The sequence below is a fragment of the Paenibacillus enshidis genome, from assembly GCF_042136365.1.
GTDB lineage: Bacteria > Bacillota > Bacilli > Paenibacillales > Paenibacillaceae > Paenibacillus > Paenibacillus enshidis.
In genome coordinates, this window is record NZ_JBHHMI010000007.1 from 1 (window position 1) to 57,671 (window position 57,671).

The window sequence follows — 57,671 nt, forward strand, 5'->3', positions numbered from 1 at the left end:
GCGGTCGTGGCGAAGGGGTTAACGCACCGGATTGTGGCTCCGGCATTCGTGGGTTCAAGTCCCATCGATCGCCCTTTTATATAATGGGGATTAGCCAAGCGGTAAGGCAACGGACTTTGACTCCGTCATGCATAGGTTCAAATCCTATATCCCCAGCCATTTATATGCGGACGTGGCTCAGCGGTAGAGCATCGCCTTGCCAAGGCGAGGGTCGCGGGTTCGATTCCCGTCGTCCGCTCCATAAAATGTGGCGCCATAGCCAAGTGGTAAGGCACAGCTCTGCAAAAGCTTTATCCCCAGTTCGAATCTGGGTGGCGCCTCCATAATGAGTTGATTTATTGAGTTTACTTGGAATGCGAAACATAAGTAGCAAGAAAATTGAATATTTTTACTTTGCCGGTGTGGCGGAATGGCAGACGCGCTCGACTCAAAATCGAGTGGGGAGACCCGTGGAGGTTCGAGTCCTCTCACCGGTATCAACTATGAAATTAAGCTCTTGGGATTAGGAATCCTAAGGGCTTTTTTGATATCCATAAAGATACCAAACAGGTGCAAGCTGGAGGAATTAGGGATGCGACCCGGATCTGAAAGATCGGAAGCTGATATGGATGAGCCCGTGCTCGTTCGATAAGACAAGAAATTTCCTAAACCAAGTCGAATTTATTCATAACAGTCGGCCATGGATGATTGGTTATATTGGGTTGAGCGCGGATATCTTTTTTGCGTGGAAGGTTCAATTGAAGCAACTGTTTCCCGGTAATCCATCGGGGGACAGTTGCTTATTTTTTTTGAAGATAAAAGTCAGTCCAGAGCATACCCAGACCTAAGGCTAGGTTTAAAAACCGCCCGCAGTCCGTTTTAACAAGAGGGGAACACGTATAAAATAAAGACATAAGAGAGAGACAACGAAAGGCGGTGATCAATCAATGAGAATGGATAGAAACAAAGGCTTGGCCATCCTGCTTATCGCAGTGGGTGTTCTATTTCTGCTCGGTACCCTGTCTCCGGCATTCGGTTATCTGATGAGTGAGATTATGAGTTATCTGATCCCGGTCGCTATGATCGTGCTCGGGTACTACGGAGTCAGAAGCGGCAATATGGTGATAGGTTGGATCATTTTGATCCTGGGTCTGCTGATCCTGATCGGCAAGCTGTCCTGGCTGATCGGTCCGCTTCTTGCGATCGGACTTATCATTTTCGGGATTTTCCTCTTAAGAAGCCGGGGACGCAGATATTAATGTTAGGAAGGGAGCATAGCAAATGAGTGTATTTCGGCGCATGCGGGATATTACGGTGGCAACGTTCAACGAAGCGTTGGAGCAAAGCCAGGACCCTGTTCGAATGATTGACCAGTTTCTTTCCTCCACACGGAGGGATATCGCGGAAGCGGAGAAGCTGCAGCAGCAGTATTCGGTACACACAAGACAGATGAAGCTGCAGATGGATCAAGCGCTCTCGATGCAGAACAAAAGGGAAGAACAAGCGTTGCTGGCATTGAAAGCAGGCGAGGATCATGTCGCCAAGCTGGCGCTGCAAGAGAAAATGCTCTACGAAGAAAAAGCGCAGCAGTATACGGAGCTTTGGGGGCAGAGCAGAGAATCGCTTCAGGAGCTTGAATATCAGCTTGAAGAGCTGCGGACAGAGTATCAAACCGTATACAGCAAAAGACAATATTATGTTGCACGTATGGAAACGTTGAATTTGCAGCGTCAACTGAATGAGCGTGCGGGTACATACGGCGGAAGAAATCTTCCCCGGATGTTTGACCGCCTGGACAACAGGGTTGCAGATATTGAAGCAGAGACATACAGTCTGCGGGAGCTGCGCCGTTCCGAGGCCGGATACAGTGACAGCCGGCAATCCCAAGGCTCCGTATTGGATCAGGAGCTGGCAAGATTAAAGCAGAAGCTGAATAACGAAAGAAAGGAGTAGACAAGAGATGACCAAGTTATACCGGTCAAGCCGGGACAGAATGATTACAGGAGTGAGCGGCGGGTTATCTGATGTCATTGGCATCGATTCCACCTGGATCAGGATTTTGCTGCTGGTCAGCATTCCTTTTACCGGGGGAGCGACGATCCTCATTTACTTTATCGCCGCACTCGTAATTCCTAAAGAGTCTTATCCGCCGCATAATGGCTATGGACATTCAGGCGGCTCGTTTCAACAGGGATATGGCAGCGGGCCGTATGGAAGTCCATATGGCAGAGAGCATCACCAAAATTACGGTCATGGTCAAGGCTTTCATAACGGTCAAGGCCAGCAGCAACAGCAGGCTTCCTTCGGAAACAAAGGCAGCGACCTGGACTCCATGATGGAAGATATCGAAAAAAAAGCCATGAAGAAGGAATTGGCGGAACTGCGTAAAAAAATTGCGGATTTAGAGAAGGGAGAACATAAATAATGGGAATCTTTAAAAGAATGAAGGATATGACAAGAGCTTCGATTAACGACGTACTGGATAAGGTGGAAGATCCGATTGTGATGCTGAATCAGTACCTGCGCGACATGGAGAGCGAAATCCATGAAGCCGAACTGACGGTAGCAAAGCAAATGGCGAACGAGCGCCGCATGAAGCAGCGTCTGGAAGAAGCGGAACGTGGAGCCATTGAACGCGAGAAGCAGGCGGAGGCCGCACTTCGCAACGGACAGGAGGAAGTAGCACGCAAGCTGCTGGAAGAGAAAATTTACTTTGAACAAAAGAAGGACGAATACCGGGAGCTTCATACCCAATCTTCGGAGCAGGTAAAATCCCTTGTTCAACAGCTGCATGACATGAAGGACGAGTTTTATAAAATGCGCAACAAGCGCAACGAGCTCGTATCCCGTGCCCAAATGGCCAAAGCCAAAAAGCAGATGTCGCAAATCAGCAGCGTGAATACCATCGAGAGCGGCAGCGCATCTCTCGGCTTCCACCGTATGGAGGAAAAAATCATGCAAATGGAAGCGGAAGCCGATGTATTGCGGGCGCCGTACCGCCCCGGAGCCGGTCAATATGTGAATCCGGCTGATGCCGAGAAGCAGCTCAAGGTGGATGAGCAGCTTGAGCAGTTGAAGAGCAAGCTGCAAAAGAGTGGCGACAAACCGCAGGCCTAAGAGCTACTCGATATTGTAGCAATATGATATGCTATATGGAATGAGCTCTGAAGACCGTTCCATATGATCGGAGAAGCCATGCGTCCGTTTCTAAAGAACGCCGTTATGGCTTTTCCTTACCTGAAAGAAAGGGGGTGCGGCATGGAGAGGAGAAAAACGGCTCTGGCAGGCTGGGTTTTGATCGTCATTGGTCTGCTTGCGCTGTTTCATCAATTTATAGGTTTTTTCACCATCGTCGCACTGATTCTGATCTTTGCAGGCGTATATAAAATGCAAAAAGACCGTCTCAAAAAAGGATATATGCTGGCGGCGATTGGCGGCGTGCTGCTCGTACTGGACAATCTGGTGATATTCATTGGCATTACCCTGATTTCGCTTGGAGTTTTCTATTATAAAGCACGCAAAGTACAGCCGCATGGCACGGCGATGTTCAAGCAAAACTTCATGTCCAACTATAAATGGGATGAAGGGCCCTGGACTCTCCGTAATGCAAACATATGGCATGTGCTTGGCGAGATGGATGCGGATCTTTCGCTTGCTTTGCCCGAGGAGCGGGAGACGGTATTTTATATGCAGGGAATTCTGGGGGATATTGATTTCTGGATTCCTGAATATTATGGGGTTGAGGTTGAGGCCGTTGTGGTGTTCGGACAAATTCAACTCGGCCGGGATATGGATGTGGGAGTGCTGAATCGGTTGGTATGGAAATCTCCAAATTATACGGAGAGTGAGTACAAGGTTAAATTTATCGTTTCATATGTGGCAGGAGATGTACGCTTTCAATTTATATAGGAGCAGGAGGAGCCGGGTATGAATGATCGAAAAACATCCAATATGGTCACCCGCAGTATGGGTGAAGGCATCCTCCTGTCTCTCATTGTGGGGGCTGTCTTCCTGTACATGGCCAATACATATGGGTATATGAAGCCTATTTCTGAGTGGAGAGTAGGTATACAGTTCGGGGCTGCGTTATTATTTCTGCTGGCTGGGCTGGGAGCCACCTTTGGATTTTATCAAAGCTACCGGGTAAAAAGAAGGCTGGAGCAGATGCGTGAAACCCTGCTGATGTGGGAGAAGGGCAGTCCGTCCAGGGAGCTTCCCGAGCTTGGCGCGGATGAAATTGGCAGGCTTGGCGAGCAGCTTGGCCGTATCGGGAGAAAGTGGGAAGAGCAGGTATCCTCGCTGCAGCGCTTATCCACAAATAATGCACAGCTTGCTGAACAGGCCAGAATATCTGCTATTGTGGAAGAAAGGCAAAGGCTGGCTCGGGAGCTGCATGACGCGGTTTCGCAGCAGCTTTTTGCCATTTCCATGACCGCTACGGCTGTAGGAAGAACACTGGAGAAGGATTTTGCCAAAGCCCAGCGCCAGGTGGCTCTGATCGAAGAAATGTCGGCAGTGGCCCAGTCGGAGATGAGAGCGCTGCTGCTCCATTTAAGACCGGTGTATCTGGAAGGCAAGCATCTGGAGCAGGGGATCAGGGAGCTCGTCAATGAGCTTCAGCTTAAAGTTCCGATGGAGATTGATTTTGAGATGGACAGCGGAATCCGTCTTGTCAAGGGTGTTGAAAATCATTTGTTCCGTATCATCCAGGAGGCCATGTCGAACACGCTTCGCCATGCCAAGGCGACGAGGATGGAAATCCGCATACAGCAGCGCTCGGAGCTGCTTCGCGTCATGATCCGTGACAACGGGGTCGGCTTCGAGCTTGACGACAAAAAGCAGGCTTCCTACGGATTATCCACCATGCAGGAGCGGATCAGCGAGGTTGGCGGAGCGATTCAATATATTACGGCACCGGGAAAGGGAACGCGTATTGAAATTTCGGTTCCCGTCATGAACGAAGAAAGCGGGAGGAACGAGAGCGATGGATAACGGTACGGACAATCCAATCAAAGTGCTGCTGGTGGATGATCATGAAATGGTGCGGATCGGCCTGGCGGCCGTACTCGGCACGGAGGACGGAATCGAAGTCGTGGGTGAGGCGGGCAGCGGTGAGGAAGGCATTCGGCTTGCCACTGAATATCAGCCGGATGTGATTCTCATGGATCTGGTCATGGACGGTATGGACGGCATCGAAACGACCCGGCAGGTGCTGAAGCTGCAGCCGCAATGCAAAGTCATTGTGCTCACAAGTTATCTGGATGACGAAAAAATGTATCCGGTCATCGAAGCAGGCGCCTTCAGCTACCTGCTCAAAACGTCACGCGCAGCCGAAATCGCGGATGCCATTCGGGCTGCCGCACGGGGACAATCCGTACTGGAGTCCCAGGTGGCCTCCAAAATGATGGATAGATTCCGCAGGCCTCAAGCAGAGGCACCTGCTCACGCCGACTTGACCGAAAGGGAGATGGAGGTGCTGCGGCTGCTCGCCCAAGGCAAATCCAACCAGGATATTGCGGATGAACTGATCATTGGCATTAAAACGGTGAAATTCCATGTGACCAATCTGCTCGCCAAGCTGGGGGTAGAGGACCGGACACAGGCAGCTATTTATGCATACAAGAACGGTTTGGCCGAGTGAAAAACAGCCACTGGACCACAGTGTAATGCACTGAGGTTCAGTGTTTTTTTTGTGCAGGCTTTTGTTGGTTGAACACCGAGGGATGGGGTAAAATAGAAGATAAGAAAAACTTTCAAAGAAAGAATGGGGAGCTATGGCTGAAAATCGAATGATGAATAAAGTGCAAACTCCAGGCGCAGTGTTTTTCATTTTCGGGGCGACGGGTGATTTGGCCCGCCGCAAGCTTTATCCTGCAATCTACAGCCTATACCGGGAAGGCAAACTCGGAGAGAACTTTGCTGTGATCGGTGTTGCGCGCCGTCCGCGTACACCGGAGGAATTTCATAACGATTTATATGAATCTGTCCGGGAATTTTGCCGCTACAAGGCAGCAGACAGCGGGGATTGGGACAGATTCGCCTCGCATTTTGAATACAAATCGCTGGATATTAACAATGTGGAGGGCTTTCATGAGCTCCGGCAGCAAACCGAGACGATGGAAGCGAAATTCGGCATCCCCGGCAATCGGCTGTTTTACCTTGCACTGGCCCCCGAGTTGTTTGGGAGCGTATCGAACAGTCTGAAAGAAGGCGGTATGCTTGAAGGGGCAGGCTGGAGCCGCCTCGTTATCGAGAAGCCGTTCGGCTATGATCTGGAGTCGGCAGAGCGTTTGAACCAAGAAATCCGCGAGGTGTTCTCTGAAGAGGAGATTTACCGGATTGACCATTATCTCGGCAAAGAAATGGTGCAGAATATTGAGGTCATTCGTTTTGCGAACGCATTTTTTGAACCTTTATGGAATAACAAACATATTGCCAATGTGCAAATTACGCTTGGGGAAACGGTCGGCGTAGAGGAACGCGGTGAGTACTATGATCATTCAGGAGCGCTGCGCGATATGGGACAGAATCATATGCTGCAGATGCTGACCATGATCGCCATGGAGCCGCCAAGCCGTCAGCTTCCGGAGGATATCCGGGATGAGAAGGTGAAGGTGCTCCGTTCCCTCCGTCCGTTGGCCTCCAATGAAGACGTCATGATGAATGTAGTTCGCGGGCAGTATACGGCAGGCACCTACCGGGGCAAGGAGCTTCCTGGCTACCGTCAGGAGGACAAAGTGAATCCGGAATCCACTACCGAAACGTACTTTGCTGCCCGTGTATTTGTAGACAATTTCCGCTGGGCGGGGGTTCCCTTCTATATTCGGACAGGAAAGCGTCTGCCGGTAAAGACAACGGAAGTCGTTGTGGAATTCAAAGGCATGCCTGATAACGTATACTTGGGCAAGAAATATAAACTGGAGCCCAATCTGCTGGTCATTCGCGTAAATCCGATGGAAGGCATTTACGTGAAGATCAATGCGAAGAAGCCGGGCTCCGAAACGGAAATCGAACCGCTGGCTATGGATTTCTGTCAAAGCTGCAGGGTGGGAATCAATTCACCCGAAGCCTATGAACGTCTGCTGCAGGATGCAGCTGAGGGGGATTCCACCTATTTCACCCGCTGGGATGAAGTGTCCACGGCTTGGGCTTTTGTGGACCGGATCGCCAAGGCATGGCAGGAAACGCCGGACTCCCTGGAGAGCTACCCTGCCGGAACCTGGGGACCGGAAGGAGCGTACCGGCTGATCGAACAGGATGGCTTCAAATGGTGGCCGGTCAATGGCCAGGAGGAAGACAATGTCGTGTGGAAGGTAGAATAGTCTAAGGTCACATCCTCATTCGTCTTTCGGCGGATGGGGATGATTTGTGATCAGAGTATGCTATAATACATAATGATTTCATCATTAAGCGAGGGTTGTTTTGATGCCGATTTGATCGTTTGAAAAGCGGATAGAACGTTCTGATTTTGAATAGATTGCGATAATGAACAAGTACTTATGGGACGAAGGGAAAAGTGAAATGAGCAAAACATTGGATAACCAAATGCAGCAGGAGATCGACAAACGTCGTACCTTTGCGATTATATCCCACCCCGATGCGGGGAAAACGACTTTGACGGAGAAGCTGCTCCTGTTCGGGGGAGCGATTCGTGAGGCAGGCACGGTCAAAGCCCGTAAAGCAAGCAAGCATGCCACCAGTGACTGGATGGAAATCGAGAAGCAGCGCGGAATCTCGGTTACTTCCTCGGTCATGCAGTTTGATTATAACGGCCACAGGATAAACATTCTGGATACCCCTGGTCACCAGGACTTCAGTGAAGACACCTACCGTACCTTGACGGCTGCGGACAGCGCCGTGATGCTGATTGACGTGGCCAAAGGCGTGGAGGCGCAGACGATCAAGCTGTTTCAGGTCTGTGCCAAACGAGGCATTCCTATTTTTACGTTCATTAACAAGCTTGATCGGGAAGGGAGAAATCCGTTCGATCTGATGGAGGAACTGGAGCAGGTGCTTGGTATCCGCTCCGTGCCGATGAACTGGCCTATTGGAACCGGACGAGACCTGTGCGGCGTATACGATCGTATGCAGAGTCAGGTGGAATTGTTCCAGGGAGACGATCACTCTACCATCCAGGTGCAGAAGGTTGAAGATTACAACGATCCGGTCATCCGGGAGATGGCCGGCGAGTTTTTGCACGATCAGCTTTGCCAGGATCTTGAGCTGCTGGATGTGGCTGGCGATCCATTTGATATGGAAAAGGTTCAGCGTGGTGAGCTGACGCCGGTATTTTTCGGCAGTGCCATCAACAATTTCGGGGTGCAGACATTTCTGGAGAACTTCCTGAAGCTTGCGCCAAAACCGGAGCCTCGCAAGAGCACCGCCGGCTTGATTGAGCCTACAAATGAGAAGTTCAGCGGATATATCTTCAAAATCCAGGCGAATATGAACCCGGCGCACCGTGACCGGATCGCCTTTCTGCGCATCGTGTCAGGGAAATTCCAGCGTGGCATGAGCGTTAAGCATGTACGGGCAGGCAAAGAGATCAAGCTCTCGCAGCCGCAGCAGTTTCTGGCACAGGACCGGGATATTGTACAGGAAGCTTTTCCGGGTGATATCATCGGCTTGTTCGATCCGGGCATCTTCCGGATTGGGGATTCCCTCAGTCAAGGCAGCGAGGTTGTGTTCGATGAGCTTCCGACCTTCTCTCCGGAAATCTTTGCCAAGGTAACGGTAAAAAATGCGCTGAAACATAAGCAGTATCAAAAAGGCATCGACCAGTTGACAGAGGAAGGCACCATCCAGGTGTTCCAGACTGTGAGTTTTGACGATACGCTGCTGGGGGTTGTCGGTCAGCTTCAGTTCGAAGTGTTTGAGTACCGTATGAAGGGCGAATACGGGGTGGATGTTCAACTGCAAAGAATGTCGTATCAGTTCGCCCGCTGGATCATAGATGAAAATATTGATCCAAGCAAATTCCGCATCAACTCGACGCTTGTCAAAGATAAGAAAGGCAATTATGTCGTCCTGTTCGAGAATGAATACGCGATGAGAACTGCGATGGAGAAAAATCCGACTGCGAAGTTCCTGGAGACGGCGCCATAATAGCACTGTTTCAAGGTACCAGGACACGGTTAAGTACCGGAAAAAGCCGGCGTCTGTGATGTTGCAGACGCCGGCTTTCATTGTGGGGATTCATTTTAAGGGCTGCGGGTTTACCTGCTTCAGATGCTCATGCAGAATATGAACCATTTCGTTCTGGCGGTTTTGATCCAGGTTGGGCCAGATCATTTCAAAAACGGCCCCGAGACCGGGAAGGGCGGCTTCCGGCCCGTGAATGGAGCCTTCGATCATATGCCTCAGGTCTTCTTCCGATTCTCCATGCACCTTGTGGATAATGGCCTGGCGCAAATCAAGCGTGATGGGCATGATGTTGTCCCTCCCGAGATGATCTGGTTCAAATGAATCCATAAACAGTTTTCCCTAAGCACGCCTCAAGTATGTATGCACAGGATTGTCAAGCCCATGCTGATGAATACGCAGGTCTTGTTATGCTATACTAGGACGGTAGAAATGTGACATTTTCGGGAGGAAGATATATGGCTAAAAAGCAGTACGCGGTCATTGGAATGGGACGGTTTGGTTCCAGTGTGGCCAATGCCCTCGGTGAAATGGGATACGATGTACTGGCCATCGATTCCAACGAACAACGTACCCAGGAGGTTGCCGAGATGGTGACCCATGCCGTGACGGCTGATTCCACCGATGAAGACGCCCTGAGGGCGCTCGGCATCCGCAATTTTGATGTTGTGGTGGTTGCCATCGGTGAAGATATACAAGCAAGCATTTTAACGACACTGATTTTGAAGGATATGGGCGTCCCGGTGCTGATTGTAAAAGCCAAGAATGAATTGCACGGCAAGGTGCTGCAAAAAATAGGGGCAGACAAGGTGGTTTATCCGGAACGGGACATGGGCTTGCGGATTGCGCACCATCTGACTTCGCCGAATATTTTGGATTATATTGAGCTGTCGAAGGATTACAGCATTTTTGATATGAGAGCGCCGAAAGCCATGCTTGGCAAGAACCTGAAGGAGCTGGATATCCGCGCACGCTATGGATGCAACGTGATGGGGATTCGGCGGGGCCAGGAAATGAACATTTCCCCGAGTCCTGAGGAACGTCTGGCTGCAGGAGATGTTCTGATCGTAGTGGGCCACAAGGATCATCTGGCCAAGCTTGAGCAGGCTTTTACGGATTAAACAAGAATGAACAAGGAATGGATGAAGCAAGCATGGAATTGATGTCCCCGAACAACCCGCGCGTAAAAGAGTGGGCCCAACTGCTGGAGAAGAAGCATCGTACACGGCAGGGAAAGTATATCGTAGAAGGTGTACATTTGGTACAGGAGGCGCTGCGTTCCGGAGCCGACGTGGAATGTGTTGCTTATGACATGGAAAAGGGGATCCCGCACGAGCTAGAGAGTTATGCACAATTGCCTGACCGTCACCCGGAGTGGGCAGCCGTTTCAGCAGCGGTGATTGCGAAGTGTACGGAAACGAAGACACCCCAGTCAGTATTTGCGGTTGTGCATAAAGAAGCCAGTCCAGCAGACGGGCTTCTTCATCAGCAGAACGGCCTGGTGATCGTGCTGGACGGGGTGCAGGACCCGGGCAATGTTGGCACGATTATCCGCAGCGCTGATGCTGCGGGAGCGGCAGCGGTTGTGCTGGGGCACGGTTGTGCGGATCTGTATAACCCGAAAACAATACGCTCCACCATGGGCTCAATGTTTCATCTGCCCGTTGTGGAGGCTGAACTGACACAGGCACTGGCTGCCGCCAAATCAGGCGGAGCACGCGTCGTCAGCACGTCGCTGCAGGCGAGCCATTCCTGTTATACATACAATTTCAGGCAGCCTGTTTGGCTGGTGATCGGCAATGAAGGACAGGGCGTCTCGGATGCTGTTGCAGCCTTGGTGGATGACAGCATCCTGATCCCGATGACCGGGCAGGCTGAATCTCTTAATGCGGCCATGGCAGCAACAGTACTGCTGTTCGAGGCGATGAGGCAGCGTCTTTTTTAACCAATAGTAAGAGAAGACGATACTAAAGGGGAAAGACAAAAACAAAGTAGTTTTGGTTGTTAGTTGTATAGCAGTATGTGCGGTGATATAATAAATTGAGGTGATATGCTTGGATGAAAAAATACTTGCAATATTAACTAAAATACAAGAACAAGTGTCCCAAACGCAGGAACAAATGAACCGCATGGAAGGCGACATTTCGGGCATTAAAGAAACGGTCAACCGAATTGAAGCACATCAGCATGACGGTTTGGTAGCAACACTGGAACGAATCGACCAACGAGTCGAAGTCATCTTCAAATGGAAAGAAGACACCGATAAGGTTGTCGATATTCTTGCCGCAAGAACAACAAGACTTCAAGCAACACTGAATACCTCATCTTAGAAGGATTTGTTTGGCATTTGTGGACAGGCGAGATATATATTATAGGTACATAATACTAACTGCAAGGTGCATTGATCTAATATGTAGCGCGGCTCCCGTAGATTTCGGGGCCGCGTTTTTCTGCTGTAAAGATTCGTTTTCATTCGGATGTGGCGATTTATTCTCCATGAACCAAGGGTCTATTCCATTTAATTCTCCAGCATAATCTTCTCTAGTTCATCCAGCATTTGATTGGCTGCAAGCACGCCACCGGCAGTGTTCCAGATTACATCACTAACTTGATGGGCGTTTCCGTTTTTAACTGCCCCTAAATTTTTCCAAAGTGGATCGTTTGTCCACTCTGATTCAGTGGCCAGCGCTTCCTGATCTCCATCAGGAGCATAAGTGAAGTAAAAAAGGATATCCCCGTCCATTTTAGGAATCACTTCTTTCCCAACCTCGATCGCAAGATTCCCCAGTTTATTTTCAGCTGTAAAGAGCGCTTCTTGCTGTTCTGCACGTTTAAATCCAAGTTCATTGAAAATAACTCCAGAGAAAGAATCGGTGTAATAAATTCGGGTTTTACCAGCCATAAAACGAATAACCGATACTTCCTGATTGACTTTATCTCCTAGTTTTTGTTTGACTTGCGCTATGTGATTATCATATTCCTCTAATACTTGATTTCCTTCTTGTTCTTTATTTATGGCCTTTGCATATAGCTTGAGATTTTCTTTCCAGTCGCCTCTTAATGTATCCGAAAAAACGGTTGGAGCAATAGCTTGCAACTGCTCATAAATGTTTTCCTGACGCATTTTAGTGCCAATGATAAGATCTGGTCTTAGAGCAGCAATGGCTTCTACGTTCACCTCGGATTCTGTACCCACAACCTGCGCATCCTTCATCTTATCCTGAATATGTTCATACCATGGATTCCCGGTCCATGACTTTACAGCTCCAACCGGAGTTACCCCCATGGCGAGCAGAGCTTCTGTTCCTTCATTGGTTAAAACGACAATACGTTGAGGCGTTCCTTTGATCTCTGTTGTCCCCATCGCATGCTCTACCGAATATGTTTCGGTTGTTGCTGTTGCTGCTGCTTCATTCTTTGCTTCTTCCTTTGTGCCACAAGCACTTAATAGCAAGGAAAATATTAGTCCCAGCATCAGCAGACTCCAAGAAAACCTCTTCAATTAAGTAACCTCCAATGATGATAATGATTTTCATTTACAAAAAGAATGATATAATTCAGAGAGCAGAATTGTCAATTCCTTTATTGATCAAAATTCTCATTGACTATTATCCCGATTTTACTAGACTGAAAATAATGAGCAGAAAGGGTACATAAAACATGATTTTTCAAACCACACCAAAGAAAACGGCAGGATTAATACTATTTGGCTTTTTACTTATGTGTTGCCTGACGGCAAGTGTCATATATGGCTACGTAGATACAAATCCAAGTACGGTAATAGAATCTTTCACAAAATTTAATGGTTCAAACGAACATATTATTGTTCAGAATGTCCGCATCCCACGTGCGCTGATCGCGGCAGCTGTGGGGGCAAGCCTTGCCATAGCAGGGGCAATATTGCAGGCACTGACCAAAAATCCGCTCGCCTCAGCCGGAATATTGGGGATTAATGCCGGAGCGTCTTTTTTTATCGTTTGTGCTGTTGTTGTTTTTTCTGTACATTCGCTTCAAGTGTTTTCCTGGCTCGCCTTCCTTGGCGCGGCTTTTGCCGCCGCTCTGGTGTTTATGATCGCTTCGATCGGCAAGGAAGGACTTACTCCTATTAAGCTTACGCTTGCCGGTGTTGCCATTGGAGCTGTGTTATCATCATCGACGCAAGGACTGCTTGTGTTAAATGAAACGGCACTTGACGAGGTATTGTTCTGGCTGGCGGGCTCTGTGCAGGGGCGTAAGTTGGAAGCATTAATTAACGTACTTCCTTATCTGATCGTCGCCTGGCTTGGTTCGATGCTGATGGCTGGAAAAATAAATCTTTTACTGCTTGGGGATGATGTTTCGCGGGGATTAGGTCAGCGTACACAGCTTGTGAAAGGGATACTGGTACTGATTGTTGTGTTGTTAGCCGGAAGCTCAGTCGCGATTGCCGGACCGATTGGCTTTGTAGGCGTCATGATCCCGCATTTTGCCCGCGCATTTGTTGGCACAGATTATAGATGGGTGATTCCTTACAGCGGGGTATTTGGTGCAATATTGTTGCTGGCTGCCGATATAGGGGCAAGGTTCATTCTGATGCCGCAGGAGGTTCCTGTCGGTGTCATGACAGCCGTGATTGGAACACCGTTTTTTATTTATATTGCTCGTAGAGGAGTCTTAACCAAATGAAAAAGCAAATAGCTCTACGAATGGGTAACGGGGTTTCACTATTGTTGAATCAGAAAGCACTTCTGACTTCGGGATGCTTACTCATTTTAACTTTGCTTCTTGTCTTGCTGAGCACCGGAATGGGAGATATGAATATTTCTCCGTTTCGGGTCCTGCAGGCTATTTTTGGCAGAGGGGACGACATGGAGAGACTTGTTGTTACATCCATTCGTCTTCCCCGTATTTTAATGGCATTGTTTGTTGGTGTTGGTCTGGCTATAGCAGGCTGTATTCTGCAGGGACTTGTGCGCAATCCGCTGGCTTCGCCGGAAATTATTGGAGTTACAGGAGGAGCTGGTGCTGCAGTCGTTTTGTTTCTGGCTTTATTCAGCGATCGGGATACCGGGTCATTGATGATCAGTATTGAGTGGCTGCCGCTCGGTGCGTTCTTGGGCGCGACCTTAACTGCCTTTATCGTTTATCTGCTCTCTTATAAGCATGGAGAGGTGGTACCCTTGCGGCTGGTGCTGATTGGAATTGGTATTGCCGCCCTTATGCAGGCTGTCACGACTTTTTTTATGATTCTTAGTCCTATACATACAGCCAGTCAAGCGAACATTTGGCTGATTGGTACGGTCAATGGAACGAATTGGGGGGATATTGCTGTATTGGCTCCCTGGATTACGGTCATTAGCCTGGTGACCTGGATTGCTGCACGCAAGTTAAATATACAGCAACTGGGAGATTCTCTTGCAACCGGACTCGGGAGCAATGTCGGACGTCAGAGACTCTATTTGCTGCTTCTTTGTACTGCTTTGGTTGGAGGGGCGGTTGCATTTGCAGGCGGCATTGGCTTTGTCGGATTAATTGCTCCTCATATTGCGCGTAAGCTTGTTGGTTCCGCTTATGGAGCGCTTATTCCCGCAGCGGCGCTGATCGGGGCTTTGCTCGTGATGGCAGCGGATTTAATTGGCAGGACCCTATTCTCACCTTTAGAAATACCGACGGGTGTTTTTACCGCTGCGATCGGGGCTCCATATTTTATTTACTTGCTGTTGAAAAGCAGAAGCACTTAGGGATTAAACAGGGGACGGGAATTATATGCCGTAAAAGTAAACGCCGGTCTTGGTATATCGGAAAGAAGACAGACTCTTTAAGAGACTGCCTTCTTTTTGGTCCTTATCGCTTTTCTTTCTTCCTGCTCCCATTTCCTGAGCAGCGGATACGGATCAAAGGACCATTCCGTCAACCCGCTATCGCGGTAGATCCCGTAATGGAGGTGGGGAGGGAACTTGCCCTGTGTGCCCGGCTTGCCGTATCCGGAGCTTCCCACCCAGCCAATGGTCTGACCAGGCTTTACAAGATCTCCGTTACGGAGGTTTTTCTCGAAGCCTTGCAAATGAGCATAGTAGTGGTATCTGTTATCAATATCCCGGATTCCGATTCTCCATCCGCCGAACGGATTCCAGCCTTTGACTTCAATGACCCCGTAGCAGGTGCTGCGGACCGGTATACCGTATCTGGCGAACAAATCCGTTCCTTCGTGTATTCTGTAGCCTCCCCAGCTTCTGCCTGTTCCCCATGTGCTACGATAGGAATAGTCAGTGCCAAGCGGCAGGGGAAAGGCGTGCTTATGAAGGTCCAGGGTGCCGAACGTTTGGTACAGCTTGGTAAACTGCTGAATCCGCTGTACAGCACGGGGATTATGATAGTACTCCCACAGGGCGATATGGAAGTTATCCTCTGATTTTCCGAATGAGGCAACATGGGATGCCATGGTGTACAGAAGATCCTTGTCGTTGTCCCTGCTGGCTATGCCGTCACCGGAGCCGTCCTGTCCATAGCCTTCAAAAAAGGCGATCGAGCTTGGATTGCTGTCGTTCTGATCGGGATTCAGCCATCCGGACCAAGCCATTTTGCTGTAATAAATGCCTGTCAGCCGTTCATTATGCTTTCTGTCTTTCGGATGGGCAAGGGTAAGGGTGCGCTCGTATTGATCAATGGCCGCCAGGCGCTCCCAGGGAACACCGGTTGCTTTCTGCATGTGGTGGTACAGAATCAGTCTGGCGTTATAAAGCTGCTTTCCAGTCAGTGTTGCTGCAGGAGGCTGCGCTGCGGCCCCTGTTTCCGCTCCTGCAGCAGGTGAGGCCGTCCATACAAAAAGCAGTGTTCCGGCCAACAAGACCGTCAGCAGCAGCGGCATGCGAACTGTGTGCAGGTTGAAAGGCAAAGCACATCCCCCTTTCGACCGGGCCTGTATGCCCGTTTTGATAGGACTGCCGCGGTTCATGGATCAGGCAGTGCTTTTCATTAGAGTTATCCTAAAAGAAGCATTTTATCCAAACAGAAGGGTCTCTGCTTAAAAACAAAGAATGGAGGCTTTCCCATCGCTTTCATGTTATAATATACGGCGATGACAGTAACCTCATTAGAAAGAAGGTTCATGACATTGTCCAAAAAAGTAAAAGAACCTAAACCCGATTGGATCCGTATCAAGCTGACTACGGGGGATAACTATCAGGAAATTAAAAGCATGATGCGTTCAAAGACACTGCATACGGTTTGCGAGGAGGCTCGCTGCCCTAACATTTACGAGTGCTGGGCGAACAGGACAGCAACATTTATGATATTGGGTGATATTTGCACTCGGGCCTGCCGGTTTTGCGCGGTGAATACCGGGCTGCCTACAGAGCTTGATTTGCAGGAGCCGGAACGCGTAGCCGAGGCTGCGGAGAAGATGAACCTGCGCCATTGTGTCGTTACGAGCGTAGCACGCGATGATCTCAAGGACGGAGGAGCGTCTATATTCGCCGCAACGGTTAAAGCTATCCGCGAGCGTCTGCCACTGTGCAGTGTAGAGGTGTTGATCCCGGACTTCCTGGGAAGCAGAGAGTCCCTGCAAATCGTGATGGATGCCAAGCCGGATATTTTGAACCATAATATCGAAACCGTCGAACGTTTGTCGGATACCGTACGTGCCAAAGCCAAGTACCGCCGTTCCCTCGAATTGCTGCAGCGTGCCAAGGAAATGCAGCCTTCGATCCCTACCAAATCCAGCATTATGCTTGGCGTGGGCGAAGAGTGGGATGAAATACTGCAGGCCATGGACGATCTGCGGGCTGCGGGCTGCGATATTATGACGATTGGCCAATATTTGCAGCCGTCCGAGAAGCATCTGTATGTGAAAAAATATTATCCACCTGAGGATTTTGCGAAATTGAAGGAAGAAGGATTGAAGCGGGGCTTCAGCCACGTGGAATCCGGCCCGATGGTACGCAGCTCCTACCATGCGCATGAGCAGGTGAAATCCGCCGCTCGGCATAAGGAAGAAGGCGCCGTTTCGCAGGCTTGATCGGGGAAAGGCGGTATGTAACCTTGTTTCAGATAGGCGGCAAAATATACGAACTTGTACAGGACTATAAAAATGGATGGAATCCCGAGGCCTTTCGGGACCGGTACAGCGAGGTGCTCGACCGTTACGATTACATCATCGGAGATTGGGGATACAACCAGCTCCGGCTAAAAGGTTTTTATCGGGAAGGGCACCCTAAAGCGAACAAGGATTCTTCCATCAGCGTTCTGTCAGATTATATCAATGAATACTGCAACTTTGGCTGTGCTTATTTTGTGCTTCACAGAGTTCAGGGAGCGGCGGGTACCTATGCCGAACCACTGGATGCCGCCGGAACAGGTGAACAGGAGCTTCAGGAAGAGAGCGGTGTGCAGCAGACTGATGTCGAGGAGCCAAGAGTGCGTGAGCACCAGCATCGTGATTTGAAGCAGCCCCGCGAACGGGAACGGCGTGAACGCGAGTCGCGTGATTTCAAGCGGCCGCGGGAAAACCGCCAAAGCCCGGACAGCCGCAAGCTGCGCTCAGGCCGTGAGTCCCAGGATCAGCGGGAAGCAAAAGGCAACCGCTTTGAGCGGAATTCGGAGCAGCGGGACAAGCAGACGCGCTTTGCAAGGGAGCAGGGAATCCCTCCGGCTCAGCAGGGGAAACATAGTGAAAGGCAGACACAAGAACATAACAGCGCCAAAAGCGACAGCGGTTCCTGATTTCAGGAACCGCTGTTTGTTGTGCTTCAATCCGGGCATTAATTCAAAAAAGCATTCCGGACCCGGTCCCAAAAAGGGTAGGGACGGTAACGGGCAAAGCTGACCTTGTCCTTCGCCACCTGACACCGGACAGACACCAAATCGTCAAGCTGGATATTCAAATGGTCTACGGTCAGCAGCAGCCGCTGCTCTTTCCGGGAAATGATGTCACAATGATGATGCTTGGGCAACATCAGTGGAGAGCCCAGCGTTCGGAAGACGCGATTGTTGATGGAAGCGATCTCGCTCAACTGGAGCGCCTCAATGGTCGGATGCACCATCGCGCCTCCCAAAGCCTTGTTGTAAGCCGTACTGCCGGATGGGGTGGATACGCATATTCCGTCGCCGCGAAACATTTCAAAAGCGGTGTCGTTAATATCAACCTGGGCGACAATAGTCCCGTCTACGCCTTTCAAAGTAAACTCATTGAGCGCAATAAAGGAGTCGCTGCCCGATTTCTTGTGAATCTCCAGCTCAATGAGGGGATATTTCACAATCCTCGGATTGCCGAAGCCTTCCGGTCCGTTGACACTCATCAGCTCCACCAGTTGTTCGAGCTCGTCCGCCCGCCAGTCGGCATAAAAGCCCAGGTGTCCCGTGTGCACACCAACAAACGCAATATCCGGAATCTGGTCCGTAAATGTATGAAACGCATGCAGCATGGTGCCGTCTCCGCCAATCGAAACCACGATCTCCGGAGATTCCGCATCCAGTTTGAAACCTTTATTTTCTGCGAGACGGTGAAACTGCTGACTCAGCTCAATGGAACGCTTATCCCCGCGATCCAGAACATAATATCTCAAGGTGAAAAGCTCCTTTGTCATGTGTATATATCGATCATAATTGCAATTGGACGCAAATGCAATCCATGAGCAGGGCGTTTTTCCATGAGAAATCCCCTGCCGTCACTCCGGTCGCTGCAGCAGCCTGAAGAAAAAACGTGCCAACAGGGAAAGCAGAACGAGAGCAGATAGTACAATAGCAAAGATAAGCGGCGTATAAGCAACAAGCTCAGGGACGGGATTGCGTGAGACGGACCAAAGCGATTGGAACACCTGAACCGTTTCTTCATTACCCATCAGCGGCTTCCACATAAGAAGCAGCAAAATAGGGGAGATCACGGAATGGACCGCACGCGCGAGCAGAAAAGGCGGGTAACGGAGATTCGTATCGTTCAGGATGCTGGTGATCTGCGCATGCACGGACAGGCCCCCCCATGAAAGCACAAAGACTGCTGCCGCAGCCTTGTAGACTAATGGAACGCCTGACACAGCTCCTGCCGAGCTTGTGCCCAAGGTCACTTCGAAAATGCCCCCGACGATGGCATCCCCAAGTGCAGTGGGCATCCCTGCTCCTGTCAATACAATGTTGGCGCATTTGTACAGCCATTGCATCAAACCCGATTTGCTCAAGGATTCCAGCAGCACGGAAAAGAATACAACAAGGCCTCCAACGACAATAATAAGCCTCAGGGAAGATTTCACGGAGTCGCTCAGCATTTCTCCGAATGGGCGCCCATCCTCCAGGCGCGCCTGATGCATCGCCAGCAAGGCCTCGCGCCACCCGGCTTGTCCTTGTCCGCCCGGGCTTGAGGAAGCGGGAGCATGGGGGGCATGGAAACGCATCAGAAGGCCGATCAGAAGCGCCCCGAGGTAGTGGGACAACACGATAACTACGGCGATGGACGGATTGTGGAAAAATCCTACAGACACGGCTCCGATGAGAAATATGGGATCTGAAGATGTCGTGAAGGCGACTAGCCGCTCGCCCTCCTCGCGCGTCAGCAGCTTCTGCTGCCACAGCTTGGCGGTCAGCTTGGCTCCAATCGGATAGCCTGATGCACAGCTGATGGCAGCCACGAATCCTCCACAACCTGGAACGCGAAACAAAGGCTTCATCAGCGGGTCCAGCAGTGTACCGATTCCGTGTACAATGCCGAAGCCGAGCAGCAGCTCCGATATAACGAAGAACGGAAACAGCGACGGAAACAGCACATCCCACCAGATGGCGAGCCCCCTTACCCCGGCCTGCAGTGTAGCCAGAGGGTGGACAGCCATAAGTAAACATGTGATGAACAGGGAAGCGCTGAGCAGTATAACGGACCACTGCCGATAGACAGGCACAGAATCCCTCCTTGGGGCCACCGATTTGGCATGATAAAAGGGCCTAGTTCACCATATGATCCGGGCTGGACAAAGAGTACAAAAAATGACGGATGAAGTCCGTTCTATGGCTGTACTTTTGTTTTTAGTATGTTAAAATAATGAAACCAACGATAAAACTCTTGAGGATGGAGTGATAACGATGAGTGTCGTTGCCGGTATTCTCGTTTGTGCGTTTGTATATGTCATTCGTGCCTCTCTCGTCCATCCCGGTGAAGAGGATTGGCGGAGTTACTAATATTTCTGGGTCATGGCGCTGCTGGCGCCATTTTTTTGCTTTTTAATGCTATAATATAAGCGTCTTGCATTTTTGAATCCAATGAAGAAAGTTGGCGGATATGTGAATTCTAACTTATCCATTTATGATAATCTGGGCGGAGAGGAGGGGGTGCGGGCTCTGGTGGAAGCTTTCTATCCGAGAGTTCAAAAAAATCCGCTGCTCGCTCCCTTGTTCCCGGAAGATATTCGTCCCGTGATGGAGAAGCAATATATGTTTCTCAGCCAGTTTTTTGGCGGCCCTCCCCTTTTCTCCGAGGCATATGGCCATCCCATGATGCGGGCGCGTCATATGAATTTTCCAATTACAGTGGAAAGAGCGGACGCATGGCTTGAATGTATGGGTGGGGCACTTGCGGAAGTTGGCGTGGAGGAGCCTTTTCGTACATTTGTGCTGGAGCGGTTGTCGGGACCGGCTTATCACTTTGTGAATACCCCAGGTTAATTAAGTTGTTATCGGGAAAGGGATGTAGTCATTGGAAATTGAAGCTTTATACACGATCAAACTGAATTGTGCGTACTGTTCAGAAGAGTATAAGACATCAAGAGTAAGACCCAGCCTGAAAAAGGCGGTCCGCACCGATTCCGATTTTTGCTGTTATTACAAACACGAAAATCCCGACTATTATGTAGTCCGTATTTGTCCGAACTGCGGCTTTGCCTCCACGGAGCATTCGACAGACAAGCTAAATGATGCGCAAAGGGCACAGTTTGCTGAAAAGATCGGCAGCAGATGGGAGAAAAGGGATTATGGCGGTGAGCGTACATGGAAGAATGCACTGGAGACCTACAAGCTGGCCCTGCTATGCGCACAAGTCATCGGTGAAAAGGAACGTGTCATCGCCAGCCTTCTGCATCATATCGCGTGGCTGTACCGGTATGAAGCCATGGAGACGGAGGAGCTGCGCTTCCTGACATTCAGCCTTGAATCCTATATTAAAGTGTACGAGCTTGAGGGTGTGGGAGGCAACAATGCGAAGCTGCTGTACCTGATTGGCGAGCTGCACCGCAGAACCGGCAATTTTCACGAAGCTGTACGGTGGTTCTCGCGGGTCATTAACGACAAGAGCGTCACGGACACGGCCATGATCAGGGCTTCCCGTGAGCAATGGGGCGTCTTGCGCGAGCAGATGGTGGCCAATAATATGGGCCTTCCGGACGAAATGCGGGAGCTTTCCTGATACGGCTTCGCACGGTTAGCACGGGACATGAGGAAAGTTGGTACCAGGAGCTTGTTAGTTTAGTCCTGGTACCGAAGCCTCCCTGCAACTGGAATCATTTTAGCTGATTCCGGAGCGGAACATCGGCCAGCAGGTAATCCCCGTCACAATCAACGAGAGTAACTCTGCTGTGACAGCAGGGGAAGACGAGCAGTTTTTTCTTGCCCCCCTGAATCTCCTTGAGTTCGCGGGGCTTGAGCGGCAGCAGGACGTGATCCGTACCGCAGAAAGGGCAGTCCTGAACGTATACGTCCCCCATGACGACATCGTAAGGCCAGGTGCGTTCGAACGGAATCATGCTTCCTCTTTCTTGCCGCTGCTGCCTTCCGACTCTGTCTTTGCCAGCTCCGCAAGCTTCTGCATCAGAATATGCTGCGGCATATGCATCAGATTTTCAATGGGCACACCGAGCTTCTCTGACAGCTTGATGGCCGTTTCGGGCGATATTTGCAAAGGTCTCACGATTTTACCTCCTACATACTTATGAGCATAAACATACCGGGTTTTTCTCATGGGGATCATTCTACTTAGTTATACACTTAATACAGGGGCAGTTCAAATTCCGGCTGTCCTTTTATTCAACCATTGATTAACCATTTCTGTGAAAGGTGGAAACAAAATGAAAACACCGTTACAGCAAACCTGGGACCTGGAGTCTATTTTCAGTGGAGGTTCTTCCTCTCCTGCATTTGCTGATTACTTGAATGCACTGGATGCCGATATCAAAAGGCTGCTCGCCGAGGTGAAAGCTGCTAAAGCGCCGCAAACCGTACAGGATACCGAGCGTCTGGACGGAATGCTGGAGTTGCTGCAGGATTGCGGCAGCCGCACTTCTCAGGCAACCGCTTTTGTCGAGTGTCTGGGGGCACAAAACCAGGATGACAAGGGAGCGGTCCGTCTTGGTGCACGCATCCATTCGCTGCGGGCGCTACTGGAAACAGCCCGAACAGTTTATCAGAACATTCTCCGTATGACTGATGACGACATCTGGGCTCGCTGGCTGGAGCGAGACCGTATTAAGCCGGTTGCGTTCGTGCTGAATGAGAGCCGCGAGGAAGCCAGGGAGAAAATGGCGCCAGAGCTGGAAAGTCTTGCTCTTGATCTTGCTGTAGACGGTTATCACGGCTGGGGCGGATTTTATGACACGATTGTCAGCAAGGTATCCATTCCCGTGGAAGAGAACGGAAAGGTTGCTCATCTGTCCGCAGGGCAGGCGGCGAATAAGCTTCATCATGCGGATCGAGCGGTAAGAGAGAAGATTTTTGCACAATGGGAGAAAGCATGGACGGACGTGGAGGACTATTGTGCTGACACCCTTAATCATCTGGGCGGCTTCCGGCTGAAGCTGTATGAAAACCGCGGCTGGCACGATGTGCTTAAGGAACCGCTCAGCATCAACAGAATGTCCAAAGAAACGCTGGATATGATGTGGCAGGTCATCGTGGAGACCAAGCCTGTGCTGGTTAAATATCTTGAGCGCAAAGCCAGGCTACTGAGAGTCGAGCGTCTATCCTGGCATGACATTGAAGCTCCCCTTGGAGCCTCCTCGGAGCATATCAGCTATGACAAGGCGGCTGTGACCATCATTGAGCAATTTGCCAAGTTCAGCCCGGATATGGCCGCATTTGCCGAAATGGCTTTCGAGAAAAGCTGGATTGAAGCGGAGGATCGTCCCGGCAAGCGTCCGGGCGGATTCTGTACCTCGCTGCCTGTAAGTAAAGAAACCCGTATCTTTATGACCTATGCGGGTACGGCCAGCAATGTATCGACACTTGCGCATGAATTAGGGCACGGCTATCACCAGCATGTCATGGATGAGCTTCCTGAGCTGAATCAGAACTATGCCATGAATGTGGCGGAGACCGCTTCGACGCTGGCTGAGCTTATCGTTTCTGACGCGCTGGTTGAGGCAGCTCCGAACGAACAGGAAAAGCTGGCATTGCTTGAGGACAAAATTCAGCGCAGTGTCGCCTTCTTTATGAACATTCATGCACGTTTTCTGTTCGAGACCCGGTTTTATGAGCAGCGCAAGTCAGGCATCGTAGGAGCAGAGCAGCTGTCTGAGCTGATGGCTGAGGCGCAGAGGGAAGCGTATTGTGATGTGCTGGCAGAGATGCATCCGCATTTCTGGGCATCCAAGCTGCATTTTTATATTACAGATGTTCCGTTTTACAACTATCCTTATACATTCGGCTACATGTTCAGTGCGGGGATTTATGCCCATGCGCAGAAGAGCGGCGGCGGTTTTGCCAAAGAATATGACGAATTGCTGCGCGACACCGGTCGTATGACGGTGGAAGATTTGGCAAGCAAGCACCTGGGAAGTGATTTGACCAAGCCGGATTTCTGGCGTGGTGCAGCCGAGCTTGCGGTGAAGGACATTGAGCTATTTTTAAGCATGACAGAGTAAAATAGCAGGGGGATCCTCATGAATTTGGGGTTTCCCTCTTTGTCATTTCATTGGGGAAAATCGGGTTTGTTGGCGTCTTTAGCAAATGATGTCGATTTAAGTGGCAATTTGTTGTCCAAAATCATAAACCATGTATAAATATGAGAATGTACTAGGGATAAACTACCATTTATGTTGGGTTATATTGAATAGGTCATGATACTCACATATAATATGAGACATAAGGCCTACTAATAGTGGTTTTATATAAGTCTAAAGGAGGTATTATATGATCAGAATGGAGCAGCTATCGCTGGCCAGACAGGTAGATATGGTCTTTCGAGAGTTGGATGACGAGTTATCGGGTCTGGATTCGGGAATTGTGTTTTTGCAAATTCGTAATAACGTGGTTGGCAAATTTGGTATTCGTCATTATCCGGTAGAAAGCAGGGGCGGCCGAATACAGGCAGCGGAGGCAGGTTTAAATGCGCAGCAGCGCTCGTCCTTCCGCAGCGTGGCACTGGAGGCCCTTCAGCTGAAGCAAAAATGGACGCATGGGGAAATTTCATACGAGTTTGCAGTCAGGCAAGGGATGATCGTTGTGGATACCACGATAGAATCCAATTATAACATGGCTAACCTTATGATACGTTATCCCAAGCATCATACATATCAGGAAGCAAAAACGGAATCATCTTAATTTATTCATTCATTTGTATAAATGAGGAAAGCGGCCTGTAGAGGGCCGCTTCCTTTTTTGTTCATATGATCTCATTTTACGATTACAGACCGGTTTTACCGGATTGGCCTGCGATGGATGCCTCAGCGATTTGTACCAGACGCTTCGTGATGTAACCTCCGAGCGAACCGGCTTCTCTGGAAGGCATATTACCATAATAGCCGTCCTGAGGAATCGTAATGCCCAGCTCCTGAGCTGCCTCATATTTCAACTGCTGCAGCGACGCATTGGCTTGAGGCACGACCAGGTTGTTGCTGCGACGGCGACGGCCGCCTTGATTCGTTTCGTACATGATGCTCACCTCCTTCGGCTGTGGTGAGGTTAGTATGCTACAGCATTATGAAAATATCCGCCGAAGGAGGGAGAAATAAAGAGGTAAATTAGGGCAAAATAATTTCAAGACGAGTATGCAAATCAACGGTTTGCCGGGGTTCCAGACGAATCAGGCCTGTAACATCTTTTCCCTGCTTCAGATTGGGAGCATCCGGCAGCCAGGTGTACGGTTCTATGCACAAAAACTGGTCCGCCTCTCCCTTCGTATATAAAACCCAATGCTTAAAAAACTGTTCGTCTGCACTGTATTTAATGCTGTACCCGTCATCTCTTGCAAGAAGGGCGACGGCCGGGCCGTCTGCGGCACGCAGAGGGGTATCCAGATTCTGATCCTTCAGGGATATCCCCTCCGGCAATTGCGCGAGTGCCCCTAGTCCCTCCACTTCACCGGTAGGCAGTAGTTGTTCGTCCAGTGCATATGTTCCATTCACTGGCAGTTTGAGCGACCATCTCTCCGGTTCTCCGTCGAGCAGAAACCATGTGTGATAGCCGATGCCGAAGGGAACGGCCGTCTCACCCTGATGAGTAACCTTCAAGGTCTGGCTGAAGCTGCTTCCTTCAAGACGGTACACCATTTCCAGACGAAGCGGCACAGGGAACTGTCTCATCCAATTTTCGTCATTGTCGGTTAAAAATTCAGTGGTAATGCTGCAGAAATCATCGTCTTCTTCAATATCACTGACACACCAGGCCTGGGTGCGATGCAGTCCATGGATATGATTGTCATTGGATGTGTTGCGGTCGAACTGGTACTGCACCTGATCGTAGACAAAATGCCCTCTGCGGATTCTGCCCGGCGGAATCAGCATGGGAATACCGAAGTGATATGGCTTTTGCAGGTAAAAGGATAAATCCTCCTCGGCCGGTTTACGCAGGATCTCCCGACCGTTTATATTATCCCGCATCGAGATAACGTTATTGCCCAAACGCGGCAGCAGTGTGACTTCCAGTTCCCGGCTATGTAGGATGTAAGTGTCGTAACCGTTCCAATGCCCTTTGGTCACTTGTTTCATATCCATGCTCCTTTGTCCACTGTAATCGGATTTTCACCGTACGATACTATGATAACAGATTTTGCGTCTGCAAGTGCAAATGGAGATTTGACAATAAACTCCTCCGGAATTATTATGAATACAAATAAGATGGCAATGCGATGAGAAGGACAAGTAAGCACTCAGGTGTACACTTCAGAAAGCCGGTGGCTGATGCGAACCGGTGTGGACTGATTGCCGAATGGACCTTGGAGCGCCAAGCGGAACAGGAGACGTTCTCTCCCCAGTATGCTGGCCGACTGTTCCCCGTTACAGGAATCTTAAGGCAGATGGTTGATGGATGGATGACTGTCTGTGAATAAGGGTGGTACCACGGTCTCGCGTCCCTTTGGGGATAGCGGGCTTTTTTGCGTTTCGGGGGGTTCGTTGATTGAAAAGAAAAGGCCAGGAGGAGTAGCAAAATGAAAACCGTATTGTCGGGAATTCAGCCCAGCGGACAGCTGACACTGGGCAATTACATTGGAGCTATGAAAAACTTTGTTAAGCTGCAGGAGGATCACCGCTGCTATTTTATGATTGTCGATCTTCATGCCATTACCGTGCCGCAGGAGCCTGCACAGCTGAGGGAGCAATCCGCCGCAGTCGCTGCGCTTTTTGTCGCCGCTGGCATTGATCCTGAAAAATCCGCTGTCTTCATGCAATCCCATGTCCCGCAGCATGCCGAACTCGGCTGGCTGATGACAACGCTGACGTCCATGGGCGAGCTCGAAAGAATGACACAATTCAAAGACAAATCAGAAGGGAAAGAATCCGTAGGCGCCGGTCTGTTCGTGTATCCGTCGCTGATGGCGGCCGATATTCTGCTTTACAATGCCGACCTCATTCCGGTGGGAGAAGATCAGAAGCAGCATCTTGAACTGACCCGTGACCTGGCAGGGCGTTTTAATCACCGCTACGGGGAGTATTTCACTGTTCCGGAGCCGTATATTCCTGAAATAGGGGCTCGTGTGATGTCGCTGGACGATGCCTCCAAAAAGATGAGCAAAAGCAATCCGAATCCGGGAAGCTATATTGCGCTGCTGGATGAGCCGTCTGTCATCCGTAAAAAAATAAGCCGGGCAACAACGGACTCGGATAGTGAAGTCCGCTATGATCCGGCAGGCAAAGCGGAGGTCAGCAACCTGATGACGATCTACAGCCAATGCACGGGTTTATCGCTGGCGGAGGTGGAGAAGCGCTTTGAGGGTCAAATGTACGGGGCATTCAAGAAAGAGCTGGCGGAAGCCGTAGTATCCGTTCTTGAGCCTCTGCAGCAGCGTTACCGGGATATTCGCGAGTCCGGGGAAATGGACCGCATTCTTGCCCGGTCTGCCGAACGTGCAAGAGAAACGGCAGCCGTTACACTGGCTGCCGTCAAAGAACGTATGGGATTTCTAATGCCGAAAGGCTGAAGCGGAATAAATCAGCCGCTGAAGGCATCTGCTAAGCCTTGATAGAGCCAAGGCTCTATCAAGAGCGGCTTTGTCTCGCTTTGGTCGCAAAGCCCCATCCGATATTTAGCACGGATGCAAGGCCCAAGCCGACGGCGAGCCACGCGGAATGGCTGATGGAAACGGCTGCTGCGGTGAGCAGCAGGATGGATGAAGCGGCAAACCACATGGACAGGGTCTTGCTCATGGGAAAAACCTCCAACCTAAAATATTTTATTTACGGGAATAAGTTGATGAACGAGAGCCATAATAAGTTTGCAAGCTTGCAATGAACCTCATCCAGAAGACTGAAAGGAGATTCCAAATATGGCACGTCGTCGTTCAAGAGGATTGCTTATCCAACAATCTGGTGCTGCTCTGGACCAACTGAAATATGAAGCGGCTCAAGAACTGGGCATCTCAATTCCGCAAGACGGTTATTATGGCAACATGGTGTCCCGCGAAGCCGGATCCCTTGGAGGATACATCACAAAACGGCTCGTTCAACAAGCAGAAGCTTCCCTGGCAGGAACTGCCGGGACTCAAGGAACTGCTGGACGTTTCAGCTAACAGGTTCTACCAAGCGAACACGGGCAGGAGATATTCAAATCCTGAAAGCACCAATGGGCGAAAGTCCGGGGCGTCATGCTCCGGCTTTTTCTTTTTTTGTACGTCTATCCCGTATTGTGAATCAGAAGCATGGATACGTCAAGAGGGCGCTTACATAATTACTTGGCTGCATTTTTGTACACCGGGATTGGAAAAGAGGTATAGAAAAACGGATGATATGGCAATATTTATGAGATCAGTCCAAGAGAATCTGTGTAAATGTACGATCTTTGTCAAACTCTCAAGAATGACAATGTGATAAAATTTATATTCGGAGGCGGACTTCCTCCGATGTTCTGCGGATTATAGAATTATAAGTTTTCAGCGGAGCTGAATCGTTAAAGGAGGAGTTACTTAACGTGAATAACTTTGGATATAAAGCTTCCTCGGATGGGGCTGCTGTTACGGTATCTTCCAAGCCGCCAGGCGGTGAAGCCGGGACATGGAAGGATTTTATTACTGTAACCAAGCCCGGTATTCTGCGAACCAATCTGGTCGCTGCCTTTGGCGGCTTCTGGCTGGCCTCCCAATGGGATGTTGATTACATTAAAATGATTCTGACGATGCTGGGTACCGCTCTGGTCATGGCTTCCTCCTGCGTGTTCAATAACTATTTTGACCGCGAGCTGGATATGAAGATGGAGCGCACGCGTAACCGTTCCCTGCCAACCGGGCGTCTTACGCCAACTACCGTCCTTACCTATGCAATTATTCTAGGTATTGTCGGTCTGGCGGTCCTGTTCTTCTTCTCAGGCGTGCTTGCAGGCCTGCTCGGCATTTTGGGCATGTTCGTGTATGTTGTTATTTATACACTTTGGCTGAAACGTTCGTCCACCTGGAGCACGTCCATCGGCGGCATTTCCGGCGCAATGCCGCCCGTCATCGGTTATGTGGCTGCGTCCGGCAAGATTGATGCCGGGGCCTGGTTGCTGTTCGCGCTGCTGTTTCTCTGGCAGCCGCCGCACTTCTGGGCGTTGGCGATCCGCCGTGTGGAAGAATACCGTGCCGCAGGATTTCCGCTGCTGCCGGTCGTTAAAGGCGTGGAACGCACAAAATGGCAGTGTATCCCTTATCTGGTTCTGCTGATTCCGGTTCCGATTTTGATGTATGCTTACGGATACACAGGCTGGGTCTTTATGGTTGTCACTTTGCTCTTGTCGCTCGTATGGCTTATCTTTGCTGTAATAGGTTTCAAAACGAACGATAATGAGGCTTGGGGCAAGAAAGTGTTCCTGTTCTCCATCAATTATTTGACGATCAGCTTTTTGCTGATGATTTTCGATACGGCTCACAAGGCATTATAAGATTTGAAAGAGTTCCGCTTAGCGGAACTCTTTTTTTATGCCCGGCGTCGGCGTCAAAAGGATTCTCCCAATAAGGATTGTTCAGGATACAGGATAAATTCATCCAATCCTGCTTTTTCAAGCTGGGCGATAAGATACTCATCCGGCGTTCCCTCGACACCCGCATATCCCTTCCGGGTATAAATATGGAGTGCGTCGGGGAAGGAATCGCGCAGCATTCCGCGGATCTTTTTGCCTGAGCTGTCGTTATCCATAAATAAGTAGACCTCATCTTGCTTGGCCTGCTTGCGCAGAGAATCCAGCTTCATCGTGTTCAGTGTGCCGAAGGTGCATAAAATGCGTACTTCGGAATCCAGCAGCCTGCGCAGCTTGCTGCGGTCGTTTTTGCCCTCGACAATAATGGTGACCGGCATCAGGCACACCCCCTCAAGTAAGTAGCTTGTCGTGATTCCCCGGGAAATGATGAATGGCTATATATGTAGTGTAGCAACAAAGCTAGAGATCATGCAAAAACAAAAAAGTGACTGTCCCAGAAGGTCCATTGACCTCATATGTATGCTGTGAGACGCTCCGAGAACGAACCATTCCTACAATCGCTGTTGACCCCAAATTTCTAATGTTGATTCTTCAGTGGTAGAAATTTGGGGCCAAAGGCGAACGCTATCGCTTTTCCGGAATTGCTTCGTTCTCTCCGCTGCTCCGTGCTGAACTTCTACATAGAAAATAGGCCAACCGCAAGCTTCTGGTTGACCTATTAATATAAAAATGGAAAGTGGAAATCCCCAATCCCTTGCGATTTCTAACTGGCAAGACAGGCCAAGAACAGGAGCAAATTACTCTTGTTCTCGGCCTGTGGCTCTTTATGTTTACCTGCTACCAGGAGGTTTGCGTAGTTTGACACCGTTAATGCATTTGACAACCGCTTACGGGGCAGCTTCTAATAATTGTTATTATAGCGTTTTTTATGCTGCTTTTTTGGCGGCTGGGACGGAGACAGGATGGGGAATTCGCCGTAAGGGAGTAAATGCAAGTCCGATCATAAGAATCAGGAAGGCGGCAAAAAAAGGCGAGAAATAGCCGTGCATCTGACCCGCCAGGACCGGACCGATGAATGAGCCGATGGAGGTTACAATGGATTGCAGCGAAAAGGTCCTGCCCAGATGTGAGCCGCCCAGGGTGATGAACAATGATGCCATTGCCGGAAATATAACACCTTTCGTGGTGCCAAGCAGAAACAGCAGGAGGCCCAGAGGCGCTTCAGTAACCGCCATCAAATAGAAGCAGAGGGCCATCAAGAATATACCGATGATGAGCCGGCGAATCGGTGAATAGCGGTTAAGAAAAAGCATGCTGAGCGTAAGCAGAGCCCCAAGGCTGATGATGGAAAACAAAATGCCTGTTGACATGATGGAGGCACCGCCCGCTCCGTGTAGCGGCAGTTCATAGAACAAAATTCCCTGAGCGCAGGCAATGACGAAGGGCGGCAGGAAGTAGCGCCAGTCAGGAACAGTGCGTCCGGTTTCCGTTTCCGCCGGTTCGGCAGCCGCTGTGGCGGCGGGTCTGGTCTTGGGAAGTGTAAAATAAGCCATGATTCCGGTCGCAATGAGAATAAGCCCCAGCGACCCGAAGGTCGTTCTGAATCCGAAGCTGGCGACGATGAACGCGCCGGCCGCCGGAGAAATGACCGATGCGGAGGTATGTATGACACCATGACCAGACATATATTTTCCCTGTGTGACGTGATCATCCGACAGCCGCGCAAGCATCGTCAGACAGGCGGGGGACAGAAATGCGAGCACAAATCCGCTGAAGGCCCGCAGCACCAGCAGCTCCCATGGGGAAGTGATGAAGGCCTGAAAGATCAGTATGACTCCTGCCGCCACAAGGCTCATCATAATATACCGCCTGCTGCCATGGCGGTCTACACCGGGGCCTGCCAGCAGGTTGCCCGGCAGATGTGTCAGGGAATAGATGCCCATCATCCAGCCAATAAATGTAGGTGCTGCACCTAAGGATACGGCATAAGGAGTAAGCATTGGATACTGGGCGTGAAGATCGAAAAAAGCAATGAACAGAAACAGATACAGCCACAGCGCTGTTTTCATGCCGGATGCCCCTTTCTTCCTGATAGCTTGGCACATGTTGCCTGTTGTACATCTTACGCCCGGGCGGACAAACATAGACCGTATATTTCGTAAGGACAGGCTGCGGCTGACAGAGCCTGATGAAATCATGTATAATTACTTATCGGAAGCTTGAATGTCCGTGGACGACTAAACCGGTAATGCAGGAAGTGGAGTGTATATAAAAATGGATGCAAATGTCTGGATGGAGTTTCTAAAGCAGAACTGGCTGGTCATTTTAATTGCCCTGATCGTGCTGTTTGCAGTGCTGAATCTGGTGAAGACGCTGGTCAAATGGCTGATTGCGGCTGTCATAGTAGCGGCTCTGCTGATTTACAGCGGCATTTCCATGGATGAGATCAGTAAAGTGGTAACGAACGTCCGCAACGAGGCCGTCGATACGGTACGGACCGAGGCTCTGCATATGATGGTGAAAGAAGCGAAGGATGCGAAGTATGAATCCAATGATGATGGAACCTACACCGTTTCGAGCAGTAATATAGAGGTAACGGGACAAAGCGGCAGTGATAAAGTGAAGGTATCGTTCAGGGGTGTGCCGCTAGGCGAGTGGAGTGTCACCGAAGCCGTCGCTGATTACGTGCAAAGCGCGAAGGACCGCTCGGCGGCGCAGTAATCAGGCAAACCGAGGAGGAAAGCAATGGATAGTCAATGGCTGGAGAGCATTCTCCGGTTGAACGGAATTACAGTGGCTTTAATTGCCATCGTGTTGTTGTCGTTTATACAGGGCTGGTGGCGCGGCGCTTCCAGATCGGCGGGAGCGCTGTTTGATTTGTTTGTTGACGGCATCATTGCCGCCGCTGCTGTTGCCAGCTCATTGGGATTGGCCGTATGGTTGTCCCCGGTCGTTCAGCAGCGGCTGGCTGTCTTTGCCGGGAAAATGCCGGAGCGGGAATTAAGCACTGCCGAGCAGCTGTGGTATACGGCGCTTCATATCATGCAGATCTTTCCGCTTTTGCGTTTTGCTGTATTGTTCCTTTTGAGCTATATGATCGTCCGCTTCGCGCTAAGTTTGCTATATGCAGCCCTGATGGGCAGGCGCCGGACGGATATTTCGGATTCTGCACGGAGAAGGACAGGGTTCTTCAGCAGGCTTGCCGGAGCCGGTATCGGTGCTGTTATCGGGGGCGTGCGGGCGATTATGCTCATTGCCGTGCTTTTTATCGGCGTAAGCCTGTACCCGGAAAGCGGCTTCAGCAGCTATGTACAGGCTTCTCCGGTGTACAGGGAAGGGGCACAGACGGTCATCGCCCCGCTTACCGGAGGGCTGGTCAAGGACAAGCTGCCTGTCATTACCCGGGCGGCGGAGCAGGAGCTCAGCGGCATTTTGCAGCGCAGATACGAAATCATTGACCGCAGCATACCCGATGATATCGGGGCGGCAGCAGCGCAAATTACAAGCGGTGCCGCCAGCGATGAGGAGAAAGCCCGCCGACTATATGATTGGGTAGGCACGAGGGTTTCGTATGATTACGGCAAGGTCGAAGACTATGAGCAGCGCGGTGTGTGGCATGAGCAGACACCGCAAAATACGTTCGACACCCGCAAGGGCGTATGTATTGATTATGCGCGTTTGTATGCGGTCATGGCCCGTTCCCAGAACCTGGACGTCAAAGTAGTCACGGGCCTGGGGTACAATGGCCAGGGCGGCTACGGCCCTCACGCCTGGAACGAGGTATATCTTGCGGAGGAGCAGAAATGGGTGCCGCTGGATCCGACATGGGCACAAAGCGGAGATTGGTTCAATCCTCCGAATTTTGCCCAAACCCATATTGAAGACCGCCTGATTTAAGCTGCCTTTCAGGTTAGCTTAAGCAAATGATGCTAGAATATTCACGTTATTATCCTGAAAAAGGAGAGATCGGAGCCGTATGAGACAGATGAACGGCGAACAGGAAAAGCATAGCGAAGCCGAAAGCCGTAAACGGTTCAGCTTCCGGATCAACCTTTTCTTTTTCAGTTCGTTTCTTATTTTCACCGTAATCATAGTTAGGCTGGCCATCCTGCAGTTTGTGGAAGGGCCGCAGTTGAAGGAAGAAGAGACAGGCAGTATCACCAAGAGCGTACCGCTCCCTCCCATTCGCGGAACGATATACGACGCTACTGGAGAGAATAAGCTGGCCTATTCTACCCCGATTCAATCTTTGTACATTACGCTGGACAAAAATTACAGCGACAGTGCCGAAAGCCTGCGGGACCCGGATAAGAAGCTGTTGCCCGTGCTTGAACAGATGACGAAGAAGCTGTCCAACCGCTTTAACCAATACGGTGCTGCGGATGCGGAAAAGCTTACACCTGATATGATTCTGGAAGCGATGGACCGCAATTATCGCAAAGCGAACGGTTTTACGCCCCGTTTGATCAAGGCGGATCTGAGCGAAAAAGAGATAGCTTATTTTTTGCAGCATAAGGACGAGTTTCCTGGTGTCGAGGTCGTTGAGGAGAACGTGCGGCACTATGACCCGGACACCGTTGCGGTGCAGGCTGTCGGTTACGTGAAAAATTACAGTAGCGCCCGGCAGGCAAAGTCCCTTGAGAAGTATCAAGAGATTCAGAAAACGAACTCCGCCGAAAACGATCCGGGAGTCGTATATCTGGAAAATGAAGCGGTCGGGTTCGACGGCCTGGAGTATCAATATCAGGAAGAATTGCGCGGAAAAAACGGCTACAAAACAGTGCCTGTTGATCCGCGTAACATGCCGCAGGGCGTAGAATCTGTAACCCCTCCGGTCAAAGGTTATAATGTGTATTCTACGATTAATAAAAATGTGCAGGTGAAGACCGAGCAGGCAATTACAGATCAATTGAGGTGGTTGCACAGCAACGCGGTATCGGGGAGCACGCATCCATATGCCAAAACCGGTTTTGCCGTTGCCATGGAAGTGGATACTGGCAATGTGGTGGCGATGGCGAGTATGCCTGATTACGATTCCAACTACTGGAGCTCGGGCAGCATCAGCACTGCAAATTATAAGAAAATTGAAAATATATATTTAAACGGTACGATTCGCTCGTTCCCTTCCGGACAGCCGGGAGATCATCCGGAATCGGTCGTTTTGCTCGGCTCAACCATCAAGCCGTTGTCCGTGCTGATTGGCCTAGAGGAGAGGCTTATTACAACTTCAACCTACTACCAGGATACAGGTGCTGCTTACTTTGGCCGGAACAATTCTTCTAGGGTGAAGAACTCCTCAGGACACGTTTATGGCGGACTGGACCCGGCTTCTGCGATCAGACACTCTTCCAATGCTTTTATGGTGGATATGATCGGTGAGAGACTGTATAACAAGTATCGGACTAACTCGGAACTGGACCAGGGTGTTGCAGTCTGGGATAAATATATGAAGGAGTTTGGCCTTGGAGCGTATACTGGTGTAGACCTACCGAATGAATGGAAGGGCCGGAGGGAGTATGTGAATGAAAAGGAGACTGCCCTCTCCAGGTTGGCTTACGCCTCCTTTGGTCAGCAGGGGAAATATACGACTATGCAACTTGCTCAGTATGCAGCCATGCTGGCAACAAAGGGCAAACGAATGGAGCCTCATATGGTCAGCCAGATCAAGGATGATGAAGGCAATGTTGTGAAAACGTTCAAGCCGAAGGTACTGAACGAAGTTGATTTTCCGGACGCCTACTGGAATGAGATATTACGCGGGATGGCTACGGATGTATCGGCCTTTGACGGCTTCCCGTATGATTTTGCACGCAAAACAGGTACATCCCAGCAGAGCGTCGGCCATGAACTGGTAGATAATGGGGTGTTTATCGCCTTCGCACCGCGCAACAATCCGAAGCTGGCTGTAGCGGTAGTCGTGCCAGAAGGTGGCTTCGGTGCCTACAGCGCCGGACCGATCGCCCGTAAAATATTTGATGCTTATGATGATGAGTACGGGCTGGACGGTGTTCCGAAGAAAAACAAGAACAAAGAGGAAGACACTGAACAGCAATGATTTGATTCTATAAATATTTGCGAATGGCGTCCTGTGAGGAGAACTCATAGGACGTTTTTTTATTTTTTAAGTTGGGGGATGCATAAAAGCAGCGGAGAGGACGAAGCAATTCCGGAAAAGCGAAGCGTTCGCCTTTGGCCCGAAGGGTCAACAGCGATTGGAGGAATGCTTCGTTCTCGGAGCGCCTCCCAAACGCACATAAAATCAGCCCGCTCAATGGGCCTTCTGAGTAAACAACAGAATTCTTTCGGATGTTTTCTAAAGTTTGTCGGATATTATGGCGCTTGATCGGAGGCTATAATTAGGTCAATGAATAGGTTTACAAAAACGAAAATAGCTAGATCAGGAGGCTTTTCATGAAAATCACGAGACATCCGGAAAATCCGATAGTTGTGCCAGGTTTGTTCGAATGGAGAAAAGTAACCGTATTCAATCCGGCCGTCATCATTGATAACGACAAGTTTTACATGATTGAACGTACGGCAGGCTCGCTGACTCCGTGCAAAAATTTTCTGGGTTTGCTGGAAAGTGAAGATGGCGTTCATTTTACGCATGTCAAGGATGAGCCGATCCTCACGCCGGATGAGCTGGGCTTTCCTTACGGCAGCGTGCAGGACCCGCGCATTGTTAAAATCGACGATACCTTCTATCTGAATTATGCGCTGCGTCCGTGTGCCATGAGCTATTACCCGACCGGAGCGGGAGTACCGGAAAGATCCATTCCTGAATATCCGGACGGCTGGGGCGAGGATCCCGGACATTGGCTGACCCGTTCCAGTATTGCGACTTCCAAAGACCTGATTCATTGGCAGTACCTTTGTGATACCACCGAGCTTGATATTAATGATCGTGACAATATTTTGTTCCCGGAAAAGATTAACGGCAGATACGCTCTGCTGCGCCGTCCGGAAGAGTACATCGGGGATGAATACGGCACGGAGAAGGCGGCCATGTGGATCACGTATTCGGACGATCTGATCCATTGGGACAAACCGAAGCTGCTGGCCAAAGCCGAAAACGAAAGCTGGGAATTCAAGAAAATTGGCGGCTCCACACCTCCGGTACGTACGGACAAGGGCTGGCTCGTGCTGTACCATGGCGTGGATGAAAATACAGTATACCGCGTCGGGGCGATGCTGCTTGATCTGGACAATCCCGAGATCATCATTGCCAGAACCCGCAACTTTATTATGGAGCCGGAAACCTATTACGAGAAATTCGGGTATCAAATCCCGAACGTCGTTTTCCCGACAGGCAATGTCGTTAAAGATGGACTTCTGTATATCTATTACGGTGTGACGGATACGGCCATCGCACTGGCAACCGTTCCGCTGGATGAATTGGTGGAGTACATTTTAAACGAGCCGCAGTAAAGCTAAAAGCTTGGGTGGTGGCGTGTGGCGGGGAAAACGGGTTGAGAATCGGCAGCAGCCTGCACGCCCGCCTTGAAATGGAATGCCGTCTATGAGCGGTATTTCTTTCAGGAAAGGTTGTAAGCGGTTACCATTGAATGGTAAATGTTAATTTTCATAACGCAATATTTGGATTCCCTATTTAAAATCTGCGACTAACATAAAGAATTTAGGATATAATTGATGTTTTGTGGTATAGGTTCAAAAAAATATAACATTTATAATTTGATTGTCAGCTTTTGATGATAGTAAATAGATCATAGTGTGTCAGATTTCAATCAAATTCAGAAACGGGGGCTGCCATATGAAATGGTTGAACAAAATGAAAACGACAGTGCTGATCAGTTCGGTTACGCTGCTGGCGCTTACAACCGTTGCATGCGGGAACAGTACGGACAATGGTGCGGCGCAGGATACGAAAAAAATCACGCTGACGATGATGCATCCGTGGACTTCGCCGAATGTGGACAATGAAGTGTACAAGCAGCGCATTGCCGCTTTTGAGAAAGAGCATCCGAATATCGTCATCGAGCAGGACGGTGTTCCGGCGGCGCAATATAAAACCAAGCTGCGGACGCTGGCCGCCGCCAACAACTTGGCGGATATCAATGTTGTGTGGCCGGGAGCCGATTTGCAGCCAATCGCCAGCGGTGGTCTGCTGGAGCCGATTGACTCGCAAATGGACGCCTGGAAAGACATTTTGCCTGCGGATGCTTTGGCCGGTTTTGCCCTTGATGGCAAGCAGTATGCGGTTCCGACCAAGCAAACCTTTGTTGATATTATTTACTACAACAAGGAAATGTTTGCAAGCGTGGGTTATGATCATTTTCCAGCGACGTACGATGAATTCATTGACGCAGTCAAAAAATTGAAAGCAGCCGGCATTACGCCGCTTTCTCTGGGCAATAAGGAAAAATGGCCGTTGCAGTCATCCTACCTGTCCGCGCTCACAGAGCGTTTTGTGGGCAGTGATTTCCTGAATAAAGTACTGAGCGGTGAAGCGAAGTTTACTGACCCGCAGTATGTGAAAGCCCTTGGTGTCATTGAAGAATTGACGAAGCTTGAGGCCTTCAATACAGATGCCAACAATATGGATTCCGTACAGGCGCAGGATTACTTTATTCAAGGGAAAGCCGCCATGCACGTATCCTCCTCCACGGTGGATGGCAGAATCCGCATTGAAAATAAGGAAGGTGACAAATTTGGCATTGCGCTCTTCCCAAGCATGCCGGGTGGAAGCGGTGATGCGGCCAAATCCGCAGGTGTCGTACAGTATGGAATTGCTGTGAAAAGCGGCCTGGACGAGCAGAAGAAGCAGGCAGTGTTTGAGTTTATGAAATATTTTGTAAATGAGGATCTGTACAAGGAACTGATCAGCAAAGGAGTTGTCGTGCCAGCCAAGGTGGACATTCCCACCGATGCCAGCAAATATTTGAAGGAAATGATCGAACTGACAGGCAACGGTACGTCTCCGGTATTCGACAGCGTGATCCCGACACAAGTGGTGGACGTGATGCAAAACGGTCTGCAGGCCTTGACGGTTGGCCGTACCACTCCGGAGGAGCTGGCCAAGGAAGTGCAGGAAGCCCTGGACAGAAAGCTGGAATAGCAAGTCATATGCTGTAAATCCAATGGTGTTACTGGTCCGTAGCCAGGAAGGAAACCCGTATAACCCGAATTCTCCTGGCAACGTGAGAATTCGTTAACGGGTTTTCTTTCTTAGAGCGGCGGAGGATGAAAGAAGCTACGAAAAAGGAGGGTGTTACAGTGCATACGTTAAAAGGAACGAAATTTGCCATTTTTATCGGGCTGTTGCCCGCACTTGTCATTTATATCGGCATAGCCCTCGTCCCGATTGGAATGTCGTTTTATTATGCCTTGATGGACTGGGATGGCATCAGTCCGATGACCTTTGTGGGTCTCGACAATTTTATTGAAATCTTTAAGGACGACATCTTTTGGACATCTGTTAAAAATAATTTGTTCATAATGCTGACAGGTGTTGTGGGGCAAATTCCGCTTGGTTTGCTGCTCGCGCTGCTGCTGAACGGGAAGTTGAAGGGAGCGGGGTTTTTCCGCACCGTCGGTTTTCTGCCTGTCGTCATTTCCTCCGTTATGGTATCGCTGATCTGGGGGATGATTTATAACACAGAATACGGGATGCTGAACAGTCTGCTCGGAGCGGTGGGCCTGGAAAGCTGGCAGCGGAACTGGCTCGGCGATACGTCCTGGTCGATGATCGCGATAAGCATCGCGTATATCTGGCAGAATTGTGGCTTGTACATGGTCATTTTCCTGGCGGCCCTGCAAAACATATCCGCCGAGGTCAATGAAGCGGCCGAGCTGGATGGGGCGACTGGACTCAAACGAACGTTCCTTATTACGATACCGATGATCCGCAGCACGATTTTTGTCGCTATTGTGTTCAGCATCAGCAATTCGTTCCGCGTCTTCGACCTGATTCAGATTATGACCGGTGGCGGACCGGCGCATGCTACGGAAGTGATGACCGTTTATATGTATAACAACGCGTTTATGAACATGCGTTTCGGTTACGGCAGCGCCGTATCCATTCTGATTCTGGTTTTCAGCCTGATTGTCATTAGTATTGTGAACCGTATCAGCAGAGAGAAAGACGCTTAAAGAAAGGGGGAACATCTGATGCAAAAAAAGTCGGGTCTGCTATCATTTTTGACATACGTGCTGCTCAGTGCGTTTGCCATCATTAATATTTTTCCACTCTTCTGGATGGTGGTCGATTCCTTCAAAACGGAACAGGAATATGCGCAAAATCCGTTTTCGCTGCCAACGGTGCTGCAGTTCTCCAACTACGCCAAGGCGTGGGAAGTCGCCAACATGAATGTCTATTTCCTGAACAGTGTGATTATAACGCTCGCATCCCTGGTGTTAACGGTGCTGTTGGGAGCGCTCGCTGCTTATTTTTTGTCCCGCTTTCAATTCAAGCTGCGGGGGATCACGTACGGTCTGTTCCTGCTGGGCATGATCGTGCCGATTCATGCGACACTGATTCCGATATTTATCATTATGCAGAAGCTGCACCTGCTTGACTCTATGATGTCGCTTATTTTACCGTATACGGCATTCCATTTGTCTTTGACGATCTTTATATTGGAAGGCTTTATGAAAGGTTTTCCCAAAGACCTGGAGGAATCCGGTGTCATGGACGGGGCCGGTGTGTTCCGCATCTTCTGGTCGATCATTCTCCCGATTACAAGGCCCGCGATGGCGACTGTCGTCATCCTCAATTTCATATATAATTGGAATGAATACTTGTTCGCGCTGGTATTGATCAACTCGTCCGAACTGAAGACGCTGCCGCTTGGCCTCGCCAATTTTGTCGGCATCGAAACCGCCAGTCTTACACTGCAAATGGCCGCATTGACCATTGCGCTCATTCCGATTCTTATCTTCTACCTGCTGCTGCAAAAACAGCTCGTTAACGGGATGACCGCCGGTTCTGTCAAGGGTTGATCACCCGTCCAGCCGGGCGCTCGGGGGGAGAAAAGTTATGGCGGCAAAACGCAGAAGCTTTGGTTTGACCAAAAAAGCGCTCGTGATCTTTCTGCTCTTCATCATTCTTCCGACCCTTGGCGTGGGCGTGATTGTGCAGTACCGGTTTACGCTGGTGCTGCACGATCAGTTCGTGCAGGCTACCAGAGTAAGTCTGGATACGGTAACCAATCAGCTTGAGGAGCAAATCAAAATGGTGGAGGATATCGCGGATTATTTAATATTGAACCCGGATATGCGGGATTTTTTGCGTATCCACTCTCCACTGAGCGGGGACCAGTTGGATAACCGCAAGCAAAACATTGAGGATTTCCTTACATTTCAACTGATGTCTAAAAATTATATTAAATCCATAACGATTTCCGGCCGTAACGGCAACTCTATCCAAATGGGGGAGCCGGTGCGGGGCAACGAACAACTCTGGCTGAAACAAGCGGATCTCCTCAAAGGAGGTATTGTGTGGAGTGAAGGTTACCCTATATACAGCGATTGGAGCGGCAATATCCGGCTGATTTCCCTGTTCCGTGTGCTCAATTCTTACACGGATATCAGCGTTCCGCTGGGTCATTTGGTGATCAGGCTGAATGAATCAAGTGTAGCCGGGCTGCTGGAAAGCGGCATTGTCAAGGAAAACGGCAGCGTGTTTGTGGTCGGTCCGCAGGGCGAGAACATTTTGCAGACCGGCAGCCTGCTTCCGGACGGATTCAGGCCGGAAGCTGAACTGCTGAGCAGGCTTAAAGCGGAGGAAGACGGTTTTTTCAGCTATAAGTTACAGCAAAGCAGCTATTTAACCTTTTACCATGAAATGAAAAATACGGACTGGACCGTTGTGGCCATGGTTCCCCAATCCGTGCTTGATAACGAGCTGCGTGGCGTCAAATGGACGATGAACCTTATTCTGTGCTCCATTCTGCTGCTGGGTCTCACGGCCCTGTTTGGTTTCCATTATACGATCATCCGCCCGATTTTGCGGCTGAAGAAGGAGACGAACCGGGTTAAGCTGGGCGATTTCAGCGCAAGGGTGCCCATTGAGTCGAATGATGAAATTGCAGAGTTAAACAGCCAGTTTAACGACATGGTCGTCACGATCAAGGAGCTGATTGAGCACAAATACAAGCTGGAGCTGCGCGAACGGGAGGCGGAGCTCAAGCTGCTGCAGAACCAGATGGACCCTCATTTTCTTTACAATACGCTCGATATGATCCGCTGGACGGCACGGCTGGAGAAAGCGGAGCAGTCGAGCCAGCTGATTGAAATGTTGTCCAAATTTTTTCGCTCCAGCCTGAACAGCGGGAGTTATGTGACCACGATCCTCCAGGAGCTTGAGTTTGTGCGTTCTTACCTGTATTTGCAGCAGCGCCGTCTGGGAAAAAAACTGGTCTATACGCTGTATACCGAAGCGACGATTGCCGGTACGGTTACGCTGAAGGCCACGATTCAGCCTTTGGTGGAAAATTTTCTGAAGCATGGGCTGGACCGCAAAAAAAGAGTGAATTCCATATCTGTCCGCTGTTATGTGGATGATGGCGAAATTTGGATGGATGTGCGGGACAATGGAAAAGGATTTCCTTCCGCACAGCTGGAGGCGTTGAACTTCTCGCTGCGTCATGGGAGTTCAGGTTCTGGCGGCAGGACGGGAGCGATCCACAATATTCACGAACGGTTGTCCATTCATTTTGGAGAGGGTTATGGCCTGGAACTGATGCAAACGGATGGGGAAGGGGCCTGGATCAGGCTGAAGATTCCATTTACCGGGAACGGAGGAGGGGTGGAGCATGAAGAACAGCCGCGAGGCATCGAAACAGACGATCCGGATGCTGATCGTTGATGATGAACCGGTAATCTGTCAGGGCCTGCGCTATACGATAGACTGGGGGCAATTGGGTATAGAAGTCGCTGGTGAAGCGTATGACGGAGAAGAGGCTCTGCAATTGACAGAGAAACATAAAATCGATTTGCTCCTGACCGATATCCGTATGGAGGGAATGGACGGTCTGGAACTGACCGCTCAGTTAAAGAGCCGCTATCCGCATGTGCGTGTCATCATGATCAGCGGTTACGAAGATTTTGCTTATGCCCGCCAGGCTGTACGGTTGAACGTGACCGATTATTTGCTCAAGCCGGTTGATATTGATGAACTGGTTACCGTTGTCCGCAAGGTCGTGGATGAAATAAGGAATGAAAAAGATGTGCAATCCGGCCAGGAGGATACGCAGCGTTTGTCGAATGATACACTGTGGTTATCCAATATGGTGCGAAACGTACCTTATTATGATAAAGAACTGCCGTCTCATCTGCAGGGCGAACAATACCGCATCATTGCGATGCAAATCGATCAGTTCTCCGTCTGGCGCACAGGACTGTCTGACCTGGAATATGCGGATGTCCAGCAGCAGTGGCTGCAATCCGTACGCCGCCGTCTTGAAAGGCATTCTTTGCGTAGCATTTCCATATTCGATCATATGAATCTGCTGTTTACGCTGGCGGTTGCGGACAAGGTACTGGAGTGCGAAGCATGGGAAAGGGCGCTTGCGGAGGCGGTGCGGCCTATGACAGGCGGTATCCGGCTATACTGCGCCGTTTCTCGCCCATATGAGAGGCTGGACGACACGGCTGAGCACTGCACGGAGGCCCGCCGGATTTTGGAGTATCACGTGCTGGATCAGGCGGCGGTCCTGTTGCCTGAATCGCGGGAGCGTGCCGAGAGCGAAAGAACCATGCTGGAGTATAACAGCGCCGACAGGGTGCAGCTATTGGTGGCAGCCCTATTCAAGCAGAACGCTGCAGATGTGAAGCGAATTGTGGGGGATATGTTTCTATTTTTCAAAGAGAGGGGCTTCCTCCTTAATGAGGTGGTTAAAGCCTGTGAGGAGGTTTCCATCCTGCTGCGCCAGCGGCTGCGCCAAAGCGGACTGACAGAGCTTGATCATGGAAGCGGGGAAACTGCCGATCCGTATGTGTATAATTCCTATGACGGCTTAGAGGCGCTGATGAATGAGGAAATGCTGCATCTGCTGCAGCTTATGAGCAAAAACGGGTTGGACAAGTCCTATTGGATTGTTGAAAAAGCCAAGAAATATATGGAGGAGCAGTACTGCAACGAACTTAAGGCGTTCGAGGTCGCGGCCTGGCTTAAAATTACACCAAGCTATTTTAGTTATATTTTTAAGCAGAGCACCAGTAAAAGCTTTACCGAGTACATGAATGAGCTGCGCATTGACCATGCGAAGCGTCTGCTCGCCACGACCCATGACAAAGTGTTTGAAATTGCCGACAAGGTGGGCTATAAGGAATACAAGTATTTTGTGTCCGTATTTAAATCGCATACGGGAATGACACCAAAGGAGTTTCGGGCACTGAACGTTAAACATTGACGGAGGGGATCAAGGCATGGAAAAGTATAAGGATAGCTCGCTTTCAGCGGAGGAAAGAACGGCAGATCTCCTGCCCAGGATGACGCTGCAGGAAAAGGTTGGACAGCTGAACCAGCGCATGTATGGCTGGGATGCTTACCGGCGCAATGAAACGGGATATGAACTGACAGACGAATTTAAGCGGGAAGTGGCTTTCGGCGGCGGGATGGGCGCACTTTACGGGCTGTTCCGCAGCGATCCCTGGTCGGGAGTCAACTATGCGAACGGCATACCAACGGTCGACAATGCGCAGGTGGCCAATGAAGTGCAGCGATATGTGATCGAGCATTCAAGGCTTGGTATTCCCGTTTTGCTGTCTGAAGAATGCCCTCATGGACATCAGGCGCTGGACGGAACTTTGTTGCCCGTGAATCTCGGCGCAGGCTCTACCTGGAACCCGTCGCTTCTTGAAAGCGCTTATGCCCAGGTTGCGGCGGAAATCCGCGCCAGGGGGGCGCATATCGGTCTGGTGTCGGCGCTTGATATCCTGCATGAACCGAGATGGGGCCGTTCCGAAGAGTGCTATGGGGAGGACCCTTATCTGGCGGCAGGAATGACTGAGGCTGTTGTCCGGGGCATGCAGGGGGCCAATGCCGCTGACCTGAAAGCGCCGGACAAGGTTGCTGTCGTGCTTAAACATTTGTGCGCACAGGGTGAAGCGCAAGGAGGACTGAACTCCGGTCCGACGGCGATTGGCGAGCGCGAGCTGCGCGAGATTCACCTGCCAGGCATGCTGGCAGGCGTCCGTGCGGGAGCTGCTGGCTGCATGGCGGCTTATAATGAAATCGACGGTATCCCCTGCCATGCCAACACCAGGCTGCTTACCGGCATTTTGCGCGATGAATGGGGATTTGACGGCATCGTCATGGCTGACGGAACGGCGATTGACCGTCTGCTTGCGCTGGCAGATTCCTATGAAGCCGCCGCTGCACTGGCGCTGTCCTCCGGTGTGGATTTAAGCCTGTGGGATCAAGCTTTTACCACGTTGCAGCAGGCGGTGGAGCAAGGGCTGATTCAGGAGGAGTACATAGACCGGGCGGTAGCCCGCGTGCTGTTGCTCAAGTTCAGACTGGGGCTGTTTGATCAGCCTTATGCGGACACTGCACGTGCTGCCGCTGTCGTAAAAAGCGATGCCGCGCAGGCAATCAATCTGCAGGTGGCGCGCGAGTCGGTCGTGCTGCTGCGCAATGATGGCGGGCTGCTGCCCTTGAACAACAGTGCCCGCCGCATCGCGGTCATCGGTCCGAATGCGGACAATCTGTATAATCAGCTTGGCGATTATACAAGCGTGCAGCGTAAAGGGACAGGCACGACCGTGCTGCAGGGAATCCGGATGGCGGCTCCCGCCGATACGGAGATCATGTATGCGCGCGGCTGCGGTATCCGCGACGAATCCACGGAGGGGCTGGAAGAGGCTGTGGAGGCGGCGCGAAACGCGGATGTCGCTGTGGTTGTTGTTGGCGGCAGCAGTGCCCGTCAGTTTGGCGGGGATTTTGACAATAACGGCGAAGCGATCATCTCTGAAGGAGCCGCATCAGAAATGGACTGCGGCGAAGGTGTTGATGTAGCGGATTTGAAGCTGGGTGGAATTCAGGAGCGCCTGGTGCAGGAAATCCAGGCAACCGGTACACCCGTTGTCGTCATCGTGATCCAGGGAAGGCCCCACGAGCTGACGGCGATTGATGAACATTGCGGCGCGCTGCTGTGCGCCTGGTATCCGGGGACAGAGGGCGGACAGGCGATCGGGGAGATTTTGTTCGGCAAGGTAAATCCGAGCGGCAAGCTGTCCGTTTCGCTGCCGCGTGCTGTGGGTCAGCTGCCTGTCTATTACAATCAGAAAAAACCGAGCCGGATCAGACATTACGCCGACTTAAGCTCCCTGCCTTTATATCCGTTCGGATATGGCTTGAGCTATACAGCTTTCAGCTACACCGGTCTGCGTGCGCAGTCTGCCTCTATGGCTGTTTCGGAGCTGCGGCAGGGGCAAGCTTTCGAGATCAGCGTTGAGGTTGAGAACACCGGGGAAACGGCCGGAGCCGAGACGGCCCAGTTATATATTCAAGCCAGCGGATCAGGCATCACACGCCGCAGGCTTGAGCTGAAGGCGTTTGAGAAAGTATGGCTTGCGCCGGGGGAAACGAAAACGGTCACCTTCCTGCTGGATGAGGAGAAGCTGTCGATCTGGAACCGGAACATGGAATTTTCGCTGGAGCCGTGCCGGCTTAACGTCATGGTTGGCACGAATTCCGCAGCTGCAGAGGAACTGGAGCTTGAGCTCGCGGTGACTGCGGATTAAGACCCCTAAAAGATCGCTAAGCTCTCTTCGAACCTCCACCACCGCTTTGCGGGCGGGTGTGGAGGTTCTTTTGTGTTATGTCTGGTTTCAAGCTTACAATTTTGTCATCTGGTTGTTAATTTCCTGACGGCACTTTGAGGTAAAATTAGGATAATTGTGCGCTATCGGGAGCTGATTTTCTCATGATGAAACATCCCCTTTTGCAGAAACAACATCAAAACGCCGACACCGAAGCAGAGCGGAGAAAAGCCTTTATTACCAGAATGAACATTTTTTTCTTCAGTTCATTCCTGCTTTTTACGATTTTAATTGTCAGATTGGCTGTCCTGCAGTTCGTTGAAGGAGAAGAGCTCAGGGAAGAGGAGACCGGTACGACTGCACGCAATGTACCGCTGTCCCCGGTCAGGGGAACAATCTATGATGCGACAGGTCAAAACCGGCTGGCTTATTCCACCCCTGTGCAATCGCTGTATCTGACTCTTCAGAAGGATTACAGCAAAACCATGGAGGCCAAGCGCGCCGAGGAGGACCGGATTCTTCCGGAACTGGAGGCGCTTAGCCGGGAGCTTGAGAAAGTATTTGCAGACAACGGGGACAACGATGCCGAGAAGTTGACGGCGGAAGAAATCATGAACAGAATGGACCGAAATTATGTAACACACCGCGGATTTACACCGCGCAGGATCAAAATGGGGTTAAGCAGTGGCGAGATCGCCTACTTTCTTCAGAACAAAGACCGCTACCCCGGCATCGACATCGTGGAGGAGGGAGTGCGTCATTATGATCCGGATACGGTGGCAGTTCAAGCTGTAGGTTATATCCGAAAGTACAAGAACGCACGCACAAGCCTGGAGGATAAATATGGGGCCATTCATGAAAAAACGGATTCCCAGAACAATCCGGGCAGGGTGTACCAGGAAGAGGAAACGGTGGGTTACGACGGGCTGGAGCTGCAGTATCAGGATGAGCTGCGCGGCAAAAACGGCTACAAAACCGTGACCATTAACCCCCGCAATCTGCCGGATGGGGTTGAATCGGTTACACCGCCTGAAAAGGGCCACAATATTTACTCCACTATTCATAAAGAGATACAGCTGAAGACGGAACAGGCCATTCTGGATCAGCTGAAATATTTGCAGACCTATGCCGTATCCGGCAAGGTTCACAGGGATGCGGTGACAGGATATGCGGTCGCCATGGAAGTAGAGACTGGGAACGTGGTGGCGATGGCGAGCATGCCGGATTATGACACGAATGTATGGCAGACCGGCGGGGTTTCTCCAAGCGTGTTTGACAAAATAGGGCCTATGTACATGAACGGCACCATTTGGCCCGTGAAATCGGATCGACCAGGCTCGCATCCGGAATCGGTGCTGCTGCTCGGTTCCACCATCAAGCCATTATCTGTGCTGATTGGACTGGAGGAAGGGCTGTTTACTACGGGGGACACTTACTATGACAACGGCTCCGCTTATTACGGCCGGAACAACTCTTCCCGTGTGGGCAACTCGGGCGGGCATGCCTACGGCCCGATGCGGCCGGCAAGGGCTATTGAGGTGTCTTCCAATACGTTCATGGTTGATATGGTCGGCAAAAAGCTGCACAGCAAGTATGGTTCCGAAGCCATTACGGTCTGGGATCAATATATGAAGCAGTTCGGGTTGGGCGTATCCACAGGCGTGGATCTTCCGGGCGAATACCTCGGGAGGCTTGAATACACAAATGAGACTGAGAGCGTGCTGACACGCATGGTGCAGGGCTCATTCGGCCAGCAAGGAAAATATACTACACTTCAGTTGGCACAATATGCCGCCACTGTTGCCAACAAGGGGAAGCGGATGCAGCCGCATCTCGTAAGTGAAATCAAGGATGCCCATGGCAATGTGGTGCGAACCATCAAGCCCAAGGTTTTGAATGAGGTGGATTTCCCTGATGCTTACTGGGATGAGGTCATTCGCGGCATGAATACCAGAACGGCGGCTTTCAACGGTTTTCCATATGATTTTGCCCGCAAGACAGGAACCTCCGAGCAGTGGGTGCCGGGAAAAGGGATGGTGGACAACGGTGTGTTTATTGCCTTTGCTCCCCGCCATAATCCCAAGCTGGCGGTAGCGGTTGTCATTCCTGAAGGGGGCTTTGGCGCGACAAGCGCCGCACCTGTCGCGCGTAAAATATTCGAGGTGTACGATGAGGTATACGGTCTCGACGGCGTGCCCAAGAAGACAGACAAGGGCGGGCAAAATGAACAGCAGCAGCCTTGATCCGGCATGATCATTAGAGAGCTTCCTCCCTTTCGTGTGCAAAGGCGGGAAGCTTTTTCTTTTGAGCTTCTTTTCTTTTGTGGTAAAATGTCGTTGGGCTGCAAAGCCTAACCTGGAGAGATAAAGATACATAACTGGACATACAGGAGGAGAGGGACCATGGGGAAATACAAGCTGCTTGCGCTCGATATGGATGGCACACTTCTTAATGATGACCATGAAATTTCACTGGAAACGACCAAATGGATTCATAAAGCGTCACAGGAGGGCATTCATGTCTGCCTGTCGACGGGAAGAGCGGCATCCAGCGCCCTGCCCTACGGGCAGGAGCTGGGGCTGAAAACGCCGATGGTCACGGTAAACGGCAGTGAGGTGTGGAAATCTCCCCGCGAGCTGTGGCGCCGCCACCTGCTGGATAAGGAGATGATCCGCCAGATGAAGGAAATTGCGGATGAGGCGGACAGCTGGTTTTGGGCCTATACCACCGAGGGATTGTTCAATACAGAGAGATGGCCCGCTTCGCTGGAAGGATTCGAATGGCTTAAATTCGGGTATAACACGGAAAATGATGAGCTCAGGCATGAAATTCTCATCAAGCTGCAAAATCTGGGCGGGCTTGAGATTACCAACTCCTCCCCCACCAATCTGGAAATCAATCCGCAAGGCATCTCGAAGGAGAGCGGTGTTAAGGAAGTATGCGGTCTGCTCGGCATTACGATGGAGGAGGTCGTCGCGGTCGGAGACAGTCTGAACGATCTGGCCGTCATCCAGGCGGTTGGCCTCGGAGTAGCGATGGGCAATGCCCAGCAAACGGTTAAAGAAGCCGCGGATCTGGTCGTGGCCAGCAATAATGAAGACGGTATAGTAGAAGTCATTCGTGACCATATTCTCGTCTGATTCGCTGGTCGTGGTGCAGGCCGCTAGGAAACGGGGGCAGCTATGGATATACTCGGTTGGGTGCTAGTTATCGCGTTGTTTGTCATCGGGATGATAGGCGCGGTATACCCGGTTCTTCCGGGCGCGCTGGCGATCTATTTTGCGTTTTTTGTATATGGCTGGTTTTTCAGCTTTTCATCCTTTACCGTCTGGTTCTGGATTATCCAAACTTTGATCGTTGTCGTCCTCTTTGTGGCAGATTATATTGTAAACGCCTGGGGAGTGAACAAGTTCGGGGGCTCGAAGCTGTCCACCGTACTGAGTACGGTCGGCGTGATCATCGGTCCCTTTGTCATCCCGGCTTTCGGGCTTATTCTCGGGCCGTTTATCGGTGCCGTGCTTGGGGAGCTCATCCATCGGCAGCCGCTGGATAAAGCGGTCAAGGTCGGGTTCGGCTCGCTCGTCGGCTTGTTCACCAGCACGGTGATGAAATTCATCTTACAGCTCGTGATGATTATCGTTTTCCTGTTTTATATACTCTAAATGACGGTTGGAAGGGAACATACATTGTCCAAGAAGGAAAGCTTTATTAAAGGCACATTGATATTGGCGGCGGCAGCATTGGTGGCACGGGTGCTGGGGCTCGTGCAGCGGGTTCCGCTGGAGCATTTGCTCGGGGACATCGGGGATGCGTCGTTTTCGATAGCGAACAGCGTATACCTGATGCTGCTTACGGTCGCAACCGCCGGCATTCCCAGCACGCTCAGTAAAATGGTATCCGAGCGTTATGCGCTGAACAAGCCGCAGGAGGCGCGCCGCGTCTACCAGGCGGCTCTCATATTTGCAGCAGGTGCCGGCATTGTCATTACAGCAGTGTTGTATTTCGGCGCTCCGTTTTATGCACAGCATATCGCCAAGACGCCGGAAGCGGCGCTGTCGATCCAGGCGCTGGCGCCGGCTTTGCTGCTGTTTCCGGCCATCGCGATGATGCGCGGGTATTTTCAGGGCAGAGGCAACATGACCGCAGGGGGCGTGTCACAGATCGTGGAGCAGTTTGCCCGCGTCGGCATTGCCATTCTGCTGGCTTATTTCCTGCTGCAGGCCGGGTATTCGGATGCGCAGGTGGCGGCCGGGGCCTCCTTTGGCGGCGTGTTCGGCAGCATTGGGGCGTTTGCGGTCATGCTTTATTATACATTCAAAATGCGCCGCGCTGATGCTGAGGGCAGAATCAGCGCGGCGCTTTCGGAACAGCTGCCGCTGCTGCAAATTTATAAGAGCATCTTTACGCTCTCCATCCCGATCGTGCTCTCTTCCCTTGCCGTTCCAGCGGTTAACTTTATCGACACATCGATCGTCAAGATACTGCTGCTTGACAAGCTCGGCGAAGCGGCGGCAACGGAGACGCTGGGGATATTGGGCAACCGGGCGCAGAGCATCGCAGGCATTCCGCCGATTCTCGCTATTGCGCTCAGCCAGTCACTGCTGCCAGTCATTTCAGCAGCCTTCGCGCGCCAGGACAGGGATCATCTGCGCAATCAGATTACATCCGCACTGCGCATTTCGATCCTGACAGGCATGCCGATTGTCATCGCGCTTTGCGCGGCCGCCTATTCAGTGAACGGGCTGCTGTTCAGCTCGCTGAACGGAAGCGGCATTATCGCAGCTTTGACCTTCGGCACCATATTTCAGATTACGATGATGACAACCAACTCCATTATGATCGGCATTGGCAAGCCGAATATTTCCATGATCAGTGTCGCTGCCGGGCTGATCGTTAAACTGGCAGCCAGCTGGCTGTTGGCGACATGGTTTGGCAGCTACGGCATCTATGGCATTATTGCGGCCACCGCTCTCTGTTTTCTGACCATTACATATCTGAATCTGCGTGTATTGAAAAAGGTGGTTTCGTTTTCGATCCTGGGCGGCAGATGGGTGGGCTTTATCCTGACCGTGCTTGCGGCAGGAGCGGCTGGTTACGGCGCGAATACGCTGGTTCTGGCTGCAGCGGGAGCGTCGCCTTCCAGAATCGTTTTCTTCGTGGCCTGCATCATCTCCGGGTTAACGGTTGTCATCTGTTATCTCGTACTGCTTGTGCTGCTGCGCGTGCTGCGCCGGGACGAGCTGGGCAGTTATCCACGAATGATGCAAAAGGTGCTGCGCCCACTGATGCGCCTCCAGCCGGGTTCATCCGGCCAGCGGGGATAAAAACTGGCATTCTTCATTGAAAAAGAAGAGCTTCCGCATCATGGCCGGCGGCGATTTTCTGAATGCCGAATCTGTGCTCATGTGTCATCTCGAACAGATATGGCCGCCGCGGACTGCTCAGATAAGACGGGTTCAAAAATCCCGCGAACCAGTCATACCTGGGGATCGGATCATAAGGCGTGTCAGACCAGACCTGTTCCAGTGTCGGACTGTACAATTTACTTCCGGAAGGAAGCCATTCCCGGCTATGAAGCGTTGTGCTCTCGTGAGGAGAGTGCAGCGCTTTTTCGCTGTCGGCTGTAAAGAGGCCGGGCCAGTAATCGCTGCGCGAGCCTCTGTGCGGAACCTTGCGGGCGAAGGAAAGGGATTGCGTCAGCACCTGTTCATAACCGAACAGCATGGCGTAGAGGGATTTCCCCAAAGCGATGCGCTCGTCCAAATCGGCGAATTGCTCGATCACGAGCCCGGCCAGCCCGCTGTCCTGTCCAAGCGGAAACACGATATGGTTAAGCTGCAGCCATTGATGCGTGCGAAACGATGTGCTGCGGGTAACGTGTTTCCTGAAGTACGGGTTGCACATCACCCGCCCCTCGATATAATGCTGCTCATTAATGATGAGCGCGACGGTCAGAAGGGGGCTGTCCCGCAGAGTCCAAAACCGTTCCCAGAACGGACTCATAAAAACAGAGACGTGGAAAAAAGGCAGCAGGTGAAAGCAACTGCGCCCAAGCCGGCGGCTGTGCGCGTACAGCCGCAGTTGCGGATACGCATCCTGGAAAATGAGAGCATTGCATCTCTCAAGCAAGCGGTACGTCCACTCTCTCTCCTTGCCGGTCACAAGGTCTGCCATCAGTCCGCCCTTTAAATCGGTCATGTTATATCCGCCATTGCGGGACACCAGGTGGGCCAGCAACGCCCAGTGCAGCTCCGGGTGGCTGTTGTAGCATTCGAGATAGGCGGCTGTGCGCGTAAGATTGCTGCGGTTATGCTTTGCGGTCTCGTTGTGAATCTGTTCCAACAGATCCTGATCTTCCCTGCAAAGCAGTGGTTCCGCAGCCGGTTCGCGCATAGTTCGTCCGCTCATGGCAAGCATGCGCCCCGCTTCCTCCAGCGCCGCTGCAGCGGAACTGGTGCTCCACGGTTGCTCCCGCAGCGGATGGCGGAGCCTGTTGGAGGCTTTCCATGCCGCATATTTGCCTTTCAGCGCATCCCCGGCCGTACGGGGCACCGTTCCAAGCAGACGCATTCCTGAGCGCAGCCAGCCGTTCCGCATGATGCCTTTCCTCCTTTCATACGTTCTTTAATATCCAGTATGGCTTGGGAGACGGAGTTCCAACCGGAATCGGAAGTCTGTGCAAAAACCTTTTTTCAGGTTAGAATATAGACGAGCTTCGGTGATTCATAAAATGATTCGAAGGGATGGTATGCAATATGCAGCAAATCAGAAACAAGGCGGAATTCGATCAGGCCGTGCAGGCTCCCGGGCTAACGGTGGCCGTATTTAAGGCTGACTGGTGCGGTGACTGCAAATTTATAGATCCATTTATGCCGGACGTGGAACAGAAGTATGCGGATGCTCTGAAGCTGATCCAGGTTGATGTTGAGGAAGCAGAGGGCGTCAGCGAAGCCCATAACGTGCTTGGCATTCCAAGCTTCATCGCCTTCAGCAACGGCAAGGAAGTGGTGCGGCTTGTGAACAAATTGCGCAAATCCCGCGCGGAAATCGAACAGTTTCTTGACCGGGCAGTTGAGGTCCATACCGCATTAAAAGCATAAGCTGATCCAAGCGGAACGTCTCCTTTGTTTTCAAGGGAGGCGTTTTTTTGCTGCTACGGAGACGTTAACATTTTGTCACAAAGGCTTTATGTCAATGATGTTTGTATCAGTTATAATTTTTATTAAAGGAATGCTTGCAACTAAAATATGAAAACAGGTGAGATATAGTGAAAAGTACACGAGTTCTAAAATGGCTGGCGCTTGCGACCTGTATTGTCATGTTCCTGGCGACCTTTGGCGGCGGAGTGGTGACACGAACCGATTCGGGCCTGGGCTGCGGCAGAGAATGGCCGACCTGCAACGGCAAGTTCGTTCCGGCTCATACGATTGCGTCTGTCATCGAATTTTCACACCGCTCGGTCAGCGGATTGGCGGGGCTGCTGTCCATTGCCACCTTTGTCGGATTTCTGATTTATTTCAAAAAGCGGCGTGATTTGCAATTTTTCTCATTCATGACGCTGGCCTTTGTCATTATTCAGGGAATGATGGGAGCGCTGGCTGTCGTGTTCTCCCAGTCCGCCGCAGTGATGGCGCTGCATTTCGGCTTTTCGCTCATTGCTTTTGCGAGCGCGTCAATGATGACGCTGGGCGCCTGGCAGGAGGATCGTGATACCCGCCGCGTGTTGCGCCATGACAAAAAGCCGGTCTCGCGCGGCTTTCGCAATTTCATCTGGGCGTCAACCGTCTATACGTACATTGCGGTGTATACAGGGGCGTTCCTGAGCCATTCCACCGAGAACCGCATTAACTCCTTTTTGGGGATTGCGCCGTTATCGCTGCACCAGATTGCAGCTGGCATCCTGTTCGTTATTATTCTGGCGGTCGGTCATTTCGCGTATCGCAAGCATCCGGATCATGGCGATATCCGCGCTCTTGGCGTAACTTCCGTTATCCTCATTGCCCTGCAGATTGTTGTGGGAATTGCGCTGCTTTATACGGCGGGAAGACCGGAGCTGTACATGTTTGTCGTATTGTCGCACATGGTTATTATTGCAGCCCTGTTCGCCGTGTTGTGCTACATGAGCTTCCGGGTATGGCAGCTGTCACCGGAGAAAATGGCCGTACAGAACGCTTCCCTTCAGCGTACTTAAGGGGATTGCAATATCCGGTTTTGCCCAAAAGCAGGTAAACCCCTATAATAAGATCAGAACAAGCAAAGTCCGCGAGCTGCTCGAGGACTTTGTTTTGGTTAAGGCTTGATATTACCGGCCTGCCCCAGCATCTGCGGCGGCTTTCAATATAGGAGGACTACATACCCGTGATCTATCAGAATCTGCGGCAGTTTATTGAAGCGCTGCGCAAAGAAAATGACCTGCATATTATTGAAGCACCCGTTGATCCTTATCTTGAGCTGGCGGAGATTCACCGCCGCGTGATTGAGCAGGAGGGCAAGGCTCTGCTGTTCACCAACGTGAAAGGAACGCCGTTTCCGGTCGTCAGCAATCTGTTCGGCACGGACCGGCGGGTGGATATGGCCTTTGGCCCGCGCCCGGAACAGCTGATGAAGACCATCGTCAATGCAACGAAGACACTGCTTCCGCCTACTCCAAAAGCGTTGTGGAATGAACGTGGGCTGATCAGGGACATGATTAAGGTAGGAGTAAAAACGGTCTCCGCCGCAGAAGCCCCCGTGCTGGGCGTGCAGAGAACGGAGGCGCCTCTCGCGCAACTGCCGCGTGTCACAAGCTGGCATGAGGACGGAGGTCCGTTCATTACACTGCCGCTCGTGTACACCGAGAAGCCAGGCCAGCCCAAAGACCATAACCTGGGCATGTACCGGATTCAAGTCTATGATGACTCCACAACGGGAATACACTGGCAGATCCATAAAGGAGGCGGCTTCCACTATCACGAAGCAGAGCAGCGCAACGAGCCGCTGCCAGTTACGATCTTCCTGGGTGGCCCCCCTGCGCTGATCGCTTCGGCGATCGCCCCCGCTCCCGAGAATCTGCCTGAGCTGATGCTTGCATCACTGATTATGGGTGACAAGCTGCCGATGACGGAAGATCCTTTGGGCGGACATCGTATTCCTGCAGAGGCTGAATTTGCGATCAGCGGTTATGTGCCTCCGCATGAGCGGCGTCCGGAGGGGCCGTTTGGGGACCATTTCGGCTATTACTCATTAAAGCATGATTTCCCGGTATTTCATGTCAAGCATGTGCATCACCGCAAGGACGCCATCTATCCGGCTACGATTGTAGGCAAGCCGCGCCAGGAGGACTATTATCTGGGCGAATTCCTGCAGCGCCTGCTGTCACCGGCTTATCCGCTGGTTATGCCGGCTGTGCGCTCTTTATGGGCGTATGCGGAGACCGGGGTTCATGCGCTGGCTGCTGCGGTTGTGCGTGAAAGCTACTCGCGCGAGGCGCTCGTATCTGCCTTTACGATCCTGGGGCAAGGCCAGCTTTCGCTGACCAAGTTCCTCATGCTGACGGACAAGCCGCTCGACCTGTCAAATTTTACGGTGCTGCTGGAGACGATTCTGGAGCGCTTCAATCCGGCACAGGATTTGTTCATCCTCAATCATACTTCGCATGATACGCTCGATTATACGGGGCGTAAGCTTAACCATGGCAGCAAGGCCGTGCTGATGGGTGTCGGCGAGCCGGTGCGTGAATTGCCACGGATGTATGAGGGCGGGGACCTGCCTGGCATCACCCGTATCGAGCCCTATTGCGGCGGTTGCCTTGTTATCTCGGGAGCCTCCTACGAGCAGGAGCCTGAGCTGCCTGCGCATGTGCTGCAGCGCATATCTGCCATGGAGCAGAAGTGGCCGCTCGTATTTATAGTGGATAACGCCGAAGAGGTAGTAAGATCACAGGCCTCTTTCCTGTGGACAGTATTCACCCGCTTCAATCCGGCAACGGATATGTTTGCCGATCATGAAGTCAAGCTGCATCATTTGAATTACAAGCTGCCGATCGTAGTGGATGCGCGTATGAAGCCTGGTTACCCGGATGAGGTGCTGCCGCGTGAGGACATTGTGCACTTGGTGGATGAACGCTGGAAAAGCTACGGTTTGTGAAGATTTCAGAAAGTATAAGCTTCGAAGGGCCGGAACAGACATGGGGAGGTTGAGTATATGCTGCGTGAGCTTTTGGGAGAACCATCAAGGCAGGATAACGAAATGCTGCTGCAGGCGATGAACAGCATGAAGCGGACGCTGGGCTTGCTGCAGCGCCAGATGGAGCAAAGCGGGGATCCGACGTCCGATTTCCGCAAGGCCGAAATATTGACACACGGGCTGATGTCCTCCCTGACCGAGCTGGAAGAGAGTACGTTCGCTGCGGCATTTTTCCGTAAGAAGGTGCATGCGAAGTTTTCCGAGGAAATGACCGGGCAGGAGCGTGCGGATTATGAACGGTATGTGTACTTTTACAAAAATGGGTTTATCCGGGTGTTCTCTATGCTGGACAAGCTCGGCAATTTGCTGAATGACTTTTACGATATGAACACATCCAGGGTAAAAGCTCATTACTCCTATTTCACCGTGCTGCGGCAGTTCCGGTATTTGAAAATCCACGACAGACTGGCTGATCGCCTGTTTGAGCTTAAGGACGGATTCAGAGAGCCGCTTGACCGGCTGCGTAAACGCAGAAATACGGAAGTGCACTACATGAACGTGGAAATGCAGGATGATCTGTGGCAGAAGCAGCGGGCGCTGTATGGCAAAATCAAGCTTGAGGATCTGGATGAGCATCTTGACGATCTGCGGCAGGGCTTGGACATGGTCTGCCGGTCGGTAGCGGAAGCGTTCGAATATACGAATCAGCAGTGGGAAAGGCATTCGTCAGGCAAGTAAAATCGTCGTTTGCATCCTTCCTATGTAACTGTCAGAAATTTTTCTAAACGTTTTCGCAAAATTACCTTTGACAAAGCCATGTAAAGTATCTATACTGAAATCTAGTTTAATGTCAGCTTTATGAAGGTTATAGAATGGATATTCCAAACTCGAAATAATTGAAACAACCATATAATCTCTTATCGAGAGAGGCGGAGGGACTGGCCCGATGAAGCCCGGCAACCGGCTGCACCCCGGCGTTATTAAACGCTTAGGGGGCAGCGTCATGGTGCTAATTCCAACAATACCACTGTGTTTAAGTAGTATTGGCAGATGAGAACCGGATTTTGCTGGATTGCAGAAGCCCTTTTCATTTGCGAAAAGGGCTATTTTCCTTTAACTGGACAAAAAAAGAGACAGTTCTGGTGGGAAGGGGTACAAGGAAGAGAAGGGGGACGGACCAACTTGATTGAAATCAGAGAGCTAACGAAGTTTTATGGCAAAGGCAGCCGGATGACACCGGCACTGTCCAACCTGAACTTATCGATCGGCAAAGGTGAAATCTTCGGCATTATTGGCCATTCCGGAGCAGGAAAAAGCACACTGATTCGCTGCATCAATTTGCTGGAGCGGCCAAGCTCGGGTGAGGTGTGGATCGATGGTGTAAATATGACAGG

55 protein-coding genes, 5 tRNA genes, 1 riboswitch and 1 other annotated feature (1 of these 62 running past the window's edge) are annotated in these 57,671 nt (G+C 51.0%); of the genes, 47 read left to right on the top strand and 13 right to left on the bottom strand.

Annotated features, from left to right (window positions below; all coding sequences use genetic code 11):
- The 14 genes from ACE41H_RS09935 to ACE41H_RS10000 all read left to right on the top strand — a co-directional run bounded on the left by ACE41H_RS09935 (position 1) and on the right by ACE41H_RS10000 (position 9,084).
- Positions 1-73: transfer RNA gene (locus ACE41H_RS09935), tRNA-His, on the top strand.
- Between the two features lie 11 nt (positions 74-84).
- Positions 85-159: transfer RNA gene (locus ACE41H_RS09940), tRNA-Gln, on the top strand.
- A gap of 7 nt (positions 160-166) precedes the next feature.
- A tRNA-Gly gene (locus ACE41H_RS09945) sits at positions 167-241 on the top strand.
- 8 nt (positions 242-249) lie between these two features.
- Positions 250-323 (top strand) — tRNA-Cys (locus ACE41H_RS09950).
- 72 nt (positions 324-395) lie between these two features.
- Positions 396-476, top strand: a tRNA-Leu gene (locus tag ACE41H_RS09955).
- A 450-nt stretch (positions 477-926) separates the two neighbouring features.
- Entirely contained in the window at positions 927-1,238 is a 312-nt protein-coding gene (locus ACE41H_RS09960; RefSeq protein ID WP_375355076.1) for a LiaF transmembrane domain-containing protein, read from the top strand.
- A gap of 22 nt (positions 1,239-1,260) precedes the next feature.
- On the top strand, positions 1,261-1,932 hold the full coding sequence (locus ACE41H_RS09965; RefSeq protein ID WP_375355077.1) for a PspA/IM30 family protein: 672 nt from the start codon (positions 1,261-1,263) through the stop codon (positions 1,930-1,932).
- Positions 1,933-1,939: 7 nt separating this feature from the next.
- Positions 1,940-2,404 carry a PspC domain-containing protein gene (locus ACE41H_RS09970; protein ID WP_375355078.1) on the top strand — a complete coding sequence of 155 codons (465 nt, stop codon included), beginning with the start codon at positions 1,940-1,942 and terminating at the stop codon, positions 2,402-2,404.
- Positions 2,404-3,096, top strand: coding sequence for a PspA/IM30 family protein (locus ACE41H_RS09975; RefSeq protein ID WP_375355079.1), 693 nt, complete (start codon positions 2,404-2,406; stop codon positions 3,094-3,096). The genes ACE41H_RS09970 and ACE41H_RS09975 overlap by 1 nt, the downstream gene beginning before the upstream one ends.
- A 141-nt stretch (positions 3,097-3,237) precedes the next feature.
- Complete coding sequence (liaF, locus tag ACE41H_RS09980) at positions 3,238-3,888, top strand: cell wall-active antibiotics response protein LiaF (protein ID WP_375355080.1); 651 nt, start codon at positions 3,238-3,240, stop codon at positions 3,886-3,888.
- Positions 3,889-3,906: 18 nt separating this feature from the next.
- The gene (locus ACE41H_RS09985) at positions 3,907-4,971 is read left to right on the top strand and encodes a sensor histidine kinase (protein ID WP_375355081.1); all 1,065 of its coding nucleotides are present in this window, start codon (positions 3,907-3,909) and stop codon (positions 4,969-4,971) included.
- On the top strand, positions 4,964-5,620 hold the full coding sequence (locus ACE41H_RS09990) for a response regulator (RefSeq protein ID WP_375355082.1): 657 nt from the start codon (positions 4,964-4,966) through the stop codon (positions 5,618-5,620). Before ACE41H_RS09985 ends, ACE41H_RS09990 begins: the two co-directional genes overlap by 8 nt.
- A 133-nt stretch (positions 5,621-5,753) precedes the next feature.
- Positions 5,754-7,301: a glucose-6-phosphate dehydrogenase gene (zwf, locus tag ACE41H_RS09995; protein WP_375355083.1), complete on the top strand. Its 1,548-nt coding sequence runs from the start codon at positions 5,754-5,756 to the stop codon at positions 7,299-7,301.
- A gap of 199 nt (positions 7,302-7,500) precedes the next feature.
- Positions 7,501-9,084, top strand: coding sequence for a peptide chain release factor 3 (locus ACE41H_RS10000; protein WP_375355084.1), 1,584 nt, complete (start codon positions 7,501-7,503; stop codon positions 9,082-9,084).
- Between the two features lie 90 nt (positions 9,085-9,174).
- On the opposite strand, the gene ACE41H_RS10005 is transcribed toward ACE41H_RS10000, so the two are convergent.
- Entirely contained in the window at positions 9,175-9,408 is a 234-nt protein-coding gene (locus ACE41H_RS10005) for a small acid-soluble spore protein SspI (protein ID WP_375355085.1), read from the bottom strand.
- A 170-nt stretch (positions 9,409-9,578) separates the two neighbouring features.
- Here ACE41H_RS10005 and ACE41H_RS10010 point away from each other — a divergent pair, with 170 nt between their 5' ends.
- From ACE41H_RS10010 to ACE41H_RS10020, 3 genes are all read left to right on the top strand, one after another.
- On the top strand, positions 9,579-10,241 hold the full coding sequence (locus tag ACE41H_RS10010) for a potassium channel family protein (RefSeq protein WP_375355086.1): 663 nt from the start codon (positions 9,579-9,581) through the stop codon (positions 10,239-10,241).
- Positions 10,242-10,273: 32 nt separating this feature from the next.
- A complete protein-coding gene (locus tag ACE41H_RS10015) occupies positions 10,274-11,065 on the top strand; it encodes a TrmH family RNA methyltransferase (protein ID WP_375355281.1) in 792 nt (263 codons plus the stop codon).
- Between the two features lie 109 nt (positions 11,066-11,174).
- Complete coding sequence (locus ACE41H_RS10020; protein ID WP_375355087.1) at positions 11,175-11,450, top strand: hypothetical protein; 276 nt, start codon at positions 11,175-11,177, stop codon at positions 11,448-11,450.
- A gap of 188 nt (positions 11,451-11,638) precedes the next feature.
- Here ACE41H_RS10020 and ACE41H_RS10025 read toward each other — a convergent pair whose 3' ends face one another.
- Positions 11,639-12,622 (bottom strand): ABC transporter substrate-binding protein, encoded by a 984-nt coding sequence (locus ACE41H_RS10025; protein ID WP_375355088.1) that lies wholly within the window; start codon positions 12,620-12,622, stop codon positions 11,639-11,641.
- Positions 12,623-12,780: 158 nt separating this feature from the next.
- Between ACE41H_RS10025 and ACE41H_RS10030 the strand changes: the two genes are divergently transcribed.
- On the top strand, positions 12,781-13,785 hold the full coding sequence (locus ACE41H_RS10030; RefSeq protein ID WP_375355089.1) for a FecCD family ABC transporter permease: 1,005 nt from the start codon (positions 12,781-12,783) through the stop codon (positions 13,783-13,785).
- Positions 13,782-14,840: a FecCD family ABC transporter permease gene (locus ACE41H_RS10035; RefSeq protein WP_375355090.1), complete on the top strand. Its 1,059-nt coding sequence runs from the start codon at positions 13,782-13,784 to the stop codon at positions 14,838-14,840. The genes ACE41H_RS10030 and ACE41H_RS10035 overlap by 4 nt, the downstream gene beginning before the upstream one ends.
- Positions 14,841-14,917: 77 nt before the next feature.
- On the opposite strand, the gene ACE41H_RS10040 is transcribed toward ACE41H_RS10035, so the two are convergent.
- A complete protein-coding gene (locus ACE41H_RS10040; protein ID WP_375355282.1) occupies positions 14,918-15,967 on the bottom strand; it encodes a M23 family metallopeptidase in 1,050 nt (349 codons plus the stop codon).
- Positions 15,968-16,213: 246 nt separating this feature from the next.
- Here ACE41H_RS10040 and lipA point away from each other — a divergent pair, with 246 nt between their 5' ends.
- Positions 16,214-17,116: a lipoyl synthase gene (lipA, locus tag ACE41H_RS10045; RefSeq protein ID WP_375355091.1), complete on the top strand. Its 903-nt coding sequence runs from the start codon at positions 16,214-16,216 to the stop codon at positions 17,114-17,116.
- A 23-nt stretch (positions 17,117-17,139) separates the two neighbouring features.
- Positions 17,140-17,820: a YutD family protein gene (locus tag ACE41H_RS10050; protein WP_375355092.1), complete on the top strand. Its 681-nt coding sequence runs from the start codon at positions 17,140-17,142 to the stop codon at positions 17,818-17,820.
- A 38-nt stretch (positions 17,821-17,858) separates the two neighbouring features.
- Here the strand turns inward: ACE41H_RS10050 and ACE41H_RS10055 are convergent, their stop codons facing one another.
- The gene (locus tag ACE41H_RS10055; RefSeq protein WP_375355093.1) at positions 17,859-18,662 is read right to left on the bottom strand and encodes an NAD kinase; all 804 of its coding nucleotides are present in this window, start codon (positions 18,660-18,662) and stop codon (positions 17,859-17,861) included.
- A gap of 102 nt (positions 18,663-18,764) precedes the next feature.
- Entirely contained in the window at positions 18,765-19,982 is a 1,218-nt protein-coding gene (spoVV, locus tag ACE41H_RS10060; RefSeq protein WP_375355094.1) for a dipicolinic acid transporter SpoVV, read from the bottom strand.
- A gap of 379 nt (positions 19,983-20,361) precedes the next feature.
- Between spoVV and ACE41H_RS10065 the strand changes: the two genes are divergently transcribed.
- Together ACE41H_RS10065 and ACE41H_RS10070 are read left to right on the top strand one after the other, a co-directional pair.
- Complete coding sequence (locus tag ACE41H_RS10065) at positions 20,362-20,742, top strand: globin domain-containing protein (RefSeq protein WP_375355095.1); 381 nt, start codon at positions 20,362-20,364, stop codon at positions 20,740-20,742.
- A 31-nt stretch (positions 20,743-20,773) separates the two neighbouring features.
- On the top strand, positions 20,774-21,478 hold the full coding sequence (locus tag ACE41H_RS10070; protein WP_375355096.1) for a DUF2225 domain-containing protein: 705 nt from the start codon (positions 20,774-20,776) through the stop codon (positions 21,476-21,478).
- Between the two features lie 94 nt (positions 21,479-21,572).
- Here ACE41H_RS10070 and ACE41H_RS10075 read toward each other — a convergent pair whose 3' ends face one another.
- Both ACE41H_RS10075 and ACE41H_RS10080 read right to left on the bottom strand, forming a co-directional pair.
- Complete coding sequence (locus tag ACE41H_RS10075; RefSeq protein WP_375355097.1) at positions 21,573-21,815, bottom strand: hypothetical protein; 243 nt, start codon at positions 21,813-21,815, stop codon at positions 21,573-21,575.
- Positions 21,812-21,979 carry a YycC family protein gene (locus ACE41H_RS10080; protein WP_375355098.1) on the bottom strand — a complete coding sequence of 56 codons (168 nt, stop codon included), beginning with the start codon at positions 21,977-21,979 and terminating at the stop codon, positions 21,812-21,814. Before ACE41H_RS10080 ends, ACE41H_RS10075 begins: the two co-directional genes overlap by 4 nt.
- Positions 21,980-22,136: 157 nt before the next feature.
- On the opposite strand from ACE41H_RS10080, the gene ACE41H_RS10085 reads away from it, so the two are divergent.
- A complete protein-coding gene (locus tag ACE41H_RS10085; protein WP_375355099.1) occupies positions 22,137-23,927 on the top strand; it encodes a M3 family oligoendopeptidase in 1,791 nt (596 codons plus the stop codon).
- A gap of 268 nt (positions 23,928-24,195) precedes the next feature.
- A complete protein-coding gene (locus ACE41H_RS10090) occupies positions 24,196-24,606 on the top strand; it encodes an O-methyltransferase (RefSeq protein ID WP_375355100.1) in 411 nt (136 codons plus the stop codon).
- 82 nt (positions 24,607-24,688) lie between these two features.
- Here the strand turns inward: ACE41H_RS10090 and ACE41H_RS10095 are convergent, their stop codons facing one another.
- Positions 24,689-24,937, bottom strand: coding sequence for an alpha/beta-type small acid-soluble spore protein (locus tag ACE41H_RS10095; protein ID WP_375355101.1), 249 nt, complete (start codon positions 24,935-24,937; stop codon positions 24,689-24,691).
- Positions 24,938-25,025: 88 nt separating this feature from the next.
- A complete protein-coding gene (locus tag ACE41H_RS10100) occupies positions 25,026-25,991 on the bottom strand; it encodes an aldose 1-epimerase (protein WP_375355102.1) in 966 nt (321 codons plus the stop codon).
- Positions 25,992-26,122: 131 nt separating this feature from the next.
- Positions 26,123-26,361 (top strand) — a binding site (T-box leader).
- 70 nt (positions 26,362-26,431) lie between these two features.
- On the opposite strand from ACE41H_RS10100, the gene trpS reads away from it, so the two are divergent.
- Complete coding sequence (gene trpS, locus ACE41H_RS10105; RefSeq protein ID WP_375355103.1) at positions 26,432-27,421, top strand: tryptophan--tRNA ligase; 990 nt, start codon at positions 26,432-26,434, stop codon at positions 27,419-27,421.
- Positions 27,422-27,479: 58 nt separating this feature from the next.
- Here the strand turns inward: trpS and ACE41H_RS10110 are convergent, their stop codons facing one another.
- The gene (locus ACE41H_RS10110) at positions 27,480-27,647 is read right to left on the bottom strand and encodes a hypothetical protein (protein ID WP_375355104.1); all 168 of its coding nucleotides are present in this window, start codon (positions 27,645-27,647) and stop codon (positions 27,480-27,482) included.
- A gap of 119 nt (positions 27,648-27,766) precedes the next feature.
- Between ACE41H_RS10110 and ACE41H_RS10115 the strand changes: the two genes are divergently transcribed.
- Positions 27,767-28,009, top strand: a complete 243-nt coding sequence (locus ACE41H_RS10115) for an alpha/beta-type small acid-soluble spore protein (RefSeq protein WP_375355105.1) — start codon at positions 27,767-27,769, stop codon at positions 28,007-28,009.
- A gap of 398 nt (positions 28,010-28,407) precedes the next feature.
- Complete coding sequence (gene cyoE / locus ACE41H_RS10120) at positions 28,408-29,352, top strand: heme o synthase (protein WP_375355106.1); 945 nt, start codon at positions 28,408-28,410, stop codon at positions 29,350-29,352.
- Between the two features lie 53 nt (positions 29,353-29,405).
- Here cyoE and ACE41H_RS10125 read toward each other — a convergent pair whose 3' ends face one another.
- Together ACE41H_RS10125 and ACE41H_RS10130 are read right to left on the bottom strand one after the other, a co-directional pair.
- Positions 29,406-29,765 carry a toprim domain-containing protein gene (locus ACE41H_RS10125; protein ID WP_375355107.1) on the bottom strand — a complete coding sequence of 120 codons (360 nt, stop codon included), beginning with the start codon at positions 29,763-29,765 and terminating at the stop codon, positions 29,406-29,408.
- Between the two features lie 549 nt (positions 29,766-30,314).
- Positions 30,315-31,457 carry an MFS transporter gene (locus ACE41H_RS10130; RefSeq protein ID WP_375355108.1) on the bottom strand — a complete coding sequence of 381 codons (1,143 nt, stop codon included), beginning with the start codon at positions 31,455-31,457 and terminating at the stop codon, positions 30,315-30,317.
- Positions 31,458-31,662: 205 nt separating this feature from the next.
- On the opposite strand from ACE41H_RS10130, the gene ACE41H_RS10135 reads away from it, so the two are divergent.
- The 14 genes from ACE41H_RS10135 to ACE41H_RS10200 all read left to right on the top strand — a co-directional run bounded on the left by ACE41H_RS10135 (position 31,663) and on the right by ACE41H_RS10200 (position 51,437).
- Positions 31,663-32,109 (top strand): hypothetical protein, encoded by a 447-nt coding sequence (locus ACE41H_RS10135; protein WP_375355109.1) that lies wholly within the window; start codon positions 31,663-31,665, stop codon positions 32,107-32,109.
- A gap of 24 nt (positions 32,110-32,133) precedes the next feature.
- Positions 32,134-33,285 carry a transglutaminase domain-containing protein gene (locus ACE41H_RS10140; RefSeq protein ID WP_375355110.1) on the top strand — a complete coding sequence of 384 codons (1,152 nt, stop codon included), beginning with the start codon at positions 32,134-32,136 and terminating at the stop codon, positions 33,283-33,285.
- Between the two features lie 79 nt (positions 33,286-33,364).
- Positions 33,365-35,443, top strand: coding sequence for a peptidoglycan D,D-transpeptidase FtsI family protein (locus tag ACE41H_RS10145; RefSeq protein WP_375355111.1), 2,079 nt, complete (start codon positions 33,365-33,367; stop codon positions 35,441-35,443).
- A 356-nt stretch (positions 35,444-35,799) separates the two neighbouring features.
- Positions 35,800-36,816 (top strand): glycoside hydrolase family 130 protein, encoded by a 1,017-nt coding sequence (locus ACE41H_RS10150; protein ID WP_375355112.1) that lies wholly within the window; start codon positions 35,800-35,802, stop codon positions 36,814-36,816.
- 343 nt (positions 36,817-37,159) lie between these two features.
- Positions 37,160-38,464: an extracellular solute-binding protein gene (locus ACE41H_RS10155; protein ID WP_375355113.1), complete on the top strand. Its 1,305-nt coding sequence runs from the start codon at positions 37,160-37,162 to the stop codon at positions 38,462-38,464.
- A 158-nt stretch (positions 38,465-38,622) separates the two neighbouring features.
- Entirely contained in the window at positions 38,623-39,498 is an 876-nt protein-coding gene (locus tag ACE41H_RS10160; protein ID WP_375355114.1) for a carbohydrate ABC transporter permease, read from the top strand.
- Positions 39,499-39,516: 18 nt separating this feature from the next.
- The gene (locus tag ACE41H_RS10165) at positions 39,517-40,347 is read left to right on the top strand and encodes a carbohydrate ABC transporter permease (RefSeq protein WP_375355115.1); all 831 of its coding nucleotides are present in this window, start codon (positions 39,517-39,519) and stop codon (positions 40,345-40,347) included.
- 37 nt (positions 40,348-40,384) lie between these two features.
- Entirely contained in the window at positions 40,385-42,214 is a 1,830-nt protein-coding gene (locus ACE41H_RS10170) for a sensor histidine kinase (protein ID WP_375355116.1), read from the top strand.
- Positions 42,162-43,760, top strand: coding sequence for a response regulator (locus ACE41H_RS10175; protein ID WP_375355117.1), 1,599 nt, complete (start codon positions 42,162-42,164; stop codon positions 43,758-43,760). Before ACE41H_RS10170 ends, ACE41H_RS10175 begins: the two co-directional genes overlap by 53 nt.
- Before the next feature lie 16 nt (positions 43,761-43,776).
- Entirely contained in the window at positions 43,777-46,095 is a 2,319-nt protein-coding gene (locus tag ACE41H_RS10180) for a glycoside hydrolase family 3 N-terminal domain-containing protein (RefSeq protein WP_375355118.1), read from the top strand.
- Between the two features lie 182 nt (positions 46,096-46,277).
- Entirely contained in the window at positions 46,278-48,356 is a 2,079-nt protein-coding gene (locus ACE41H_RS10185; protein WP_375355119.1) for a peptidoglycan D,D-transpeptidase FtsI family protein, read from the top strand.
- 159 nt (positions 48,357-48,515) lie between these two features.
- The gene (locus ACE41H_RS10190) at positions 48,516-49,253 is read left to right on the top strand and encodes a Cof-type HAD-IIB family hydrolase (protein ID WP_375355120.1); all 738 of its coding nucleotides are present in this window, start codon (positions 48,516-48,518) and stop codon (positions 49,251-49,253) included.
- Positions 49,254-49,295: 42 nt separating this feature from the next.
- The gene (locus ACE41H_RS10195) at positions 49,296-49,775 is read left to right on the top strand and encodes a DUF456 domain-containing protein (protein WP_375355121.1); all 480 of its coding nucleotides are present in this window, start codon (positions 49,296-49,298) and stop codon (positions 49,773-49,775) included.
- Positions 49,776-49,799: 24 nt separating this feature from the next.
- On the top strand, positions 49,800-51,437 hold the full coding sequence (locus ACE41H_RS10200) for a putative polysaccharide biosynthesis protein (protein WP_375355122.1): 1,638 nt from the start codon (positions 49,800-49,802) through the stop codon (positions 51,435-51,437).
- A 13-nt stretch (positions 51,438-51,450) separates the two neighbouring features.
- Here the strand turns inward: ACE41H_RS10200 and ACE41H_RS10205 are convergent, their stop codons facing one another.
- Positions 51,451-52,710: a DUF2515 family protein gene (locus ACE41H_RS10205; protein ID WP_375355123.1), complete on the bottom strand. Its 1,260-nt coding sequence runs from the start codon at positions 52,708-52,710 to the stop codon at positions 51,451-51,453.
- A gap of 158 nt (positions 52,711-52,868) precedes the next feature.
- Between ACE41H_RS10205 and ACE41H_RS10210 the strand changes: the two genes are divergently transcribed.
- The 5 genes from ACE41H_RS10210 to ACE41H_RS10230 all read left to right on the top strand — a co-directional run.
- Entirely contained in the window at positions 52,869-53,213 is a 345-nt protein-coding gene (locus tag ACE41H_RS10210) for a thioredoxin family protein (protein WP_375355124.1), read from the top strand.
- A gap of 167 nt (positions 53,214-53,380) precedes the next feature.
- Positions 53,381-54,304 carry a COX15/CtaA family protein gene (locus ACE41H_RS10215; protein WP_375355125.1) on the top strand — a complete coding sequence of 308 codons (924 nt, stop codon included), beginning with the start codon at positions 53,381-53,383 and terminating at the stop codon, positions 54,302-54,304.
- Positions 54,305-54,471: 167 nt separating this feature from the next.
- Positions 54,472-56,238, top strand: coding sequence for a UbiD family decarboxylase (locus ACE41H_RS10220; protein ID WP_375355126.1), 1,767 nt, complete (start codon positions 54,472-54,474; stop codon positions 56,236-56,238).
- A 57-nt stretch (positions 56,239-56,295) separates the two neighbouring features.
- Positions 56,296-57,015 (top strand): Cthe_2314 family HEPN domain-containing protein, encoded by a 720-nt coding sequence (locus ACE41H_RS10225; protein WP_375355127.1) that lies wholly within the window; start codon positions 56,296-56,298, stop codon positions 57,013-57,015.
- Positions 57,016-57,191: 176 nt separating this feature from the next.
- Positions 57,192-57,334, top strand: a riboswitch (SAM riboswitch).
- 125 nt (positions 57,335-57,459) lie between these two features.
- Positions 57,460-57,671 carry the beginning of a methionine ABC transporter ATP-binding protein gene (locus ACE41H_RS10230; RefSeq protein ID WP_375355128.1) on the top strand. It continues 808 nt past the right edge of the window, so only the first 212 of its 1,020 coding nucleotides appear in the window; its start codon is at positions 57,460-57,462; its stop codon lies off the right edge, out of view.

Coding starts and splice junctions, on each gene's coding strand:
- ACE41H_RS09960 (WP_375355076.1), top strand. CDS start 927: ATGAGAATGGATAGAAACAAAGGCTTGGCCATCCTGCTTATCGCAGTG.
- ACE41H_RS09965 (WP_375355077.1), top strand. CDS start 1,261: ATGAGTGTATTTCGGCGCATGCGGGATATTACGGTGGCAACGTTCAAC.
- ACE41H_RS09970 (WP_375355078.1), top strand. CDS start 1,940: ATGACCAAGTTATACCGGTCAAGCCGGGACAGAATGATTACAGGAGTG.
- ACE41H_RS09975 (WP_375355079.1), top strand. CDS start 2,404: ATGGGAATCTTTAAAAGAATGAAGGATATGACAAGAGCTTCGATTAAC.
- liaF (WP_375355080.1), top strand. CDS start 3,238: ATGGAGAGGAGAAAAACGGCTCTGGCAGGCTGGGTTTTGATCGTCATT.
- ACE41H_RS09985 (WP_375355081.1), top strand. CDS start 3,907: ATGAATGATCGAAAAACATCCAATATGGTCACCCGCAGTATGGGTGAA.
- ACE41H_RS09990 (WP_375355082.1), top strand. CDS start 4,964: ATGGATAACGGTACGGACAATCCAATCAAAGTGCTGCTGGTGGATGAT.
- zwf (WP_375355083.1), top strand. CDS start 5,754: ATGGCTGAAAATCGAATGATGAATAAAGTGCAAACTCCAGGCGCAGTG.
- ACE41H_RS10000 (WP_375355084.1), top strand. CDS start 7,501: ATGAGCAAAACATTGGATAACCAAATGCAGCAGGAGATCGACAAACGT.
- ACE41H_RS10005 (WP_375355085.1), bottom strand. CDS start 9,408: ATGCCCATCACGCTTGATTTGCGCCAGGCCATTATCCACAAGGTGCAT.
- ACE41H_RS10010 (WP_375355086.1), top strand. CDS start 9,579: ATGGCTAAAAAGCAGTACGCGGTCATTGGAATGGGACGGTTTGGTTCC.
- ACE41H_RS10015 (WP_375355281.1), top strand. CDS start 10,274: ATGGAATTGATGTCCCCGAACAACCCGCGCGTAAAAGAGTGGGCCCAA.
- ACE41H_RS10030 (WP_375355089.1), top strand. CDS start 12,781: ATGATTTTTCAAACCACACCAAAGAAAACGGCAGGATTAATACTATTT.
- ACE41H_RS10035 (WP_375355090.1), top strand. CDS start 13,782: ATGAAAAAGCAAATAGCTCTACGAATGGGTAACGGGGTTTCACTATTG.
- ACE41H_RS10040 (WP_375355282.1), bottom strand. CDS start 15,967: ATGCCGCTGCTGCTGACGGTCTTGTTGGCCGGAACACTGCTTTTTGTA.
- ACE41H_RS10075 (WP_375355097.1), bottom strand. CDS start 21,815: ATGATTCCGTTCGAACGCACCTGGCCTTACGATGTCGTCATGGGGGAC.
- ACE41H_RS10085 (WP_375355099.1), top strand. CDS start 22,137: ATGAAAACACCGTTACAGCAAACCTGGGACCTGGAGTCTATTTTCAGT.
- ACE41H_RS10090 (WP_375355100.1), top strand. CDS start 24,196: ATGATCAGAATGGAGCAGCTATCGCTGGCCAGACAGGTAGATATGGTC.
- ACE41H_RS10095 (WP_375355101.1), bottom strand. CDS start 24,937: ATGTACGAAACGAATCAAGGCGGCCGTCGCCGTCGCAGCAACAACCTG.
- ACE41H_RS10100 (WP_375355102.1), bottom strand. CDS start 25,991: ATGAAACAAGTGACCAAAGGGCATTGGAACGGTTACGACACTTACATC.
- trpS (WP_375355103.1), top strand. CDS start 26,432: ATGAAAACCGTATTGTCGGGAATTCAGCCCAGCGGACAGCTGACACTG.
- ACE41H_RS10110 (WP_375355104.1), bottom strand. CDS start 27,647: ATGAGCAAGACCCTGTCCATGTGGTTTGCCGCTTCATCCATCCTGCTG.
- ACE41H_RS10115 (WP_375355105.1), top strand. CDS start 27,767: ATGGCACGTCGTCGTTCAAGAGGATTGCTTATCCAACAATCTGGTGCT.
- ACE41H_RS10125 (WP_375355107.1), bottom strand. CDS start 29,765: ATGCCGGTCACCATTATTGTCGAGGGCAAAAACGACCGCAGCAAGCTG.
- ACE41H_RS10130 (WP_375355108.1), bottom strand. CDS start 31,457: ATGAAAACAGCGCTGTGGCTGTATCTGTTTCTGTTCATTGCTTTTTTC.
- ACE41H_RS10135 (WP_375355109.1), top strand. CDS start 31,663: ATGGATGCAAATGTCTGGATGGAGTTTCTAAAGCAGAACTGGCTGGTC.
- ACE41H_RS10140 (WP_375355110.1), top strand. CDS start 32,134: ATGGATAGTCAATGGCTGGAGAGCATTCTCCGGTTGAACGGAATTACA.
- ACE41H_RS10145 (WP_375355111.1), top strand. CDS start 33,365: ATGAGACAGATGAACGGCGAACAGGAAAAGCATAGCGAAGCCGAAAGC.
- ACE41H_RS10150 (WP_375355112.1), top strand. CDS start 35,800: ATGAAAATCACGAGACATCCGGAAAATCCGATAGTTGTGCCAGGTTTG.
- ACE41H_RS10155 (WP_375355113.1), top strand. CDS start 37,160: ATGAAATGGTTGAACAAAATGAAAACGACAGTGCTGATCAGTTCGGTT.
- ACE41H_RS10165 (WP_375355115.1), top strand. CDS start 39,517: ATGCAAAAAAAGTCGGGTCTGCTATCATTTTTGACATACGTGCTGCTC.
- ACE41H_RS10170 (WP_375355116.1), top strand. CDS start 40,385: ATGGCGGCAAAACGCAGAAGCTTTGGTTTGACCAAAAAAGCGCTCGTG.
- ACE41H_RS10175 (WP_375355117.1), top strand. CDS start 42,162: ATGAAGAACAGCCGCGAGGCATCGAAACAGACGATCCGGATGCTGATC.
- ACE41H_RS10180 (WP_375355118.1), top strand. CDS start 43,777: ATGGAAAAGTATAAGGATAGCTCGCTTTCAGCGGAGGAAAGAACGGCA.
- ACE41H_RS10185 (WP_375355119.1), top strand. CDS start 46,278: ATGATGAAACATCCCCTTTTGCAGAAACAACATCAAAACGCCGACACC.
- ACE41H_RS10190 (WP_375355120.1), top strand. CDS start 48,516: ATGGGGAAATACAAGCTGCTTGCGCTCGATATGGATGGCACACTTCTT.
- ACE41H_RS10195 (WP_375355121.1), top strand. CDS start 49,296: ATGGATATACTCGGTTGGGTGCTAGTTATCGCGTTGTTTGTCATCGGG.
- ACE41H_RS10205 (WP_375355123.1), bottom strand. CDS start 52,710: ATGCGGAACGGCTGGCTGCGCTCAGGAATGCGTCTGCTTGGAACGGTG.
- ACE41H_RS10210 (WP_375355124.1), top strand. CDS start 52,869: ATGCAGCAAATCAGAAACAAGGCGGAATTCGATCAGGCCGTGCAGGCT.
- ACE41H_RS10225 (WP_375355127.1), top strand. CDS start 56,296: ATGCTGCGTGAGCTTTTGGGAGAACCATCAAGGCAGGATAACGAAATG.